The sequence below is a fragment of the Sphingobacterium alimentarium genome (genome assembly GCF_004342685.1).
In the GTDB taxonomy this organism is placed as follows: Bacteria; Bacteroidota; Bacteroidia; order Sphingobacteriales; family Sphingobacteriaceae; genus Sphingobacterium; species Sphingobacterium alimentarium.
The window spans coordinates 1-50126 of the sequence record NZ_SMBZ01000025.1 but is presented as its reverse complement, the minus strand read 5'-3'; the positions used below and the strand labels follow the sequence as shown (position 1 = coordinate 50126).

Below are 50126 nucleotides of genomic sequence, written 5' to 3'. Positions count from 1 at the left end.
TATATCGGCAATACAATCTTATCCGGAGTTCAAAGGATACTATGAAAGAAAAACGGGAGAAGGAAAGCCTAAAATGAGTGTAATCAATGCTATTAGGAACAAAATTGTACTCAGGGCGGCAGCTGTCATAAATAAGCAGACACCATATATAAAAAATAGCGGAGCGGCGGCTTAAAAAAATAAAATTTATTTGTTAAAGTCATAACAATCCAAAACGTTCATCCAAGCATAATCAACGTAGCCTCTATTTACAACCACTACACAGCCCTTAGGAAATGAAATGGTCTTGGCTATCTTAGATTCATGTTGTTTACCATCTGTGATATGCACAAAACTTGGTATACAGCCATCATAATCAAGTATAGTATGAAGTTTAACAGCTTCCCTTAGCACTGCGGAATTTTGCCCAGTCAAATACACTCAAGCACAAGGGTATAATAGTAGCATCCATGAGAAATACTTTACGTTTGAGTCTATTAATCTCAGCGCGTCTAGGATAATTTCTATTCCATAAATGTTCCAAAAGTTTGTAATAAAGGTCTCGGAATAGGCGATGATCGCGATGTTTGTTGATGTAGGATAAATTGGACTTGCTGGGTGTCCTAGAGATACCCATGTGGCTCATGTTACCTGAAGTACTACGCAGACCATTAGAAATATCACGAACGGAATCCGCAGATGAAAGATGGCAGAAAAGCATACTAACAATATGTGTCCAACTGTTAATTCCTTTATGATGCCTGTCGCATTGGTACTTTTGAACCAATTTATTAAAAATGTCACGGTCTACTAGACCTAATATCTGAGAAAATACGTTTATATTTACCATGGCGGTAGTATTATTTTAGCGAATTAAATATAGCAATACCTGCTATATTAAACCACCGCCATTTTTCCCCTTATTTGGGACCCTTCTGTTAAAATTATATAAAATGTATTTCCTAACTTCCTCTCACAAACTTTTGTAAATCAATAACTTTAGGGATTAAATTCAAAATTACCAAACATTTCGACCATAGCGAACTGATCCAGTAACCATTTTCTTTCATCTTTCCCTTGCCCTTTCCAATCTTTATTGAATAAACCGTTTGATTCACGCATTTTATTCCATGCATGATCCAGATTGGCCTGCATGGTGTGTACATATTGTTTATTCTTATCAATATGATACAGCTCTGCAAAACCACGCGCCATCACAGCAATAAACCACATATTTCCCGATTTTAATAAGCGGGTGGGCTCTCCGGGCTGTGCATGATCTGTAAAAAATTCTTGGTAGGCACTCTTGGCGACCTGCTGAGCATCGGACAAATAGCGTTTCTCCGCCGTTAGGGTGTAAAGTAAGGCTCCCGCTTGAATCATTTGGCCAGAATTATAAGCATACTTCCTTTTATCGAGCTTCCCTTCCAGATTTATATTATCAAAATAGAGCGAATCCGACTTGTCCATTAAGTTTGTCTGCGTCCATTGATACAGTTGCTTTGCTAAATCTAAGTAATCTTGTTTTTTAGTAGCCTTATATAATTTTGCTAAATACACGATGCTCGGTGCATTTGAACAGGTATTCTTTGATTCCTTACGTTGTTCGCACCAATATATGCCTCCACCAAGTTTTTCGTCCATGCCGCTGGCCACAAATTGCCAAATTTCTTCGGCTTTGTGTAAATATCTTAACTCTTTTGTATGTAAGTATAGGTCGGTAAAATCAATACCCAACCAAACATTATCATCATAAAACCGATCCGAAGTCGGTGCGAAATTGACATAAGAGGCATACCCTGCGGGAGATCGCGTATCATAATATTTTTCCAAGCCTGGTAGCACACGCGTATCTATCTGCGCTTTGCTCGCCGGTAGATTATGCTGAGCATATAGCGCAACATGCGCCGATAATGAACCGGAATAGGGCCAGAGGTAGGCATAAGGATTTGCTCTGTTAGCTTGCTCCTGGCTCACTAAATAGTCGGCTTTGTAATTATCCTCAAAAGGATATGTTTCGCGCAAGAGCAGACTACCTGATACACCATAATATTTATAGATCGAATCAAGGGTCGCCTGCGCTCGTTCCATATTAGGATGTTTCTGGGCCTGTGCTTTATTGTAGGTCAGTATAAAAAATAAAAAAACAATAAAATGATTTTTTGCCATGATGCATCTAAAAAGGTTTTAGTAAAAAACAAGGCTCCACTACTAGAGCCTTGACTTGTTATTATTCGTATCCAGGATTTTGCTTCAAATTAGGATTGATCGCAATTTGGTTATTTGGAACTGGAAACAATTCTCTATTGGGGTCATTCGATGGATTGTGATCCCACCAAGCGGCCGTCGTGAATTTATTAAATCTTATTAGATCTGTACGTCGTTTGCCCTCAAAAATGAATTCGCGTCCGCGCTCGCTCAATAATTCATCCAACGTTAATGTAGCTGTAGTATATTGATTTGCTGGCCAAGTTGCAGTGGTGAACGCACGTTTTCGGGATTCGTTTATCAAGTTTACTGCTTCAGCATTTGCGACTCCATTATTCTTACGCATTAGCGCTTCGGCTTTATTAAAATAGATTTCTGTAAGGCGGTAAATAATGTAATCGTTTTCCTGATAATTTACATCATCCAAGGTGCCTGATTTGTATTTATGAAATCTTGCACCCGAGTTTTCTTCTCCTTCTGTCATACTACCCGGACTTGTCATATCTCCCTCACTCTCTCTTCGAATACTATTCACAAATACCAAGGGCTTATCATTATATTCCTCAGTACCCAACACAGGCGTAGTAGTGCCGTATTTATATTGAGGCCCAAACAAGAACCACTCCTTCTTACGCAAATCATTCTCTGCATAGGCATCAAATGCCGTCGGAATAACAACTAATGCATTCCAACCACCATATCCTACTTTCAATACTTCCTTCATATAGTCATATCCAAAGAAAAAACCACCCCAATCGAACGTAAATCCTGCTTTACGGCTGAATTGGAATTGAAATAATGATTCTGGATTGGCTGAATTGGTATTGCTAAATAAAGAGTTTAGGTCTGCCGACAATTGGGGTGCACCGCCAATTCCTCCACCTTGTCCACTGATGATCTTGTCACAAGCTGCAATACACTCATCCCACATAGCTTTTCCTACCCATTTTTCAGCATTGAGATAAAGCTCGGCCATCATTGCATAGCCTGCGGCACGGGAGACTTGTCCAATATTTGCTGCCGAGGTCAATGGTAACTTTTCAACGTTGTCTATAAGTTCTTGTTGCACAAATTCGAAAACTTCTGCTCGTGGGCGGGTTTCTGGGTTGATTGGATCTGCTACTTTGGTCGCAATAGGAACATTGCCCCACAAATCCATTATTTTTATATAATGGAAAGCACGTAAAACTTTCAGTTGGGCGACAATTTCACTCCTATCATCATCAGTAAATCCTTCTACGGTAGCCACATCTAAGGCTTCGATATCTTGAATAGCATTATTCACATAACCTACTCCTCCCCACATCAATGTCCAGACATTACGGAGTCTATTCTCATTACTCGTCCACGTGTGATAATGCAGGCGAATATGATCACCCCCATCGTAACCATGCCTTCCTTTCTGTGGCCATGCCAGCTGGTCCGCACTTAATTCAGAATGATAATAGTAGCCACTCTGCCCTGTGGGAGCATACCAGGCTTGCATGTGCGTGAAAGGACGCAATGCCGCTTGCATAACTTCTCGCTTGTTGTTATAAAAGTTGTCTTCTATTATACTGTTATATACTTTCTCTGTCAGGTCTGTACATGAATTAAAAAATCCAGAACAAGCTAATGCCACTGTGAAGAGAACTTTTTTATTTATCTTTTTCATCGTTCTTCTTTTTAAAAACCAATATTTAACCCAAATGTCCAAGATCTTGTTCTTGGATAAAATCCACGACTATCTATCCCCGCATCAAATCCTGTGTCTTGCAATTCTGGATCTAAACCTGAGTAGGAGGTAATAGTAGCAACATTTCTACCTGTAAGGTATACATATAGATTACGTACATAGTTTGTTTTTAATTTGAAATTGTAGCCTAAAGTGACGTTATCCAATTTGACGAAATTTCCATTTTCTAAGTAATAATCAGAATATTGCGGATCATCAATAATATCCCTATGCTTATCAAAAGCGGACTCCAACACGTTGTTTGGTATCCACTTCTGGTTGCCAAAAAACATATCTGCCGTATTTAAGATTTGATATTTGAATTTACCACGGAAGAACACCGTTAAATCAAAACCTTTATAAGTAAACCGATTACCCAAGGAAGCTTGATATTTAGGCACACCATTTCCTATATAAGTCAAATCCTCATTACTCATCTGTCCGGCTGTTCCTGTAGTACCATCGGCTTTATGAAATAACCATTTACCCTCATCGTTAATGCCAGCAAATCTTTTTCCATAGAAAGAGCCTATTTCCCCGCCTTCTTCCAAACGGATAGCGTCACCTAAATTACCTGGAGAAGGCAATCCACCAAATGGAAGCCAATCACTCTTGAAGGTTTCATTCGACATTTTTACCAATCTATTTTTTTGGTAATTACCAGCAAAATCAACGGTCCAGGTAAACTCATCATTCATAATCGGCATCGCTGTCAATTGCAATTCCACCCCCTTATTAGTCACTTCTCCGACATTGTACCAGATACTACCTGAAACATATGCGGGCTGTTGAGCCGTATATTGATTCAATAAATCTGTTGTTCTACGTGTATACACATCCACGGATCCCGTTAGGCGATTCGACCATAAACCAAAATCCAAACCTACATTTGTCTCTGCTTTTTGTTCCCACTTCAGATCTGGATTGGGGTTTTGCGTAGGACCATATGTTTGATAATACACACCATTTTGCGGATATACTCCTCCTGTACCTAATAATACTAAGGATTGATAATTTGGAAAGCCTTGATTTCCTGTCACACCGTATCCTGCTCTCAATTTTAGGTTGCTAAATACTTCTTTGTTGGTAAAGAATTCTTCATTGGTAATATTCCATCCTGCAGAAATCGCTGGGAAATTACCCCATTTGTTATTTTTCCCGAAGCGTGAAGAACCTTCCCTTCTTAATATTGCACTTACGAAATATCGATCAGCATAGTTATAATTTACACGTCCAAAAAATGCAATTAGAGTATTGTCATCCTTAAATGAACTCATCCCTGGTCTTGGTAATTGGACATTTGTCAATGCTGTACCAGCACCCATATTCCAATCTAAAAATGCATCTGATGTAAATCCATTATTAGACATATTGAAATTTTCCGCAGTACTGTATTGGTAGCTATATCCCAATAATCCGGTTACATTGTGCACATCATTAAAGGATTGGTTATAATCAATTGTCGTTTCAAAGGTTTTAGACCATGACAAATCATTACCTTTCCACGCATATCCCATACCTTGGTATTCGGATACTAACCGTTGGTCCCAATCTTTGATGGATCGATATTGTCTATTATTTGTAGCATTTCGAACATACGAGGCGAAGGTACTGATACTCAATGGGTCGATAATTTGAAGCTTCAGTCTGGCATCTCCAGAGAAAGTTTGCTGATCACGATCCTCAATACGATTAGCCATTCTGTCCAAAGGATTAAAGTTGTTATATCCTTGTGTCTGATAGAAGCTACCATCTTCATTATACAACGGTGCTGTAGGATTACGTTGTATTGCCTGTTCGAAATATTCGGTCTTTCCGCCCAATAAATCTGCTTTATTGAAATTGGCCGCTATATTCCCACTAAATGTAAGGCGACTATTTAATCCAGTTTGGCTGAAATTCACACGGCCGCCGAATTGATCTCGCTCATTTTTCTTGGCAATACCTTGCGCTTTTTCATAATTAATAGAAGCTCGGTATACAGAATTCTCCCCACCTCCGCTGGCCACAAAATTGTGGAACGTCGAAAAATTATTGTGATTAATCAATTCATCATACAAATCCGTATTACTTCCTAAATCTAATGTCGGTCTATCTAATCCTTCAATCACCAACGTACGGAACCGATCAGCAGAAAGCATATTAGGTCTTCTAGCGACAGCTTCTGTTTGAGCATAAGTATAATATTCAAAAGCAGAAGTTCCAGATTTACCTTTCTTGGTCGTAATCAAGATAACACCTCCATTACCTCTGGTACCATATATAGCAGCAGCCGAACCATCTTTCAACACATCTATAGACTCAATATCCCCTTGTTTAATCAGATCCAAATTTCCTCCAGGAATACCATCAATCACAATGAGTGGTGTATTACCCCCTTTGATCGAGGCCATACCTCTCAATTGGATACTTGTACCAGCATTAGGATTACTACCTTGTGTCCTTGTCACATTAAGACCAGCGACTTTACCTTGTACAAGATCGATCGGGCTTCGCATCCCCCCTTGGTTAAAGTCTTTCTCCTTCACAGAAGATACAGCTGAAGTGACTTCGCTCTTGCGCTGGGTACCATATCCAACTACTATTACCTCGTCAATCACCTCTTCCAAGGGAGTGAGTGAGAAAGAAATTTGCGTACCCGACACACTGCGTTCGGACACTTGGAAGCCTAAATATGTAGCCACCAATACAGCTCCATTTTGTGCCTGAATACTGAATCGGCCGTTTTCATCGGTTTGCGTAGAAACACTGCTTCCTTTCACCGTAATGGTAACGCCTGAGATAGCCTGGCCTGTTGATTGATTTACTACCCTTCCTTCTACAGTTTGTTGCTGTAGGCTATAATTTGGTAATCCCTCACCATTCCATGGCAAATGGGCATAAACTGGACTATAACTCGTAGCGAGTAAAGAAAAAGAGAGAACCCATAACTTTCCTTTTCTTAGTCTTAGTTTGTCTGTTTTCAACATATAGTATAAGTTAATTAGTTTATGTTTCGTTGGTAAAAAGCTACACGAATACGCAAATGCGATGTAGGACACAAAAGTTTGTTGTAATTTTCGTTTATAATTAGCACTAATTAAATCATTTTAATCGATTTAGCAAAGTAAAAAATCAATAAATGTTTTTTACACCCTGTCCAATTCCAGCTGAGCCATTAATTGCTATTCCCATCCTGAATTGGTAAATTTGATATTTTAACACAGAGAAATTGTATGAAAATCATCGCTATAGGCAGAAATTATATAGATCACGCTAAGGAATTAAACAATCCGGTACCCGAGTCCCCGGTAATTTTTATGAAGCCCGATACGGCAATTTTGAAAGACAACAAAGATTTTTATTTTCCTGAATTCTCTTCAGATATTCACTATGAATGTGAGGTTGTTTATCGAATTTGTAACGAAGGCAAGCATGTGTCCGCTAAGTTTGCGCATAAATATTATGATGCAGTGGGATTGGGTATTGATTTTACTGCGCGGGATATTCAGTCCAAGCATAAAGAGAAAGGATTACCTTGGGAATTGGCAAAAGCATTTGACCATTCTGCTGTGATCAGTAACCTAATTCCAAAAGAAGAGTTTGAGAACCTATCTGACATCAATTTTTCTCTACAGAAAAATGGTTCGGCTGTGCAAGTTGGGAACACTAAGGATATGATTTTCGATATTGATTCACTCATTGTATACATATCGAAATTTATTACGTTGCGCAAAGGAGATTTGATATACACGGGCACACCTGCGGGTGTCGGGCCAATAGCCATTGGTGATAAATTAGAAGGATACATCGACGACAATTTGATGTTTATCACACAAATAAAATAATATGAAGAAACTTGGCTTGTTCATGCTTGCGGTGGTGAGTAGCTACTCCTCCCTACAGGCACAAAACAAAGACATCATAAAATCTCGATCCTATCCACAAGGATATTTTCGCAATCCCTTGAATATTGCTATGGACGCTTCGGGCACTTTTGGTGAATTAAGAAGCACCCACTTTCATGCCGGAGACGATTACCGTACGCAGCAAAAAATAGGCTTGCCTTTATTTGCTGCAGCCGAAGGAGTTGTCTCACGCGTTCGCGTACAGATCGGAGGCGGTGGCAATGCGGTTTATATAGATCATCCAAATGGATATTCTACCGTCTATTTACATATGGACACCTTCAATGATGCGTTAACCAGTATAGTACGCGCGGAGCAATATAAGCAGCAGCGTTTTGATGTCGACATTACTTTGCAGACCACACAAGTCAAAGTAAGTAAAGGCCAGTACATTGGTAATGCAGGTAATACAGGAGCATCGGGTGGTCCTCATCTGCATTTCGAAATACGAGATAGCAAAACACAGCATCCATTGAATCCACAATTGTTTGGATTGCGTTTTGCCGACAAATTCAATCCGACCATCAATAGTCTTATGGTTTATGGTTTGGATGATCAGGCCTATATGTTTAACGAGTTCACAGCACGCAAGTCCTATGGGGTCAAGAGTGTTGGAAACGGGAAGTATAGCCTTTCTCAATCAGCTGCTATTCCCGTATTAGGGAAATTTGGCTTGGGAATTAACACCATTGATAGGCATCGTGCCGGAGGATTTCAGAATGGTGTATATTCGATTGAACTCTTTGTAGATGGACAACTTATTTCTACGGTAGTATTCGAAGAATTGGATTTCAACACTTCGCGTGGTATACATTCTTATATAGACTACCCGCATTGGAAAAAGACGAAAGCAAAAATCCAAAAATCCTTTAAAGATCCAGGAAATCCTATAGAAATATTCAAAGCATTGCACAATCAAGGCATCGTTGAATTAACAGAAAATAAGATCTATAATGCCAAATATGTGGTGAAGGACGTCGCAGGCAATTGCAGTGAACTGGATTTCAAATTGAACAATACAGTTACCAAAACCGCTAATACACAACCACTAAAAGGCAAGTTGCTGGCATATAACACCTCGCATACGATCACAACAGAGCATGCGCAGATAGAAATTCCTACAGGCGTGCTGTACAGCAATCTTGATTTTGTGTATGAAGAATTGCCGCAACCAAGAAATGGTTTTTCTACTTTGCACAAAGTGCATAATAATCTGACACCTTTATTCTCCACCTATAAACTTGCAATAAAACCCACAAACCTACCCTCTTATTTGGAAAGCAAAGCTTTAATTGCTTCCACCGACGGAGGAGCTGAGGGCGGCAAGTTTGAAGCGGGCTGGGTCACCGTCAATACGCGTAATTTTGGAGACTTCTATGTAGCTGTAGATACTATTGCGCCGACTATTACAGCCAGAAATCTTACCAACGGGAAAAATGTAGCAACACAAAGTAAAATAGATTTTACCATCGCTGACAATTTTTCGGGAATTCAATCCTTCAATGGATATATAGATAACAAGTGGGTACTGATGGAATATGATTCCAAGAATAGGCATCTATGGCACCGCTTTGACCCCTCGCTAGCCAAAGGCGAACATATATTCAAATTGATTGTTAAAGATTGGAAAGACAACGAAAGAGTTTACCAAGCGAAGTTTGTAAGGTAGAGAAACTAAATTAATATAATTATGTCATTAGAAATAGGCTCAACAGCACCGGAAATAACAGCAAAAAACCAAAATGGTGAAATCGTTAAGTTATCGGATTTCCGAGGAAAGAAAGTAATTTTATATTTCTATCCAAAAGACAATACGCCAGGATGTACGACTGAAGCGTGCAACTTCAGAGACAGCTATCAATTTCTTTTAGGCCAAGGTTTTGAAGTCTTGGGCGTAAGCACCGACAGTGAACAATCCCATCAAAAATTCATTACCAAATTTGAATTGCCATTCAATCTATTGGCCGATGAAGACCAAAAAATAGTCAATGATTACGGCGTATGGGTAGAAAAAAATATGTACGGAAAAAAATATATGGGCACAGCACGTACAACTTTCGTCATTAACGAAGAAGGAATCATCGAACACATCATCAAAAAAGTAGATAATAAGAATGCATCCCAGCAGATTCTGGATTTGTATGCTTAAATAAAGCATTGAAAGACATATTTTTGACCAAATATGTCTTTCATTTTTTAACCTCGTTTCAAACCAAACTCCTCCCTTGAAGTCTGACTTTTCTCATCAGCGGGATCCAGGGATAATACCCAAGAAATCAAACACCTTTATAATCTAAGTTCAAGTTTTGCCACTTTCACAACCTTTGTATATATTTGCTCCTTATGAGCAAACAAACAGACGACTTTTTCAAAAACATTATATCACACGCCAAAGAGTACGGTTTTGTATTCCCTTCAAGTGAGATTTATGACGGTTTGAGTGCCGTATATGATTACGGACAATTAGGTTCAGAATTAAAAAATAACCTGAAGACTTATTGGTGGAAATCCATGGTGCAATTGAACGAAAATATTGTAGGTATCGACGCCGCAATCTTCATGCACCCGACGACTTGGAAAGCTTCAGGTCACGTAGATGGATTCAACGATCCTATGATCGATAATAAAGATTCTAAAAAACGTTACCGTGCAGATCAATTGATCGAAGACAAAATCGATCGTTATGAAAAGGACGGTAAGACGGATAAAGCAGCACAACTTCAACAAGACCTTGACGATGCATTGAATGCGGATGATTTAGTGCGTCTAAAAACCATCATCGAGGAACACAATATCGTATGTCCGATTTCAGGAACTAAAAACTGGACTGAAGTACGTCAGTTCAATTTGATGTTTGATACACAAATGGGTGCTATGGCTGATGGTGCAGAAAAAGTATACTTGCGTCCAGAAACTGCGCAAGGTATTTTTGTTAACTTCCTCAACGTACAAAAAACAGGAAGAATGAAAATCCCTTTTGGTATTGCACAAATCGGTAAAGCATTCCGTAATGAAGTAATTGCACGTCAGTTCATCATGCGTATGCGTGAATTCGAGCAAATGGAATTACAATTCTTCGTTCGTCCGGGTACGGAAATGGAATGGTATAAAAAATGGAAAGAGACGCGATTGAAATGGCATTTGGCATTAGGCGCCGATCCTGCAAAATACCGTTATCATGACCACGCTAAGCTTGCGCACTATGCAAATGCAGCTGTAGATATCGAATACGAATTCCCGTTTGGATTCAAAGAGGTAGAAGGAATCCACTCACGTACGGATTTTGACTTGAAACAACATCAAGAATTTTCGAAAAAGAAAATGCAGTATTTCGATCCAGAGATTAATCAAAACTACATTCCTTATGTAGTAGAGACTTCGATTGGTTTGGATCGTCTATTCTTGACTGTATTAGCCAATTCATTAGTTCACGAAGATCTTTCAAGCGAAGAAAAACAAGATTCACGTGTAGTCTTGAAATTCCATCCCGCTATCGCACCAGTGAAAGCAGCTGTATTGCCATTGACCAAAAAAGATGGCCTTCCAGAAAAAGCGCGCGAGATAATGGCTGCGCTTAAATTGGATTACAACATTCAATATGATGAGAAAGATGCGATTGGTAAACGCTACCGCCGCCAAGATGCAATTGGTACGCCATACTGTATCACAGTGGATCACCAGTCATTAGAAGATAATATGGTGACCATCCGTCACCGCGATTCTATGGAACAAGAGCGTGTCGCTATCACTGATTTGAGTAGAATCATTGGTGAGCGCGTAAGCCTGACTAATTTGTTATCCCAACTAGCCTAACTAGAAGATTCTCTACAAGATAGATTAAAAAGAGTAGCATATTCAATTATGCTGCTCTTTTGTTTTATATTTTTACCAACAAGATAATTTTACATAAATAATTACGCTATTCAATTATCTACGTTAATTAAATAGAAATATATTTTATCATGAAAGTAAATATAAAAACCATATTGTTAAGTGCAGGTCTAGTGGTGGCAGGAATGGTTAACACACATGCTCAGCAACCCGTAAAAACAACTGGCAATAGCAATGCAGTAAACAAATGGGATTCGCCAGCTGGAACAACTCTAACAACTGAACAGCAGAAATTACAGGATGAAAGTAAGGCTGCTATCGCAGTTAGCCGTAATGCTGCTGCAAAAATCGAGAAAGAACGTATTAAGGCAGAAAAAGCGGCTACCAAGAGAGAGAAAGAAATAAAGAAACAGGCAAAAAGACTCGAAAAAGAACAGAAAGCGCGTAAAAAAGCGGCCAACAAATATGATAAAGCCGTAAAAAAAGCAGTAAGCATTGAGAAAAAGCTGGATAAGCAAAAATCAAAAGTGGAAAAAATGGAAGATGCTTTAGATAAAAAAATCCGTAGAAATAGAATATCGGATTTGGAACGTGAAAAAGAAATTATCAAAATCAGCAAAGCTCAGATTAAGATTTTCGAAATTGAGCGTGATTTGGAAAAAGCAAACAATTCTATTAAAAAGCTTAGATAGTCGAATTCGATCGTATAAAAAATAAAGGTTAAGTAGATGCTTAACCTTTATTTTTTTAGTATTGATTTTAAGATGTCAATATAAAACCGCACGCCCTTCTCTATCTCCTTTAAATAAATAAATTCATCGGCCGTATGCGAACGAGCTGAATCACCGGGTCCTACTTTAATAGAAGGAATAGGTAATAAAGCCTGATCACTCATCGTGGGACTGCCATATATCTTTTTACCTAGTTTTAAGCCCGCTTGTACTATTGGATGATCAACTGGGATAGTAGAAGGATTCAACCGCGTAGAGCGCGCTACTACCTGAGATTGTACCTGTGATTGGATGATCTCTAAAACTTCCTGATTGCTGTAAACATCCGTCGTACGAACATCCACTACATACTTACACTCCGCAGGTACCACATTATGTTGGGAGCCGGCATTGATGAGAGTTACAGACATTTTTACGGGACCAAGAAATTCTGATTCCTTTGGAAATGTATAAGAATTAAACCAGTTTATATCCGCAACAGCTTTATAAATAGCGTTTACGCCCTCTTCTCGCGCGGCATGTCCCGATTGTCCTATCGCTGTACAGTCCAACACCATTAAGCCTTTTTCTGCTACAGCCAAATCCAATAATGTCGGCTCCCCGACTATCGCAAATGCACAGGGAACGACATGTTTGTATGCCTCTTCAATACCATTTTTGCCAGAGATTTCTTCCTCCGCGGAAGCGATCAAACAAAGATTATACGCTAAATCTGAATCCGCATAATAATATAAAAAGGTAGCTATTAGCGCAACTAGACATCCTCCCGCATCATTTGATCCTAAGCCATATAGTTTACCGTCTTCAAAAATTGCTTCGAAAGGATCTTTTGTATAACCAGGATTCGGTTTTACGGTATCATGATGCGAATTGAGTAGAATAGTAGGCTTATTCTCATCAAAATATTTATTATAGGCAATGACATTATTCCCTACCTGATTATTTGAAATACCTCTATCGATAAGAAAATGACTAATACAATCGGCAGTCTGAGTCTCCTCCCTACTCAAAGAGGGAGTAGCTACAAGCTGTGCTAATAGCGCAGTACTTTCTTCTATTAATTGTTGAATGGACTTATTCATTATACAATCCACCAGCTTTTTTGGCTGATAATTTAATTCCTTTTATAAATGCGGAACTTAATCCATTATGCTCCATTTCGTTCAATCCAGCTATTGTACAGCCTTTAGGAGAGGTCACTTTATCGATTTCACTCTCCGGGTGATTTTGTGTCTGCAACAATAAATCTGCCGCACCTTTGGCTGTTTGTACCGCCATTTTTAAAGCATCGTGGGCGTGAAAACCAATTTCCACTCCACCTTGAGAAGCCGCACGGATAGCACGCAAGAAAAAGGCTATACCACAAGCACACAAGGCTGTAGCAGAAGTCATCAAGTCTTCCTGTATAACTACTACTGAACCCACTGCTTCAAATAACTTTTCTACGCGGGATACCGCCTCTTCGGGAGCAGAATCTGTCGCAATGCAGGTCATAGACTGACCTATGGCTATGGCTGTATTAGGCATAGCACGAACGACAATTTTATTTTCGCCTAAAACCTCTTTCACATCATGGCAACTAACGCCTGATGCTACAGAAACAATAATCTGATTGGGCACTACATTGGAAGAAATCTCCTGCATGACTTTTTTAAGCTGCTGCGGAAGAACAGCCAATACTATAATATCAGCACCTACAATAGCCTCTGCATTATCTGCACTGACACCAAAACCCTCCGCAGACTCTTCTGATAATGAGGCCAAACTTCGGCGAGTGAGTACGATATCTTCAGCTTGATAAATTGCGGATTTCACCAGACCTTTGGCAAGTGAAAAACCTATATTTCCCGATCCTATTATTGTTATTTTACTCATGGTTTAGGAATAAAAAGTTGATTATTTATTGACAAGACATGTTCCAAATTTTTGTTGTTGAAACAGGTGCAAGTTTGAAGCATTACCTACATATACAGATTTAACACCCTTATGTATCGCATCAAAGGCATTTTGCAATTTAGGAATCATTCCATCGCTGATGATGCCGCGCTCTCTATATGTTGTAAAATCTTTAGCCGTAATATTTTCAATAACTGAATTCTCATCATTTACATCCAGCAATACCCCATTTTTTTCGAAACAATAAATCAAAGATGCTTCATAATGATCCGCCATCGCCGTAGCTAAAGCCGAAGCAATGGTATCGGCGTTGGTATTCAACAGTTGCCCGCTACCATTGTGTGTAATAGCCGAAAATATAGGTGTAAAACCCGCATCCAAGAACTTTTTGATAGCCAGGGAGTTTACCGAGTCTGCCAAAATATCACCTGCATAACCGTAATCAATTTCTTTCACCGGACGTTTTACAGCCTTGATGACATTACCATCTGCCCCACTGAGCCCAATGGCATCACACAAATATTTTTGTAGCGTTGCTACTATTTTCTTGTTGGTAAGGCCTGCATAAACCATGGTTACCACATCAAGCATATCTTTGTCGGTAATGCGTCGGCCTTCTACCATTTGCGCTTCTAACCCTAATTTTGAAGCTAATCGCGTGGCAATTTTACCACCACCATGCACCAAAATTTTCTTTCCCGGAATGGCTGCAAATTTTTCCAAGAAAGTTTCTAATTGAATATCATCATCAATTACATTACCACCGATCTTAACAATATTCAATGTACTATTCGACATACTTATCTGCTTATTAATTTAGACTTTCTAACATTCTTTTTAATACCACTTGAGCCGCCCAAACGCGATTACTAGCTTCTTTGATCACAAGTGAATTAGGACCATCCAAAATCTCAGATGACAGCTCGAGATCACGACGTACAGGCAAACAGTGCATTACCTTCGCATCATTCGTCAGTTTCAACTTTTGATTGTCCATCATCCAGTTTTCGTTGACAGGATATACCTCGCCATATTCTTTGTAGGAAGACCAGTTTTTAACATAGACAAAGTCAGCATCAGCTAGTGCTTCATCCAGTTTATGAGTGATAGTAGCGCCTGTAGTAAATTCATCGGCTAGCTCATATCCAGCTGGATGAGCTATGGTGAAGTCCACCAAGCCCTGCTCCTGCGCTTTGGACATCCATTCGGCAAATGAATTTGGCACAGCTTGTGGCAATGCTTTCACATGCGGAGCCCATGCCAATACCACTTTAGGCTTAGCAATTTGCTTGTGCTCGGTTATCGTAATTAAGTCTGTCAAACTTTGTAAAGGATGACGTGTAGCACTTTCTAATGAAACAACGGGAACACCGCAAAATTTGATAAACTTATTGAACAAATCCTCATTGTAATCAGCTTCTTTATCTTTCAACGAAGGGAAGGATCGCAATCCCAATATATCACAATATTCGCCCATTACAGCTGCAGCTTCACGAATATGTTCGACAGTCGTCCCATTCATCACTACACCATCCTGAGTTTCTAGTGCCCAGCCATCTTTGTCCATATTCATCACCATCACATTCATCCCAAGATTTAGGGCTGCTTTTTGAGTACTAAGGCGTGTACGTAAGCTTGGATTTAAGAATACCAGACCCAACATCTTATGTTTACCGAGCGCTTCATGTGCATTCGGATTGGCCTTTAGCTCTAACGCTTCTTTGACGATAGCATCGAGGCTATCAACATCCGCTACTGAAAAAAACTTTTTCATTGATATATAATCTATGAATAATGAGTATTAAGCTTTTAGACGTTCGTCCAAAGCAGTTAAAAATCTATCTGCAATCTCTTTTGTTATGTTCAAAGCCGGTAGGATACGGATTACATTTGGCTTAGCTTCGCCGGTGAAAATTCTATTTTTCAACAATAGATCTTTTTTCACGTGTGCTAACTCCGTAGGCAAATCAATTCCAACCATTAATCCACGACCACGCACTTCTTGTACCTTATCAAATTTCTTCAATTCATCGATTAGATAAGCGCCAACAGAGGCAGCGTTCGCCAATAAATTATCTTGTTTGATAATATCCAATACCGCTACTGCGGCAGCACAAGCTAGGTGATTACCGCCAAAGGTTGTTCCCAACAATCCATAAGAAGCTTTAAACTTAGGGGCTATCGCGATACCACCAATAGGGAATCCATTGCCCATTCCTTTAGCCATGGAGTATATATCTGCCTCCACTTGGGCGTAATCGTGTGAATAAAAATCCCCCGTACGGCCATAGCCACACTGAACCGAGTCTGCTATATACACCGACCCATATTGGTCGCACAACGAACGTATTAATCTTAAGAATGAAACTGAAGCCTCACGAATACCACCAACACCTTGTATGCCTTCTATGATAACAGCCGCAATCTCATCACCGTATTCGGCGAATGCTGCTAAAAGAGCTTCTTCATCATTGAAGGGAAGGAATATAATATTATCAGTTTGATTGACAGGAGCTACTATGGCAGGATTATCAGTAGCCGCCACAGCTAATGAGGTACGACCATGAAAGGCTTTGTCAAAAGCGATTACCTTTTTGCGCCCTGTGTGAAATGATGCAAGTTTCAACGCATTTTCATTAGCTTCTGCTCCTGAATTACATAGGAATAAGGTATAATCCGCTTTGCCAGAGATCTCACCCAATTGTTGAGCTAATTGCTTTTGGATAGGGATCTCAATGGAATTAGAATAGAATCCAATATTATTCAATTGCTCTGTAATGGTCTTTACATAATGAGGATGTGTGTGTCCGATAGATATTACGGCGTGACCACCATATAGATCTAAAAATTCATTACCCTCCGCATCCCAAACTGTAGAACCCTCAGCCTTAACGATGTTAATAGGATTGATCGGGTAAACATTAAATAAATTCATTTCTAAAAATTAATAATAAAGTCGATGTACTCAACAAATACATGACAAATATAGTTATTTTACTCCCCTTATTGACGTAATTTCCTGCATATATATTTGCTTCACAGCGTATAAGTATATGGTTTGACAATCACATTAAGGACTTTTTCGACTTTATAAACGCACAAAAGCCTATCATCGCTGATGATAGGCTTTCATATAAGATTTTAAACTAAATACTAGTCTTTTTTCTCTTCAGTAGCAGGAGCTTCTTCTGTAGTAGCTGTTTCTTCAGCTTTTACTTCTTCAGCAACTTCTACTGTCTCAGCAGTCTCAGCAGCTTTTTTCTTAGAAGCACCACGGCGACGAGTAGCTTTTTTCTCAGTTTTAGCAGTTTTGCCATAAACTTCGTTGTAATCTACTAACTCGATGAATGCCATCTCCGCATTATCACCTAAACGGTTTTCTAATTTAATGATACGAGTGTAACCACCTGGACGCGTAGCAACTTTTTCAGATACTTCGCGGAATAAGATAGTAACAGCATCTTTATCCTTTAAATAAGCGAATACTGTACGACGAGAGTGAGTCGTGTCAGTTTTAGATTTAGTAATCAAAGGCTCTACATATTTACGTAATGCTTTAGCTTTAGCCAAAGTAGTAGTAATACGTTTGTGTTTGATCAATGACGTCGCCATGTTAGCTAACATCGCCTTACGGTGACTGTCAGTGCGGCCTAAGTGATTTACTTTTTTTCCGTGTCTCATTTTAGTTTTAGTTTTTGTGCATACCGTTCTTACTTGCTTTTGCTTTCGGAGGAATTATGCAACAGGTCGCTTAATTATTTAATTAATTATTATTCTTCGTCTAATTTGTATTTAGACAAGTTCATTCCGAATGATAAACCTTTCGATTTTACCAATTCCTGAATTTCGCTTAATGATTTTTTACCGAAGTTGCGGAATTTCAACATATCAGCCACGTCGTATGTTACTAACTCAGCCAATGTACGAATATCTGCAGCTTTCAAACAGTTCAGTGCACGAACAGAAAGATCTAAATCCACTAATTCAGTTTTCAAGATCTTACGCATATGTAAGATTTCTTCGTCTACTACTTTAGTTTCTTCTTTAGTTTGTGACTCTAACAACATATTTTCGTCAGAGAACAACATGAAGTGCTGGATCAAGATACGAGCAGCTTCTTTCAAAGCATCTTCTGGGTGAATAGAACCATCTGTAGAGATGTCTAACAACAATTTCTCGTAGTCAGTTTTTTGCTCTACACGGTAGTTTTCAATGGTATATTTCACATTCTTAATCGGAGTGTAGATAGAGTCAATAGCGATTACACCTACAGGACCATCAGTTACTTTGTTCTCTTCCGCATTTACATAACCGCGACCTTTTGATACAGATAATTCAACCTCTAAAGTGATTGAGCTATCCATGTTACAAATTACTAGGTCAGGGTTTAACACTGTAAAGTTGTTCGAAAACTTAGTGATATCACCAGCTTTGAATTGTTCTTGACCATTGATAACTACAAAGATTTTCTCGTTGTCTCCTTGCTCACCTGATTTTTGAAAACGTACTTGTTTCAAATTCAAGATGATCTCAGTTACGTCTTCCACTACACCTTTGATGGTAGAGAATTCGTGAGACACGCCAGAAATTCTAATCGACGTAATTGCATATCCTTCTAAAGAGGACAATAAAATACGGCGCAAAGCATTACCAATTGTTACACCAAAACCTGGCTCTAATGGACGAAATTCGAAAGTACCATCAAAATCCGTAGACTTTTGCATGATAACTTTATCCGGTCTTTGAAATGCTAAAATTGCCATTTATAATATTTTAATATTTTTTAACAATGAATATCATAATAGCATATGCATAACCTGATCTGAGGTTATGCATATTACTATTATTTATTATTTAGAGTACAACTCTACGATTAAGTTTTCTTTGATATTCTCAGGGATATCTGCTCTCTCTGGGAAAGAAATGAATCTACCAGTAAGATTTTTTGCATCCCATTCTAACCAACCATATTTGTTGATTGTTCTACCTGCTACTGAAGTAGTGATAGCTTCTAAAGTTTGAGAACGCTCACGCACCGCGATAACATCGCCTGGGCGTACGCTATATGATGGAATGTTAACAACATCGCCGTTAACAGTAATGTGCTTGTGTGATACTAATTGACGTGCAGCCGAACGTGTAGGAGCAATACCTAAACGGTAAACCACGTTATCCAAACGAGCTTCTAATAATTTCAAGAAGTTCTCACCTGTGATACCTTGTTTTGCTGACGCTTTTACGAATAAGTTAGAGAATTGACGTTCTAAAACACCGTAAGTATATTTAGCTTTTTGTTTTTCTAACAACTGAATAGCATATTCAGACTGCTTACCTCTTCTTTTAGATGGACCATGTTGTCCAGGAGGATAATTCTTTTTTTCTAATGCTTTATCAGGGCCGAAAATTGGCTCTCTGAATTTACGTGCAATTTTGGACTTTGGTCCTGTATATCTTGCCATTTCTTTTTCTGTTTGAAGTATCGATCAGCCTTTAACTGATGAATCTTATCTTAAACAATAATATTATTAAACTCTTCTGCGTTTTGGAGGACGACAACCGTTGTGAGGAAGTGGTGTAATATCTTTGATACTAGTCACATCAATACCTACAGTTTGTAATGTACGGATCGCTGATTCACGACCTGCACCTGGTCCTTTAACGAAAACTTCAACTTTACGTAACCCTAAGTCGTGAGCAACTTTACCACAGTCTGAAGCAGCTTGACCGGCAGCGTATGGAGTGTTCTTTTTAGAACCTCTGAAACCCATTTTACCAGCTGATGACCATGAAATAGTTTGACCTGAGTTATTTGTCAAAGTAATAATAATGTTGTTAAAAGTAGCATTGATATGAGCTTGTCCTACAGGCTCGATAACAACGATACGCTTTTTAGTAACTTTTTTACTTTTAGCCATTTTTTACTTATTATTTAGTAGCTTTTTTCTTGTTTGCAACTGTCTTACGTTTACCCTTACGAGTACGAGAGTTGTTTTTTGTACGTTGACCACGAACTGGTAAATGTTTACGGTGACGTAGGCCACGGTAACAACCAATATCCATCAAACGTTTGATGTTCAACTGAACTTCTGAACGTAAAGCACCTTCTACTTTAATTTCATCATTGATGATAGTACGAATAGCCGCTAATTGATCATCGTTCCACTCAGAAACTTTAACGTCTTGACTAATTCCTGCTTTATCCAAGATATAAGCAGCAGTGGCACGACCAACACCGAAAATGTAGGTAAGGCCAATAACACCTCTTTTGTTTTTAGGTAAATCTATACCTGATATCCTTGCCATATAATTTTTTAAGCGATTTTGTTAATTAATTATCCCTGACGTTGTTTGAATTTAGGGTTCTTTTTGTTGATCACAAAAATCTTTCCTTTACGACGGATGATTTTACAGTCCGCGCTACGTTTTTTTACTGATGCTCTTACTTTCATTGTAATAAATTGTTAAAGCTCTTCGCAGAGCGCTATCTTATTTATAACGATATGTTATTCTACCTTTTGTTAAATCATAAGGTGACATCTCTAATTTCACTTTGTCTCCTGGAAGAATTTTGATGTAGTGCATACGCATTTTACCCGAAATATGAGCAATAATCTCATGCCCATTTTCCAATTCTACACGAAACATAGCATTAGATAATGCTTCTCTGATAACTCCGTCTTGTTCTATTGAGGCTTGTTTAGCCATATATCAATTCTTATTTACGTTTCAACAACCTGCACTTAACAGGAGTGCAAAGATAAACAAAAAATATTGTATGCCAACTATTTTTTGTTTAAAACTTTTTCAATTTCATCAAAATTCAACAACACATCCGGCCTACCTTTTCGAATGGCTACCATCTGTTCAAAGTGTGCAGATAATTTGCCGTCCACTGTACTCACCGTCCAACCATCATCCCAAAACTTAACACCAGCCTTGCCGGCATTAATCATCGGCTCTATACATATGACTAAGCCCGATTCTAACTTCGGTCCTGCACCTCGTTTACCGTAATTCGGAACTTCAGGTTTTTCATGTAGGTGTAGACCCACACCATGACCTACTAGTTCACGTACGATACCGAAGTTGTAAGGTTGCACATATTCTTGAATTGCTGATGAAATATCCCCCACACGTCTGCCCGCAACAGCCTGTTCCACTCCTTTTTGCAAAGAAGCTTTAGTTACGTCTAATAGTAATTGGGCTTCCTCTGATATTTCACCTATCCCAAATGTATAAGCCGAGTCTGATATAAAACCATTTAGGTTTACCCCCCCATCTACAGAAACTAGATCACCATCCTTGATGATGTAGTCACTAGGGAAACCATGCACGATTTGATCATTAACCGAGATACATAAAGAATAAGGAAAACCGTGATAATTGAGAAATGCTGGTGTACCACCATGATCATGGATATAGTCATAAGCTAACTTATCCAATGAAAGTGTAGTAACTCCAGGTTTGATTACCTTGGCGATTTCAGCAAGTAAATTCGAGAGTACATTTGCTGACTCTCGAATTTGCTCGATTTGTTCTTCTGTTTTATAAATTACTTTAGACATCTAAAGAATTAAATAGCTGATTGATCATACCCTTCAACTCCTACTGCCGAACGGCCTTTGACACGGCCTGTCTTCATCAATCCATCGTAATGACGCATCAATAAATGAGACTCGATCTGTTGAAGTGTATCTAAAACTACACCTACCAAAATCAATAGCGACGTACCTCCGTAGAAGTGTGCGAAGTTATTATTAACTCCTGCAGCACTTGCCATCGCTGGTAATATGGCTATGATAGCTATAAAAATTGCGCCTGGGAAAGTAATACGAGAAATCACATTATCTATGAATAAGTTCGTATCATATCCGGGTTTGATGCCTGGTACGAAACCACCATTCTTCTTCATGTCTTCAGACATCTGTTGTGGATTTACCATGATAGCTGTATAGAAGAATGTGAACGCAATAATTAAAATTGCAAAAGTCACATTATAAGCTACCGAAGTGAAATCTGTTAAAGAAGTCAAAAAGTCAGATTGAAGACTAGGGAAAAATTGTGCCAATGACATCGGCAAAAACATGATAGCTTGTGCGAAGATAATAGGCATTACACCTGCCGCGTTTACTTTCAATGGGATGTACTGACGCACACCACCCACTTGCTTGTTACCTACAATTTTCTTAGCATACTGAACGGGTATTTTGCGTACACCTTGTACGATCAATATAGTAAAGATCACGACAAAGAATAATGCAATAAACTCCACGATGAATGGAATAATACCACCACCGCTAGGACTCATACGAGATCCCCATTCAGCGACAATGCCGCCTGGTAATTGAGCGATGATACCAGCCATGATAATCAATGAGATACCATTACCAATACCTTTATCGGTGATTTTCTCACCCAACCACATCACAAACAAAGTACCTGCAGTCAAAACAATAGCAGTCAACACAGTGAACATTGGATCCGAAATAACTTTAGCTGTATCATCAATCTGAGTTTTTACATAAGCTATAGCTTGTACCAATGTGATAGCCACTGTCAGGTAGCGTGTAATCTGAGTCATTTTTTTACGACCAGACTCACCCTCTTTTTGCATCTTCTGAAAGGCAGGAACTGCAATCCCCAATAATTGTACAACGATAGAAGCCGAGATGTAAGGCATTACACCTAGGGCAAATATTGCAGCACGCGAGAATGAACCACCAGAGAACATATTAATCATTCCCAGAAGGCCTTCTTTTTCGCCTGCACTTGCTAACGCATCTGGATTGACACCTGGTAATACCACGTGACATCCAATACGATAAATGAGAAGAAATAGCAACGTATTCAAGATACGATTACGTAAATCTTCAATCTTCCATATATTGGTTAAGGTTGTGATTAGTTTTTTCATGTATTAAAGTTTTACGATAGAACCACCTGCAGCTTCGATTGCTTTTTGTGCAGACGCTGAGAATGCATGCGCTTTAACTTCAACTTTTGCATTAAACTCACCACGACCTAATACCTTAACTAGGTCATTTTTTGAAACTAAACCATGTGCTTTTAACGTATCGAAATCAATAACAGTTAAGTTATGTTTTTCAACCAATGCTTGCAATACGTCTAAGTTCACACCGTTGTATTCTACACGGTTTGCATTTTTGAAACCGAATTTAGGAACACGGCGTTGTAAAGGCATTTGACCACCTTCAAAACCGATTTTAGTCGAGTGACCTGAACGTGAGCCAGCACCTTTGTGACCACGTGTAGATGTACCACCACGACCAGAACCTTGACCACGACCAATACGTTTTCTGCTTTTTGTTGAACCAGCTGCTGGTTTTAAATTACTTAAGTTCATTTTAAACTAAGATTATGTTGCCCCTTCGCTTTCACTATACAGGAAACAACGATTAACAAATAAATTATTAATAAAAATAACTAATGGAAAGGATTATAAAACCCTTTCCATATAGTATATTTTGCTTTTTAGATAGCTTCTACCGCTACTAAGTGATTCACTTTACGAACCATTCCTATGATAGCAGCTGTAGCTTCTACTTCTACTGATTGATTGATTTTTTTCAAACCTAATGCCTCAATAGTTTTCTTTTGGCGCTCGCTTCTGTCGATAACGCTCTTTATCTGGGTAATTTTGATTTTTGCCATGATAATTAACCGTTAAATACTTTGTTTAAATCGACACCGCGGTGTTGAGCTACTGTGTATGCATCACGCATTTCTGCTAATGCAGTGATAGTTGCTTTCACTACGTTGTGTGGGTTTGATGATCCTAATGATTTAGCTAATACGTCTTTGATACCAGCAGACTCTAATACGGCACGCATGGCACCACCTGCTAATACTCCAGTACCACCTACAGCTGGCTTGATTAATACCGAACCACCTGAATATTTACCGTATTGCTCGTGAGGTACAGTTCCATTGATGATAGGAACTTTTACCAAATTTTTCTTAGCATCATCGATACCTTTAGTGATCGCTTCAGTTACCTCTTTAGCTTTACCTAAACCGTAACCTACGATACCGTTTTCATCACCGACAACTACGATAGCTGAGAAACTGAAAGTACGACCACCTTTAGTTACTTTCGCTACGCGTTGGATGCTTACTAAGCGATCTTTTAATTCAATTTCGCTTGATTTTACTCTTTTAATATTGCTTAATGCCATTATCTTTCTTGATTAAAAGTCTAAACCGCCTTCGCGAGCACCTTCTGCCAATGATTTAACACGGCCGTGGTATAAGTACCCATTACGGTCAAAAACTACTTTACTAATACCTGCTGCAACAGCTTTCTCAGCTACTAATTTACCTACAGCTTTAGATTGTTCTACTTTGCTACCTGACGCTACGAACTCTTTAGATAAGCTTGAAGCTGCAGCTAAAGTTTTGCCTGTAGAATCGTCGATTACTTGTGCGTAGATACCTTTGTTAGATCTAAAAACTGATAAACGTGGACGCTCAGTTGTGCCAGCAAGGTTTTTTCTAATTCCTTGTTTGATTCGCTCTCTGCGAGATGTTTTACTTCCTGCCATGGTTATTATTTTTTAGCTGATTTACCTGCTTTTCTTCTTAATACTTCACCCGCAAATTTAACACCTTTACCTTTGTAAGGCTCTGGTTTACGGAAGCTGCGGATTTTCGCTGCTACTTGCCCGATTAACTGTTTGTCAACAGACTCTAAAGTAATAGTAGGGTTTTTACCTTTATCAGCAGTTGTTGTTACTGTAATTTCCTTTGGCAATACAAAAACGATCTGGTGAGAGAAACCTAAAGTTAACTCTAATGTATTACCTGTGTTTGAAGCACGGTAACCTACACCGACTAACTCTTGAGTAGTTTTGTAACCTTCAGTCACACCAATCACCATGTTATTCAATAGTGAACGGTATAGACCGTGTAATGCTTTGTGTTTCTTTTGTTCAGTAGCGCGAGTTACTACGATGTTACCATCTTCTTCTTTAACTGTAATGTCGCTGTCTACTTGTTGTGAAAGTTCACCTTTAGGACCTTTTACTGTTACCAGATTCTTATCTGACACAGTTACCGTTACTCCCGCGGGAATAGCGATAGGTGCTTTTCCAATTCTTGACATTTCTTCGTGTTTTTTCCTAGATTAATAAATGTAACATAAAACCTCACCACCTACATTTTGTAAGCGAGCTTCTTTATCTGTCATTACACCTTTAGATGTTGACAAGATAGCAATACCCAAGCCATTCAAAACGCGAGGCATGTTGTCGACATTTGCATACTTTCTTAAACCAGGTTTACTCACACGTGTCAAAGTGCGAATAGCCGGTACTTTGCTAATTGGGTTATACTTTAACGCAATTTTGATAGAACCTTGAGGTCCTTCTTCTACGAATTTGTAATTAGCAATGTAACCTTTGTCAAAAAGAACTTTTGTGATTTCTTTTTTCAGGTTCGATGCAGGAATTTCAACAACCCTGTGGTTGGCCTTAATGGCATTCCTTACTCGTGTAAGGTAATCCGCTATTGGATCTGTATTCATTATGTAAAAAAATTGTGACAATGGTTTCCTGCGCTCATTTTGGACACTGGACCTTCTGTCTGTTAATAAAAAATTGCAATGCAAAAGCCCTGATAAGTCATTTTATAGACTTATCCGGGCAAAAGTAACTATTTTTTCCTGATTACCAAGAAGCTTTTGTAATCCCCGGGATCTTGCCATCAAGTGCCATCTCACGGAATGTTACACGAGAGATACCAAATTGACGCATATATCCTTTAGGACGACCTGTTAATTTACAACGATTGTGTAAACGAACTGGTGAAGCATTTTTAGGTAATTTATCTAACGCCGCGTAGTCTCCAGCTTCTTTCAGAGCTGCACGTTTAGCTGCAAATTTAGCAACTAATTTTTGACGTTTTACTTCGCGTGCTTTTAATCCTTCTTTAGCCATTGTTTTCCGTATTTTGATTTTTGAATGGTAAACCGAATTGTTTTAATAACTCCAATGCTTCGATATCATTTTGAGCTGATGTCACGAATGTGATATCCATACCCGCGATTTTATTGATCTTGTCAATGTTGATCTCTGGGAAAATGATTTGCTCTGTGATACCTAAGTTGTAGTTACCTCTTCCGTCAAAACCTTTGTCATTGATACCACGGAAGTCGCGGATACGAGGCAAAGATACTGCGATCAAACGGTCTAAGAATTCGTACATGTTGTTGTCACGTAATGTTACACGAGCACCAACTGGCATTCCTTTACGAAGTTTGAAGTTAGAGATATCCTTTTTTGATTTGGTAGCAACTGCTTGCTGACCAGTGATCAAAGTTAACTCAGCGATAGCGTTATCGATTAATTTTTTATCTGCTGTAGCAGCACCGACACCTTGCGATACGACAATTTTCTCAAGTTTCGGAACTTGCATAACGCTTTTATACTGGAATTTTTCTTTAAGCGTAGTACGGATTTCTTCCGCATATTTCGCTTTTAATCTTGGTACGTAAGTCATTATTTAATTTCCTCCCCTGATTTTTTAGCGTAACGAACAATTTTGCCATCTGCATTTAGTTTGCGACCTACACGTGTAGTTTCACCTGTTTTAGGATCGATCAAAGCTAAGTTTGAGATGTTGATAGCAGCTTCTTTCTCGATGATACCACCTTGAGGATTAGCTGCGCTAGGTTTAGTGTGTTTTTTTACGATGTTAGCGCCTTCTACGATAGCTCTGTTTGCATCCACTAAAATTTGCAATACTTTTCCTTGAACACCTTTAGAGTTACCAGCGATAACTTTCACTAAATCACCTTTTTTAATTTTGATTTTGTGAGTTGTTTTTGTTTTCTGTGCCATAATTATAAAACCTCCGGTGCTAGTGATACAATCTTCATGAACTGTTTCTCACGTAATTCACGAGCTACTGGGCCGAAAATACGTGTTCCGCGTGGTTCATCATTATTATTTAATAATACTGCAGCGTTGTCATCGAAACGAATATAAGAACCATCTTTACGACGGATTTCTTTTTTCGTACGTACTACTACTGCTTTAGAAACTGATCCTTTTTTTACGTTTCCTGAAGGCATAGCGCTCTTTACAGATACAACAATCTTATCACCGATTGATGCATAACGCTTGCGCGTGCCGCCTAACACACGGATTACTAAAACTTCTTTAGCACCGCTGTTGTCAGCTACATTTAGTCTTGATTCTTGTTGTACCATGTTATTTAGCTCTTTCTATTATTTCAACTAATCTCCAGTTCTTTGTTTTACTCAGCGGACGAGTTTCCATAATTAATACCGTATCGCCGATACCGCAGGTATTAGTTTCGTCATGAGCTTTGAATTTAGTAGTTTTCTTAACGAATTTACCGTAGATAGGGTGTTTCACTTTACGCTCTACTGCTACAACGATAGATTTGTCCATTTTGTTGCTAACTACTAAGCCGATTCTTGTTTTTCTTAAATTTCTTTCCATTTCGACTTAATTTTTATGCCTCAGAGGCTGTTTCAGATTTTGCTGCATTTTTACGCTTAGTGATCTCAGTAGAGATACGAGCGATATTTTTGCGAGCTGCTTTCAAAACGTTAGGGTTTTCTAAAGCAGAAACAGCATGTGCAAATTTTAATTTGTTTAACGCCGCTTTTTCTTCAGCTAATTTAGCTACTAAAGCGTCTGTTGTTAATTCTACGATTTCTGAATTTTTCATTGTTTTCAGTGTTAATGCTGGGTTATCAATTGTGTTTGTATGATGCCTCTCGAGTAACGGTCGAGAGGCTAAACTATTGACATTACCAACGTTCTTTATGCTTCAACGTAGTCTCTACGTATTACAAACTTAGTTTGTACTGGTAACTTTTGAGCTGCAAGGCGTAAAGCTTCTTTAGCAATTTCTAAAGGCACACCTTCTGCTTCGAATAACATACGGCCTGGTCTTACAACTGCTACCCAATACTCAGGAGCACCTTTACCTTTACCCATACGTACCTCTGCAGGCTTTTTAGTAACCGGTTTGTCAGGGAAGATACGGATCCATACTTGACCTTCACGTTTCATAAAACGTGTTACCGCGATACGAGCTGCCTCGATTTGACGGCTAGTGATCCATGCTTCTTCCAGTGATTTGATACCGAAAGAACCGAAAGCTAATTCTGCTCCACGAGAAGCATTACCTTTCATGCGGCCCTTTTGCATCTTTCTGAACTTCGTTCTTTTTGGCTGTAACATGTTCGTATTTTTTTAATCCCGCCCGATGACGGGACATTTTTAAATCTTGTTATTAATTAATCTTTTTTAGCACCACGGTTTTGTCCGCCACGGTTTTGTCCGCCACGGTTGTTGTCACGGCGACCACCACGGTTATTACCACCACGGTTGTCACGACGCTCACCGCCTTCGTTTCCGCCACGAGTTTTCGTGTTAGAAGTTTGACCGATGTTAGGAGATAAGTCACGTTTACCGTATACTTCACCTTTACAGATCCATACTTTAATACCAATTTTACCGTAGGTAGTAAGTGCTTCTGCTAAAGCGTAGTCGATATCAGCACGTAATGTGTGTAGAGGAGTTCTTCCTTCTTTGTACTGCTCTGTACGAGCCATCTCAGCACCACCTAAACGACCTGAACACATGATTTTGATACCTTCTGCGCCCATACGCATTGTAGAAGCGATAGACGTTTTCATTGCACGACGGAATGAAATACGTGCTTCTAATTGCTTAGCGACACCTTCAGCTACTAATTTAGCATCTAGTTCTGGACGTTTGATCTCGAAGATGTTGATTTGAACATCCTTTTTAGTCAGTTTTTTCAACTCTTCTTTGATCTTGTCAACTTCTTGACCACCTTTACCGATAACAATTCCTGGACGAGCCGTGTGGATTGTTACTGTGATGCGTTTTAAAGTTCTTTCAATAACAACTTTAGCTACGCCACCTTTAGCGATACGTACAGAAAGATATTTTCTAATTTTTTCGTCCTCAACTAATTTATCGGAATAGTTCTTTCCGCCGAACCAGTTAGAGTCCCATCCTTTGATGATTCCTAATCTGCTACCTATTGGATTTGCTTTTTGTCCCATTCTATAATAAATTAGTTGTTAACGTTATTTAAACTATCTACTACCAAAGTTACGTGGTTCGAACGTTTACGAATTCTGTATCCACGACCTTGTGGAGCTGGACGTAATCTTTTCAATTGACGACCGCCACCTACTGATACTTCTTTCACGAATAATGCGCTATCAGCTACTGATGCTCCTTCGTTGCTAGTTTCCCAGTTTTTGATTGCAGATAATAACAATTTCTCTACGCGAGCTGCTGCCTCTTTGCTTGAATGTTTTAGAATGTAAAGAGCGTTCTCTACTTTCTCGCCACGGATCAGATCCACTACTAAACGCATTTTGCGTGGAGAAGTAGGGCAATTCAATAATTTGGCAGTAGAAGCTCCTCCTGTTTGAGCTTTTGCCTGCTCTTTGCGTTGTCTGATTAGTACAGACTTCTTAACTTTTTTTGTTGCTTCCATTACCTATTATTTTTTCTTTTCTGCGTGGCCTTTGAATGTACGCGTAGGCGCAAATTCACCAAGCTTGTGACCGACCATATTTTCTGTTACATAAACTGGAATAAATTTATTCCCGTTGTGCACTGCGAAGGTATGGCCTACAAAATCAGGTGAAATCATTGATCTACGAGACCAAGTTTTGATTACTGATTTTTTGTTAGTTTCATTCTGAGAAAGAACTTTTCTTTCTAAGTTGTGATCGATGTAAGGACCTTTTTTAATTGAACGAGCCATTATTTTTTCCTTCTTTCAATGATGTAACGATTCGATGTTTTCTTTTTGTAGCGTGTTTTGAAACCTTTAGCTAACACACCTGTACGAGAACGTGGGTGACCTCCTGATGTACGGCCTTCACCACCACCCATAGGGTGATCAACTGGGTTCATCGCAACACCACGAACGCGAGGACGACGACCTAAGTGACGTTTACGACCAGCTTTACCTAACACTTGGTTAGCTTTCTCAGCATTTGATACTGAACCGATAGTCGCAACACATGTCAATAAGATCATACGAACTTCGCCTGATGGCAATTTGATAATAGCATACTTACCATCACGAGCAGACAATTGAGCATATGTACCAGCCGAACGAGCGATTGAACCACCTTGACCAGGGTTTAATTCGATGTTGTGGATGATAGAACCCAATGGGATGTTTGCTAATGGTAATGTATTACCTACTTCTGGAGCAACTTTTTCACCTGCAATTACAGTCATACCAACTTGTAAGCCTGTAGGTGCAATGATGTAACGTTTTTCACCATCCGCGTAGTGCAATAATGCAATACGAGCTGTACGATTTGGATCGTACTCGATAGTAGCTACTGTTGCTGGGATTTCTTTTTTATCGCGTTTGAAATCTATAATACGGTAAACTTTCTTGTGTCCGCCACCGATATAACGCATAGTCATTTTACCAGTCTTGTTACGACCACCTGATCTTTTGTTCGCTCCTACTACCAACGACTTTTCAGGGACGTTTGTAGTAACATCAGAATAGTCTGCGCCTACTCTGAAACGAGTACCAGGGGTAACCGGTCTGAATCTTTTAACTGCCATTTTTTATTTATATAACACTGTAAAAGTCAATAGTTTCTCCATCTTTAATTGTAATGACGGCTTTTTTATACTTAGGAGCTCTTCCAGAAACGAATCCTGCTTTAGTGTAACGGCTTTTTGCTTTACCAGCTACTACTGAAGTGTTTACTGCAACTACAGTTACGCCAAACATCTCTTCGATAGCAGATTTAATCTGAATTTTGTTTGCTCTATGATCTACTTTGAAAGCATAACGGTTTAATTTGTCCGTCAATAATGAAGCTTTCTCAGTTAAGATAGGTTTTTTAATAATCTCCATATTACTTAGCTAATGCTTCCTCCAAAGTTTTAACAGAATCTGTAGTTAACAATAATTTAGTAGCATTTAATACATCGTATGTATTTAAATCAGAAGCTACTACAACTTTTGCTTTTTTCAAGTTTCTGCTTGATAAATAAACATTGTTATTGTACGCTGGCAAAACCAATAAAGTTTTTTCGTCAGCTACATTTAACGCGTTAACTAAAGCTACATAGTTTTTAGTTTTGATTGCATCAAAGTTGATTTCATCCAAAACGATAACATTGTTTTCTTGTGCTTTGTACGATAACGCTGATTTACGTGCCAATTGTTTCAATTTTTTGTTCAATTTGAAAGAATAGTCACGAGGTTGAGGACCGAATACACGACCACCACCATTAAACAATGGAGATTTGATAGAACCCGCACGAGCACCACCAGTACCTTTTTGTTTGTGTAATTTACGAGTAGAACCCGCGATTTCATTACGTTGTTTAGACTTGTGAGTACCTTGACGTTGATTCGCTAGGTATTGTTTTACATCTAAATAGATCGCATGGTCGTTAGGTTGTACACCGAATACTGATTCAGGAAGCTGCACCTTGGCACCTGTTTCTTTACCTGATAAATTTAATACATTAACTTCCATCTCTTCTATTTGTCTAAGATTACGTAAGAACCTTTAGCTCCTGGGATAGAGCCACTAACAACGATTAGGTTTTGCTCCGCATAAACTTTCAATACTTGTAAGTTTTGAACTTTCACACGCTCACCACCTGTACGACCCGCCATGCGCATTCCTTTGAATACACGTGAAGGCCAAGAAGAAGCACCTAATGAACCTGGAGCACGTAGTCTATTGTGCTGACCGTGAGTCGCACCACCTACACCACCAAATCCGTGACGCTTCATTACACCTTGGAAACCTTTACCTTTTGAAGTACCCACTACATCTACGTACTCACCTTCTTCAAATAAAGTTACATCCACGATGTCACCTAGTTGTTTTTCATCTTCGAAAGTTTTGAATTCAACTAGTTTACGCTTAGGAGTCACTCCCGCTTTTGCGAAGTGTCCTTTAAGAGGAGCAGTTACGTTTTTCTCCTTGGCATCATCATAACCAAGTTGAATAGCCGTATAACCGTCCTTCTCTACCGTACGTATATGCGTTACCACGCACGGCCCAGCCTCGATTACTGTACATGGGATGTTCTTCCCATCAGCGTTGAACAGGCTGGTCATTCCTACTTTTTTACCAATAATTCCTGACATGTTATAAATTAAATTAATTAAAGTCCATCGAAGCAGTAGGGCTTCGCTCAAGACATACTTTCCCCAATAAGGGACTGCAAAAGTACAAAGATTTTTATAACTATCAAATAATTAAGACATTATTTTTTAAGATTTTCTAAAAAGATTATGAATTTTTGTACTATACTTATGATTTAGTTTTACTTCAAGGTTTTACATTCCCATCTATTAAACAATTGTGTGATACCAAAATCTTATTATATCTATACAGATTAAACAGACTTCAGCAATTAATGAGAAGATTTAAGTATCGAGATTGTAGGATATAATTTATAGAGATGCGACTCTAAACGTGATGTAGCAGACATTTAAAGAAGTAGAAAAACAACCTTTTAAATTATATAAAAAAAATAATTTTAATTTATTTTCTTGACCAGAAACTTAAATGAGATAATATAAATTATCTCCTTTAGCTATTATTATTAGATGAAAATTTATTGGCACACCAATGCCTTCTCGACAATAATTAATACTGCCCCGTATTAAGCATTACTAAAGTACAAGCTTCTACCGGCTCGATTCCCTCAGCCCTCAGTTTGGCAGCCAATTCTGCGTTCTCGGAGCCTGGATTGAAGATGACGCGCTTAGGTTTTGTATTCAAAATATAATCATAGTACGGTTCTTGATTCTTTGGTCCAACGTATAATGTAATGGTGTCAATGTCCGTGTGAATCTTCTCAGCAGGCTCAATAGCAACACCAGCCACCTCACCTACTTTACGCCCGACATTGACAATGGGATAACCTTTTCTTACTAATTTGTTGGCAACCAAATAGGAATATCGCGCTGAATTCGTGCTTGCACCTAATATCAATGTCTTTTTCATATACTTTTAAATTTATAATATTAATGTTCAACAAATCCTCCGTTGGAGTCATATGCATTTTGCCTTAAGATAGGCATTTCTAATATTTTATACAACTCGTCAAGTTGATTAATGCTGCCATTTACCATATTTGACAATAGAACAATAGTCACATCATTAGTGAGGTCTCGTACATATAAATTCTTAAAACCATGCCACCAACCGGTATGATAAACAATTTTTTCATTTCCAGAAGTAAACATTCTCCAGCCGTACCCGTAACTAAACACACCCCGCTTAGCGTCCGATCTTGGCATATAAGCAGAATCGAGTAATGCTTGGTTTAATAGGCGCCCTTCCTTCAAAGCCTTATCAAGCAAATACATATCTCTTACAGTACTGTAAATCCCTTTATCTCCTAATGGCCCATCGAGATAATCTTGAACCACCGATCTGCGCCAAACGCGATCATGACCTATAACATCAGTCGGAATTTTATCATACTTCACCCGAGAAAGGGCCGCTGTATTTTTCATTCCAGCAGGCTTGAAAACATACTCTTGCATATAGGAATCAAAATCTTGCCCGGAAACCTTTTCAATGATAGCTCCCAACATCATATAATTAGAGTTGTTATAGTGAAAGCGTCCGTCAGGCTTACCATAGCGCGCGGGCTTATGTTCTATTAATAGATTGATAGCGTCTAGGTTAGACATGCCTTTCTTACGGTCCGACCAAATTTTATCGACAAAGTATACATAGTTGGGCATCCCACTACGATGGGTTAGTAATTGTCTAACAGTTACTCCTTCATAAGGAAAACCTGGAAAAAAATCTGACACAAGTTGATCTATCTGTATTTTACCCTGATCAATTAATTGTAATACAGCTAAAGCGGTCATTGGTTTTGAGACAGATGCTAATTCGAACTTAGAGTCGATATGAAGGCTGTCTTTATGAAGATAATCAGCCCATCCAAAAGAGTTCTGATAAATTATTTTACCTTTTTTGGCGATGAGCACATTTCCATTGAAACCTGAACGTTTATGCAGTTTCTGCATAAATTCATCTACTCGCGGATCAACATTTTGCGGATCATATATCAACGCTATGCTGTCCAATTCGGACTGCTTCTGTAAAACTTCTTCTTTTTTCTTGGCTTCGGACTTACAAGAAATAATAAATGTGCTGAGGACAAAAAATGCTATTAACCTTACTAAACTATTCACGCTACTGATTCGATTTTTGAATTCAAATAAATATAAATGGTTTCTAAAAGAAAAACCAAAAATAAAGCCACTTTATTTTGTAAAGTGGCTTCAAATTATGATAAGAAACAATCTTTTTACGCAAGTAAACGGATTGGAGCTTCTAATAAACCTTTTAATGTTTGCAAGAATTGAGCTCCTGTAGCACCATCCACAACACGGTGGTCACAACCTAAAGTCAATTTCATTACATTACCTGGTACTACTGCACCATTTTTCACTACAGGGATCTGTTGGATAGCACCTACTGACAAGATAGCTCCATCCGGTGAGTTGATAATCGATGTAAATTCATCAATACCAAACATACCTAAGTTAGAGACTGTGAAAGTCGATCCTTCCCAATCAGCTGGAGTTAATTTTTTAGATTTAGCTTTACCTGCGAAATCTTTAACCTCTGCCGAGATATGTGATAATGTCTTACCATCTGCAAAACGAACAACAGGTACTAACAAACCATCTTCAACTGCCATAGCAACACCAATGTTTGTATGTTGGTTGAATCTGATTTTATCACCTTGCCATGAAGAGTTTACAGCAGGGTGTTGTTTCAAAGCCACCGCCACAGCTTTGATTACCATATCATTGAATGATACTTTCACTGGAGCTACCTCGTTGATTTGAGTGCGCGCTGCAATAGCATTATCCATATCGATACTTACTGTCAAATAGAAGTGAGGAGCTGTGAATAACGACTCACCCAAACGACGAGCGATTGTTTTACGCATTTGCGAAACATTCGACTCTGTATATTTTTCCTCGCCAACAAAAGTTGGTAAGCTAATAGTTTTGGTTTCAGCTTTTGCTTCTTGCGCTGGAGCAGCTGATGTTTTCGCTGCAGGAACAAAGCTTTCTACATCTTTTTTCACGATGCGTCCGCCATCAGCAGAACCTTTTACATCATTCAAGTTGATACCTTTCTCTTTAGCAATTTTGCGTGCCAATGGAGAAGCTTTTACGCGTGAATCATCTGATGATGATGTTGTAGTTGTCACAGCTGGAGCAGAAGTAGTAGATGCTTCAGGTGCTTTTTCTTCCGATTTTGCTTCAGCTTTGGGAGCAGCAGCAGGTTGATTTAATAACGGTGTTACATCCGTACCTTCTGGACCAACGATAGCGATGATATCATTCACTTTAGCCGCTTCACCAGCTTCAAGACCTACATACAACAGCGTACCATCTGCATAAGCAGTCACTTCCATTGTCGCTTTATCCGTCTCTACGTCTGCAATAGCGTCATCAGATTTGATTGTATCTCCTACTTTGAAGTTCCATTGTGCAATCACACCTTCTTTCATGGTATCACTTAACAAAGGCATTGTGATTACTGTCACACCTAAATCTTCTGCTGTAACAGTAGAATCAGAAGATGCAGGTGCTGCAGCTTCTTCCGCTTTAGCTTCTGTTTTTTCTTCTTCCTTTGCTGGGGCTGCATCTCCTCCGCTTAATAAAGCTTGGAAATCTTCACCTTCTTCACCCAACACAGCGATAACAGCATCCACAGGAACTGCTTCACCTTCTTTGGGGCCAATATATAACAATGTACCATCTTGATAAGATTCAAAATCCATTGTCGCTTTATCTGTCTCTACCTCTGCTAAAAGGTCTCCAGAATTAACTTTATCACCAACTTTCTTGTGCCATTTAGCGATCACCCCTTCGGTCATCGTGTCGCTCATTTTAGGCATTTTTACTACTTCAGCCATGTATTATAGTAGATTATATCTTTTATAAAAACCTTAACAATGTGTATTAATCCATTACAAATGGATAGTCTTCTTGTACGTATATGTCTTTGTACAATTCATCCACTGAAGGATAAGGAGATTCTTCCGCAAATTTTACTGAATCCTCTACTACTTTTTTCACCTCTGCTTCTACATCCTTAAACCAAGCTTCATCAGCATATTGGTTTTCAAGAATAGCAGCTTTAATCGTCATCAATGGATCTCTACCTTTATACTCTTCTAATTCTTCTTTAGTACGGTATTTAGCAGGATCGGACATAGAGTGACCTTTGTAACGGTAAGTACGAATCTCTAAGAATGTAGGACCTTCACCTGCACGTGCACGTTGAACAGCTTCGTCCATCGCATTATGTACAGCAACAGGATCCATACCGTCTACTGGTGCACATGGCATATCAAAACCTAAACCGATTTTATAAATATCCATCATATTGGTCGTACGCTGTACAGAAGTACCCATTGCATATCCATTGTTTTCACAAACAAAAATCACAGGTAGTTTCCATAGCATCGCCATATTGAATGTCTCATTCAAGGCTCCTTGACGTACGGCTCCGTCGCCCATGAAACATACGTTTACGTTATCAGTACCTTTGTATTTCTCAGCAAAAGCCAAACCAGCTCCCAATGGAATCTGACCACCCACGATACCGTGACCACCCATCATACCATGCTCTTTAGAGAAAAAGTGCATAGATCCACCTTTACCTTTCGAACAACCAGTTGCTTTACCATAAAGTTCAGCCATACACGCATTTGCAGACACACCTTTAGCCAAAGCCTGAGCGTGATCTCTATATGATGTGATGAATGTATCTTCTGGTCGAGTAGCGGATACTGTACCTGCTACTACTGCCTCTTGACCGATATACAAGTGACAAAATCCACGGATTTTTTGCTGTCCATAAAGTTGACCTGCTTTCTCTTCAAATTTACGCATGAGCAGCATAGATTTATACCACTCTAGATATGTTTCTTTTGTTATAGGTGTTGAACTCATTTTAAAGTATTGTTTCTTACTTAACCGATTACAAATCTAACAATTTATATCGAAACTTATGACACTTTTAGTCTTTGAATTAAGTAATTTTTGTCATAAATGGATAAAAAATAATATTCACTAATGCGAATACCTTAGGATTACCTAGTTCGTCAGATTAACTAAAATATTGAATAAGCTGTTGCCTATCTACTTTAATCTGTTCGCCCGAATCCATATTTTTCAGACTCAACAGACCAGTTTCTTTTTCCTCATCTCCGACCAACAACACAAAAGGAATCTGTTTGGCGTCCGCATAACTCATTTGTTTTTTCAGTTTAGCGGCTGTTGGATATAATTCAGCAGCTATGCCTGCATTTCGTAATTCAGCCAACAACGGTAAGGAGTAGCCTTCTATGGATTTATCAAAATTGATAATCAATACTTTAGTGCTTGTAGAATTGGATGCGGGATATAAATTCAATTCCTCCAGTACATCATAAATACGATCAGCACCAAAAGAAACCCCTACACCCGTCAGACCTTTCAATCCAAACATACCTGTCAAATCATCATAGCGACCACCGCCACCGATACTGCCCATTGCAACTTCATTCGTCTTCACTTCAAATATACATCCCGTATAATAGTTCAGACCGCGAGCCAATGTAATATCTACTTCCACAAACTCATCTAAGACATTCTCACTTGCAAAAGTTTTAACATACCCAAACACCTCTTCTATCTCTTGAATGCCTTTTAGACCATTTTCAGAATTTGCTAAAACAGTTTTTAATTGTTGAAGCTTCTCTTCATTATTGCCCTTAAGTTCAATAATCGGCTTTAATATATCTAGATCCATTGTGGTAAAACCTCTTTCTAAAAGTTCTTTGTTTACCCCGTCTAATCCTATTTTGTCCAACTTATCAATAGCAACGGTCATATCCACGATAAGCTCGGGCTTACCAATAATCTCTGCTATACCCGTTAATATTTTACGGTTATTGATTTTGATGGTGAAATCTTTAAGACCCAAAGCTTGCAATGCTTGTTGATAAATCAAGATAAACTCAGCCTCATTTAATAAAGACTCTGAACCAACCACATCAACATCACATTGATAAAACTCACGGTAGCGACCACGCTGTGGACGATCTGCACGCCAAACAGGTTGTATTTGAAAACGTTTGAATGGTAATGCGATATCATTCTGATGCATGACTACATAACGCGCAAAGGGCACGGTCAGGTCATAGCGCAACGCTTTTTCAGAAATATAAGGAATTAATTTATTCGAGTTGCGAGCTGACAATTGCTCATCCGATACTTTGGACAAATAATCACCCGAATTAAGAATTTTAAAGATTAATTTATCACCTTCGTCGCCATATTTCCCGGTTAGAGTAGAAAGATTTTCGAACGAAGGAGTTTGGATTTCGTTATACCCAAATTTTTTGAAAACTGTTTTTAGCGTATTGAAGATATAATTTCTTTTCTCCATCTGGGCAGGAGAAAAATCACGCGTACCTTTAGCTAATGATGGTTTAATTGCTGCCATACTGCAAAGGTAAGATAACAAAGCGAATATGAAAAAATACAGCGAAAAGAATATCGCGAGGAGGGGAATTATATAATTCTTAGCAATTCACAAGCTTTTTCAGCCGCCAGTTTTTCGGCGCTTTTCTTATTGAAATCTCTTCCTATTCCGCACACCTGACCATTTACCAGCACTTCAATGCTGAACATTTTGGTGGATTCGCCCTGGGGATTCTCAATGAGATTAAACACCACTTCCTTACCCTCCTGCTGGCACCACTCGATCAAGCGACTTTTGAAATTGGATTCCGTAATCTCGAGCGTCTCAATATCCACATGCGGATCAACAATTCGAGTCAGTAAGAATTCTTTTGTGAACATATAACCTTTGTCCAGATAGATCGCGCCAATTACCGCTTCAAAAGCATCACCCAAGAGTGACCCTTGCTTAGTAGGATAAGAAATCATACGCGAATCGTATTGGATCAATTGATCAAAGCCCAGTTTACGTGATAATTGATTCAGATTGGCACGTGACACTATTTTTGAACGCATTTCTGTCAAGAAACCTTCACCTTTGTAAGGGTAGAGTTTAAATAACAATTCTGCAATAACAGACCCGAGAACAGCATCGCCTAAAAACTCCAGACGCTCATTACTATTCTTTACCCCTTCTTTGATTGGCACTGCTACAGACTTGTGACGAAAAGCCATTTGATACAACTTCACATTCCCTGGCACAAATCCAAGTATATTTTTTAGCTTTTTGTAGTAAGCTCTATTACGCGAAAAGTATAACTTATAAATCTGTAAAGACATCGTCCAATCTATAAAAACAACATAGGTAGCTTAATGTGATTAAACTACCTATTATCTCTTTTATTATTTTTCAATACTAACCTTTATATTTTTTAACGACGATAGTTGCATTATGACCACCGAATCCAAATGTATTACTCAAGGCTGCATTTACTACGCGCTTTTGAGCTGTATTGAAGGTAAAATTCAATTTGTTATCTATCTCAGGATCATCTGTGAAGTGATTAATTGTCGGAGGGACAACATCATTTTTTACAGCTAATATAGAAGCAATTGCTTCTACTGCGCCAGCTGCTCCCAATAGGTGCCCTGTCATAGATTTGGTAGAACTAATATTCAATTTATAGGCGTGCTCACCAAATAAATCAACAATAGCCTTTGTCTCACTGATATCCCCTACCGGAGTAGAAGTACCGTGCACATTGATATAATCAATATCTGCAAAGTCCATCTCAGCGTCTCTCACAGCCATAGTCATTGCCAGCTTGGCTCCTAGCCCGTCCGGATGTGAAGCTGTAATATGATGTGCATCTGCACTCATACCACCACCTACTACTTCCGCATAAATTTTAGCTCCACGTGCTAAAGCATGATCTAGGCTCTCTAAGATTATTGCTCCTGAACCTTCACCGGACACGAAACCATCACGATCTTTATCAAAAGGACGTGAGGCAGTCTTCGGGTCATCATTGCGAGTCGATAAAGCATGCATGGCATTAAAACCGCCGATTCCAGCTTCATTTACAGTAGCTTCTGAACCACCCGTGATGATAATATCTGCTCTACCCATACGAATATAAGTAAATGCATCAATCATAGCGTTGGTTGCCGAAGCACATGCAGATACTGCTGAAAAATTTGGCCCACGCAAACCATGACGCATCGAAATATGCCCTGGTGCTATATCAATAAGCATTTTGGGAATAAAGAAAGGATTGAAACGTGGTGTTCCATCTCCTTTGGCATAAGAAGCAATCTCTTCGGAAAAAGTTGTTAATCCTCCAATACCCGCACCCCATATTACCCCAATGCGATTTCGGTCTAATTTATCAAAATCCAATCCTGCATCTTTCACTGCCTCATCAGTAGAAGCAATTGCATATTGCACAAAAGGATCTACCTTGCGGGCTTCTTTTCGATCCATAAAATTATGTGGATCAAATCCTTTCACCTCGCAAGCAAATTGAGTTTTAAATTTAGACGCATCAAAATGCGTAATAGGAGCAGCTCCACTTACACCATTAACCAACGATTCCCAAAACTCCGGAATTGTATTACCTATTGGTGTAAGTGCGCCTAATCCTGTTACAACTACTCTCTTAAGCTCCATTTATTATGTTTGGCCTAATAAAATTAGTTAGTTAACGTTTTTCTCTAAGTAAGAAACAGCTTCACCTACGGTGCTGATGTTTTCTGCTTGGTCATCAGGAATTGCTACGTTAAATTCTTTTTCGAATTCCATGATCAACTCAACTGTATCAAGTGAGTCTGCACCTAAATCATTCGTGAAAGAAGCTTCTGGTGTTACTTCATTTTCATCTACACCTAACTTTTCAACGATAATTGCTTTTACTCTTGATGCGATATCTGACATGATTGTATAGTTTAATTGTTTAATAAATCTGTGCAAAGAAAAATAAATTTAAGCAAATATCAAACCTTTTTGACATTTAGCTTCAAAATAAAGACAGAAAAGCTGAAATCGTGCTCTTTCAATATCTCTAAAATAGGATAAATAATATTATCAATAATACTAATTCCAACAGGCAATTACAAAAAAAGTTTACACTACAGCGTTGATTTATTCCAAATCCTTTTTAATTTATTGTATTTTCGTACTGAAATCAACACCCATAATATTTTGAATAAAGTAACTTTTAAACTAGATCTTGATTTTGACTTAGAGTTAGACTTTACTTTAATAGGAATTAGCTCATCGCTAAGAGATTACAGATTATGCCACTTTATAAATAAACACTCAGGACTTAAACTGCAGTTTGGCAAAGAATCACCTATCGACCATAATGGCAACATTAAAAACAAGCCTCAGTCTGAGCTAGACTATCATGTTATTACAGAAAAAAGTAAAACAAAATATTTCAAACACCACTTTCCAATGTATCGATATTGTTGCAATCAATTTGAATTTGAATACTATCTCATCAACAATAAAAGTTTAGAAAATGGCGTTTTAATACCTGAAATAGCAAATTTTGACTACTTCATGCTAATCAAACATTATATCGATTCAGAGGATTTAGATAGACTTATTGATAACCTAAAGTCCATCCCAGATATCATGCTTGTAAAAGAAATTGAGCCAATTTCATTGAAATCTAAAGAAAATCTGATATTTTAGCAGATTCTTTAGAAAGTGTACATTTTACACTTTAGTGAAAAAAATAATTATGCCTAAATACTGCACCCTGTTTGTCATAATGAAAACCTGGGTGAGAAAGTAATAAAAGAAGAATAACTCAAATGAAGAAAATTCAAAAAAGAACGAAAATAGTTGCCACACTAGGCCCAGCGTCAGCAGAGAAAGAAGTATTAACTCGATTGATTGCCAAAGGTGTCGATGTGTGTCGCTTAAATTTTTCGCACGGAAGCCAAGAAGATCACTTAAAAGTAATCAACACCATCAAAGAAATCAACCAAGAACATCCTTTTCACGTTGCTATCCTAGCTGACCTTCAAGGACCTAAAATCCGTATTGGTAAGATGAAAGAAGGGGGAGCATTTCTAGTGAATGGTTCGAAAATTGAAATGACTACTCAAGAGTTAATCGGTGATGAGAATAAAATCTACATCACTTATGAAAACTTCCCGAACGACGTAAAACAAGACGAAATCATATTATTAGACGACGGTAAGTTACAATTGCGCGTATTGTCTACAAACCACAAAGACACGGTAATGTGTGAGGTGGTACATGGTGGTATCTTGACGTCTCGCAAAGGTGTCAACCTACCAAATACCAAAGTATCTATTCCTTCATTGACAGAAGAAGATTTGGACAATCTTAATTTTGCATTAGATCATGGTGCAGACTGGATAGCTATGTCATTTGTGCGCTCTGCGGAAGATATAAAACAATGTAAAGAAATCATTGCTGCTAAAGGTAGCCATGCTAAAATAATTGCGAAAGTAGAAAAACCAGAAGCAATAGAAAACATTGATGCCATCATTGAAGCAACAGATGCGGTAATGGTAGCTCGTGGTGACTTGGGTGTGGAAATGCCGATGGAAGAAGTTCCAGGTTTGCAAAAAATAATTGTACAAAAATGTCGTAACCTATCAAAACCAGTAATCATTGCTACGCAAATGCTAGAAAGTATGATTACCACTCCTCGTCCTACACGTGCAGAGGTAAATGATGTTGCCAACTCCGTATTGGACGGTGCTGATGCAGTGATGCTGAGCGGTGAGACATCAGTAGGTGAATTCCCAGAAATCGTTATCGAAACGATGGCTAAAATCATTACACACGTTGAATCGACTTCATATCCGTATTATATTGCCAAAAAGAACACCCCTTCTGAGACTACTATTATACCGGATGCGATTTGTGGATCTTCCATCTTCCTGGCAGAAAAAACAAAAGCTTCTGCAATTGCAGTAATGACAGCTTCAGGGTACACAGCTTTTGAAATTTCAAGCTTCCGTCCAGATGCAAACATTTATGTTTTTACAGGTAATACAAATCTTTTGAATCAACTGAGCTTGGTGTGGGGTGTAAGCACTTTCATCTACGAAAAATACGAAAGTACCGACGGCACTATTCAAGATGTAAATGATTTACTTAAAAAAATTCAATTGGTTGAGCCAGGACAGATTGTGATCAACACAGCCTCTACTCCTCTCCATGAAAAAGGTAAGACAAATACAATCCGCGTATCTGTAGTAAACTAATAAACTAAAGGCGAGAATTTGATTCTCGCCTTATTTTTTATCCTTGGATTGGGGAATGCTATCCAATAATAAACTAGGCTTCATTCGTCCCAAATTTTCAGTTCCAGGCATAGGCGCCAACCCTTCTCCAGATAGAGTCTTAATAGGCATGGGATATATTAACCCATTAAAAGAATAGGCATTGGGGATGGTAGTGAGGCAATCATCTTGTGGAGGCCAGCCTTTATATAGCTTGAACATGCTCCTAGCAGTATCTGCAACAACCAACTTTTTCTCCCAAGTAAATATGCCCCCTTTTTTACTTGCATTTTCTTTATCTTGAGCCTTTATTGCAAAACAAAAAAATAACCATCAAACTTGTAATTCCTACAACTGCTTTCATAACTCGTTTATTAGTAGTATAATAAATATAAAAATTCGCTGGACCTAATACAAGTTAAAATCTGTTAAATGAGGCAATTAAGCGGTAATGATTACTATTTTTGTATAAAATGAAGAAAAAAAGCATCTCGTTAATAATATGGCTCATGTCTATCGCTTTATTAGGAGTGATGGGTATGCAATATTATTTTATCCGAGAGACCTACCACCAAGAATCCCAATTATTTGACGAAAAGGTTAATACATCGCTAGCTAAAGTTGCTTCTGAAATTGAAAAATCAGAAGTATTGGACTTTGCGAAAGTGCAATCCAAAGTGAACCGAGACAAATATATCGAGGAACAAAGAAAACAACAACAACTATCCGAACAACTTAAGATCCAACAAGAAATAGATAGACTTCGTATCACTCAACAAAAGATTTATGAAAAATTCAAAGAGGCAGACGAAGCATTAAAAGCGAGCTATCCGAATATCACTCCGATCAGTAACTGGTTTTATGAAACCTACTATAATAATCCACAAAATCGCCGATTTATCCAAATACGTCTGGAGCAAGAACCTATTGTAGGCACTTCCTTGGCCAACACGTACGTGATTGTAGCCGCGAGCAAAGAGGTGGACCCTGTGCCTGCTAAGGATGACTCCGTTAGGTATGTAATTTCAGAATTTGATGTTTTAACGGGCTATGTCAATTGGTATCGCATCGCCACATTACCCCCCAAAGAAGATCCGAGGTTGAACAAGCGAATAGCAGAATTAGTAACCTCACTAGATCGTATTCGCGCAGATTTATTAGCAGAATCCAATCCTGTTACCTTATTTGATACAGTAGCAATATTGAGTGGTAAAAAAGCAAATCTAGTAGAAGACCTAGCGCTAAGTGTACAATTGGCTAATCGCCCATTGAACAAACGTATTAACACTAAGCGGGTACACAAACTCATACAGAAGGAGCTGTCCAGTCGTGAGATTCATGCTCCGTTTAATATGGAAATAAGGGATCATTTCAAATTAATATACCAAACCTCCGATCCGAAAACTTTGATTGAGCCTCAAAAACTCACGCGCTATACGACAGAATTATTCAAAGGCGACATTGGAGAATCTCGCGGTAGATTATCTATTTATTTTCCAAATAAAAAAAATATAATAGCAAAGAACATTAGCTATCTGCTTCTACCCACTTTGGCACTTTTTGCCCTCTTAGTCGGTTGTTTTGCTTATACATTAAGTATCATTTTCAGACAAAAGAAGATCTCTGAGATGAAAACGGATTTTATCAATAATATGACGCACGAATTCAAGACACCGGTCGCCACGATCATGATTGCCAGCGAATCGCTTCGTGATCCGGAAATAGCGGCAGATAATAAACGTGTAAACAGACTTGCAAACATTATATATGATGAAAACGTACGCCTAGGTAATCATATTGAAAGGGTACTAAACATTGCCAGATTAGAAAAAGAAGATTTAAAGATAGAGAAGACTGATGTCTATCTAAATAGCCTAATGGATAGCGTACTTGATAGTATGTACTTGCAGATTAATAAAGCTAATGGTAAGCTTATCAAAGAGCTGAACGCTAAAGAAGACTTGGTGATTGGCGATGAATTGCATCTATCGAATGTAATGTTCAATTTAGTAGATAACGCCATAAAATATAGCCTAACCCCTCCTGAAATTACTGTCAGATCCTACAACACGAATGACAAAATCATTCTTTCGGTATCCGACAAAGGAATGGGAATGACAAAAGAACAGCAAGAAAAAATATTTGATCAATTCTACAGAATCCCGACGGGAAATGTTCATAATGTAAAGGGGTTTGGATTAGGATTGAGCTATGTAAATGATATTATAAAACGCTTTGATGGAAAGATCATTGTCAAGAGTGAAAAAGACAAAGGCACAACTTTTGAGGTAATATTACCACTCAAAAAAGCCAATAAAAATTAGAAACAAGAAACTTATGCAAAAAATATTACTCGCGGAAGATGACCCTAATCTGGGTGAACTATTAAAAGATTACCTGGAATTGAAGGGTAAATTTGATGTCACACTCGCAGTAGACGGAGAAAAAGCTATTGAAGAGTTTCGCAAAAATGATTTCGGTTTATGCATTTTTGACGTGATGATGCCTCGAAAAGACGGCTTCACACTAGGCAAAGAGGTACGTAAAATCAACCCCACCATCCCTATTATCTTTGCTACCGCAAAAGGTATGATGGAAGACAAGACCCAAGCATTTGAATTGGGAGGTGATGATTATATCACTAAGCCTTTTCGCGTAGAAGAACTTCTTCTACGAATCAATGCTTTACTTAAAAGAGCTTCTAAAGATAAGGAAGAAGAATTGGCCGATAAATTTGAAATCGGAAATTACTTCTTTGATTATACCAGTCAAATAATCACCTACAAAGGTCAACAACAAAAATTATCCACCAAAGAAGCCGAACTCTTACGTTTACTGTGTCTGAAGAAAAATGATGTGCTGACACGTGAAGAAGCTTTGAAAAAGATCTGGCATGATGACAATTATTTCACGGGCAGAAGTATGGATGTGTTTTTAAGTAAACTCCGCAAATACCTCAAAGAAGATGCAAGTGTAGAGATAGTAAATGTGCACGGTAGAGGATACAAATTATTGGTTAGTTAACATAAAAGGTCTGAAATGAGAATTTCAGACCTCAATGCTATTTATTCAAAATTAGATAGTTATAACGAATGTTCCTGACAAAACATCATTCCACCTGTATACAAATGCTTGCATAAAAACGAATAGGCGAAGCTAAAAAGGATTCTTATCTCTAAATAACCTTGTTTTTTTGTCAAGCCTTCCATGATACCAGGATTTCTTCAATCCGTCATATAAGAATATATTTTATCAATTTCACAATGTGCGCACACATCGTATATTAAGACCTCTTGCACTTGAATTAGCATAATTTGGAAAATCTATTTATACTATCAGCCCAATCATTAAAAGTCCTGACAATCGCAATTCTAAAGATATCAGCCGGAGTTATTAAACTACTTGCTGCTAACCAAAACATATCATTAACTCATTCTCCACTATATAACTACCATTAAATTTTAATTACGTTTATGACTTTTATTCTCAAAACATCTAAATAAACTGATTTCAGTCTTGGCATAAATTAAAAAGAAGCAAAAAAATATGTTTATATTTTTGATTTATGAATCGAAATATATAACTTAGCCACCGCTTATAGAGAAAGGCAGAGGGACTAGACCCGCTGAAGCCTTAGCAACCTGTCGCTTGACAAGGTGCTACATTCTACCCAGCCTTGGAGTTGGGAAAGATAAGCCGAGATCACTATTCCAAGTGGCCTTCTCTTAGCAATATTTTTATTAAGTAATTTTAATTCAAACTTTTATGTTACTAACAAACAATTTAGGCTACCCACGAGTTGGTCCTTTCCGTGAGTTGAAAAAAGCAAACGAAGCTTACTGGGCAAAAAAAATTAGTGCTGAGGAATTACAGCAAGTGGCTAAATCTATTCGTGAAAACAACTGGAAAACCCAGCAAGATGCAGGAATAAAACTTATCCCTTCCAATGATTTCTCTTTTTACGATCAGGTCTTAGATTTATCTCTTACAGTAGGAGCTATTCCTTCTCGCTATAATTCACTTTTAAACAAATTAGACAATAACTACAGCTTAGATCTATACTTCGCTATAGCACGCGGCTTCCAAGAAGATGGGATTGATGTCACGGCTTCAGAAATGACGAAGTGGTTTGACACCAACTATCACTACATCGTACCTGAATTCACTAAAGATCAATCCTTTAAACTTTCTTCTGAAAAATTCTTAAACGAATATAAAGAAGCTAAAGAGTTGGGTATCGAAACAAAACCTGTTATCATTGGCCCTATTACATATCTACTAATCGGTAAGGAAAAAGAAGTAGGATTTGACCGCATCGACTTAATTGACCGTCTATTACCAGTATACGAACAAATCTTAGGCAAATTGGCAGATGCCGGCGCACAATATATCCAAATCGATGAGCCTTATTTAGCATTAGACTTGGAGGAAAAGGTTAAAGCATTATATCCTTCGATTTTCGAAAAGTTAAATGCTGCTGCTAAAGGTGCAAAATTAATCGCTACTACCTACTTTGAGGCGTTGCAAGATAATGAGGACATCGCTGTAAATCTTCCGGTACACGCATTGCATCTGGACTTAGTACGTGGAGAAAACCAATTGGATACCGTACTAGCGAAAGTTCCTGCTTCATTGACACTTTCCTTGGGTGTGGTAGAAGGCCGAAACATTTGGAAAAACGACTACGAAAAATCATTAGCAAAAATTGAGCAAGCGGTTTCTGCACTGGGCAAAGATAGAGTTTGGGTAGGTACATCGTCATCTTTATTACACGTTCCTTATGATTTAGATAGCGAGAAAAAAGAAGATACGCTTCCTGCAGAAGTTAAAAACTGGTTAGCATTTGCGAAACAGAAACTAGCAGAAGTTAAAGATTTGGCTGTTTTAGCTGATGATGATGCAGATGCAGAAACTACTGAACGCTACCAAGCAAACAAAGCAGCTGCAGAAAGTCGTCGTACTTCGCCTTTGATTCACAAACCTGAAGTAAAAACACGTGTAAGTAATATCACTGATGATGACGCTAAACGTACATCATTATTCGAAGCGCGTAAAGAAGCACAAAAAGCTAAGTTTGGGTTACCAGATTTTGCCACAACCACAATCGGCTCTTTCCCACAAACTAAAGATGTTCGTAAGTGGAGAGCAGATCTGAAAAAAGGATTAATCTCACAAGAAGAATACGACAAAGCCATAGCGGAAGAAACCGAAAGTGCTATTCGTCTTCAAGAGCAATTGGATATCGATGTATTGGTACATGGCGAATTCGAACGTAATGATATGGTGGAATATTTTGGTGAACAATTGGCCGGATACGCATTCACACAATATGGCTGGGTGCAGTCTTATGGTTCACGTTGTGTAAAGCCTCCTGTAATATACGGTGACGTCTATCGTCCTGCAGATATGACTGTGCGTTGGTCTGCGTATGCACAATCGTTGACTGATCGCCCGGTGAAAGGGATGTTGACAGGTCCTGTGACTATATTACAGTGGTCATTTGTACGTAACGACCAACCTCGTTCGACGACGACTTATCAAATTGCATTAGCAATCCTTGACGAGGTACAGGCTCTAGAAAAAGCAGGTATCAAAATCATTCAAATTGATGAACCAGCAATCCGCGAAGGTTTACCGCTACGCAAGGCTGATCAACAGGATTACCTTGATTGGTCCGTACGGGCCTTCCGTGTATCTTCGTCCAATGTGGAGGATGACACACAGATTCATACGCACATGTGTTATTCAGAATTTAATGATATCATCCGTGACATCGCTGCGATGGATGCCGATGTAATCACGATTGAAACGTCACGATCACAAATGGAACTGTTGGACGCCTTTGCAGGTGAATTCAAATATCCTAACGATATAGGTCCTGGTGTGTATGATATCCACTCCCCTCGTGTGCCTAGCACAGAAGAAATGGTGGATTTATTACGCAAAGCCAAAGCGGTAGTACCAGCCAAACAACTTTGGGTTAACCCGGATTGTGGTTTGAAAACACGCGCGTGGCCAGAGACTAAAGCTGCTCTAAAAGGAATGGTGGAAGCTGCAAAAATTCTTAGAGCCGAAGCATAATATAGAATTAGTAATATTAAATTAAAAACCTCTCGTGATGCAAATTTCGGGAGGTTTTTCTCTTTAATACATTAGGAAAAAGTTAAAATGAAATCTATGAGGTGGTTAAGATTTTATTGATACAGAACAATTTTGCCCTACCCTTGTTAATAATATTAAAAACACATCAATTATGAAAAGAATAGGCTTAATAGCAGTAATGGCTACCGTTGTTTCTTTACTCTCGAGTTGTGAGGTTATAGAAGGAATTTTCAAAGCTGGCGTATGGTCAGGTATTATCATTGTCGTAGTGGTGGTGGCATTGATTATTTGGTTGATTTCAAAATTTTTTGGTGGCAACCGTCGATAATTTTATCCGCATGAATTTTACACCATTAACAGGAATGTATAAAAGAAGAAAGGGGCCGTATCAAAACATCAAAAGTTAGATACGGCTTTTTATTTTTTAATCGTCAGCTTCTTTCCTGAGTATTTCCTGAATTTGATATAATT

59 protein-coding genes and 1 riboswitch are annotated in these 50126 nt (G+C 38.5%); of the genes, 11 read left to right on the top strand and 48 right to left on the bottom strand.

The annotated features are described in order from the left end of the window. Nucleotides 1-186 precede the first annotated feature (186 nt). The 5 genes from EDC17_RS17620 to EDC17_RS10170 all read right to left on the bottom strand — a co-directional run bounded on the left by EDC17_RS17620 (nt 187) and on the right by EDC17_RS10170 (nt 6870). Nucleotides 187-330, bottom strand: coding sequence for a hypothetical protein (locus tag EDC17_RS17620; protein WP_394343357.1), 144 nt, complete (start codon nt 328-330; stop codon nt 187-189). 43 nt (nt 331-373) lie between these two features. Then, nucleotides 374-829: a DUF4372 domain-containing protein gene (locus EDC17_RS10185; protein WP_132777978.1), complete on the bottom strand. Its 456-nt coding sequence runs from the start codon at nt 827-829 to the stop codon at nt 374-376. A 149-nt stretch (nt 830-978) separates the two neighbouring features. Next, the gene (locus tag EDC17_RS10180; RefSeq protein WP_132777977.1) at nt 979-2148 is read right to left on the bottom strand and encodes a glycoside hydrolase family 76 protein; all 1170 of its coding nucleotides are present in this window, start codon (nt 2146-2148) and stop codon (nt 979-981) included. A gap of 61 nt (nt 2149-2209) precedes the next feature. Next, nucleotides 2210-3841 (bottom strand): RagB/SusD family nutrient uptake outer membrane protein, encoded by a 1632-nt coding sequence (locus tag EDC17_RS10175; RefSeq protein ID WP_132777976.1) that lies wholly within the window; start codon nt 3839-3841, stop codon nt 2210-2212. 11 nt (nt 3842-3852) lie between these two features. Further along, nucleotides 3853-6870 (bottom strand): SusC/RagA family TonB-linked outer membrane protein, encoded by a 3018-nt coding sequence (locus EDC17_RS10170; RefSeq protein WP_132777975.1) that lies wholly within the window; start codon nt 6868-6870, stop codon nt 3853-3855. 246 nt (nt 6871-7116) lie between these two features. On the opposite strand from EDC17_RS10170, the gene EDC17_RS10165 reads away from it, so the two are divergent. From EDC17_RS10165 to EDC17_RS10145, 5 genes are all read left to right on the top strand, one after another. After that, entirely contained in the window at nt 7117-7728 is a 612-nt protein-coding gene (locus EDC17_RS10165; RefSeq protein ID WP_132777974.1) for a fumarylacetoacetate hydrolase family protein, read from the top strand. A 1-nt stretch (nt 7729) separates the two neighbouring features. Beyond that, nucleotides 7730-9457, top strand: a complete 1728-nt coding sequence (locus tag EDC17_RS10160) for a M23 family metallopeptidase (RefSeq protein ID WP_132777973.1) — start codon at nt 7730-7732, stop codon at nt 9455-9457. Nucleotides 9458-9475: 18 nt separating this feature from the next. Beyond that, on the top strand, nt 9476-9937 hold the full coding sequence (bcp, locus tag EDC17_RS10155; protein WP_132777972.1) for a thioredoxin-dependent thiol peroxidase: 462 nt from the start codon (nt 9476-9478) through the stop codon (nt 9935-9937). A gap of 194 nt (nt 9938-10131) precedes the next feature. Continuing rightward, nucleotides 10132-11601 (top strand): glycine--tRNA ligase, encoded by a 1470-nt coding sequence (locus tag EDC17_RS10150; protein WP_132777971.1) that lies wholly within the window; start codon nt 10132-10134, stop codon nt 11599-11601. Nucleotides 11602-11750: 149 nt separating this feature from the next. Beyond that, nucleotides 11751-12311: a hypothetical protein gene (locus EDC17_RS10145; protein ID WP_132777970.1), complete on the top strand. Its 561-nt coding sequence runs from the start codon at nt 11751-11753 to the stop codon at nt 12309-12311. Nucleotides 12312-12358: 47 nt separating this feature from the next. Here EDC17_RS10145 and EDC17_RS10140 read toward each other — a convergent pair whose 3' ends face one another. The 42 genes from EDC17_RS10140 to EDC17_RS09935 all read right to left on the bottom strand — a co-directional run bounded on the left by EDC17_RS10140 (nt 12359) and on the right by EDC17_RS09935 (nt 41217). Next, on the bottom strand, nt 12359-13432 hold the full coding sequence (locus tag EDC17_RS10140; protein WP_132777969.1) for a M20 family metallo-hydrolase: 1074 nt from the start codon (nt 13430-13432) through the stop codon (nt 12359-12361). Beyond that, a complete protein-coding gene (gene proC / locus EDC17_RS10135) occupies nt 13425-14225 on the bottom strand; it encodes a pyrroline-5-carboxylate reductase (RefSeq protein WP_132777968.1) in 801 nt (266 codons plus the stop codon). Before proC ends, EDC17_RS10140 begins: the two co-directional genes overlap by 8 nt. 21 nt (nt 14226-14246) lie before the next feature. Continuing rightward, nucleotides 14247-15044 carry an acetylglutamate kinase gene (gene argB / locus EDC17_RS10130; protein WP_132777967.1) on the bottom strand — a complete coding sequence of 266 codons (798 nt, stop codon included), beginning with the start codon at nt 15042-15044 and terminating at the stop codon, nt 14247-14249. Nucleotides 15045-15057: 13 nt separating this feature from the next. After that, nucleotides 15058-16020 (bottom strand): Rossmann-fold NAD(P)-binding domain-containing protein, encoded by a 963-nt coding sequence (locus EDC17_RS10125; RefSeq protein WP_132777966.1) that lies wholly within the window; start codon nt 16018-16020, stop codon nt 15058-15060. 27 nt (nt 16021-16047) lie between these two features. Then, the gene (locus EDC17_RS10120; protein WP_132777965.1) at nt 16048-17181 is read right to left on the bottom strand and encodes an aspartate aminotransferase family protein; all 1134 of its coding nucleotides are present in this window, start codon (nt 17179-17181) and stop codon (nt 16048-16050) included. Nucleotides 17182-17399: 218 nt separating this feature from the next. Beyond that, nucleotides 17400-17927 carry a 50S ribosomal protein L17 gene (gene rplQ / locus EDC17_RS10115; protein ID WP_132777964.1) on the bottom strand — a complete coding sequence of 176 codons (528 nt, stop codon included), beginning with the start codon at nt 17925-17927 and terminating at the stop codon, nt 17400-17402. A gap of 89 nt (nt 17928-18016) precedes the next feature. Then, nucleotides 18017-19009 (bottom strand): DNA-directed RNA polymerase subunit alpha, encoded by a 993-nt coding sequence (locus tag EDC17_RS10110; RefSeq protein WP_132777963.1) that lies wholly within the window; start codon nt 19007-19009, stop codon nt 18017-18019. 87 nt (nt 19010-19096) lie between these two features. Then, the gene (gene rpsD, locus EDC17_RS10105; protein ID WP_132777962.1) at nt 19097-19705 is read right to left on the bottom strand and encodes a 30S ribosomal protein S4; all 609 of its coding nucleotides are present in this window, start codon (nt 19703-19705) and stop codon (nt 19097-19099) included. 66 nt (nt 19706-19771) lie between these two features. Continuing rightward, nucleotides 19772-20161, bottom strand: coding sequence for a 30S ribosomal protein S11 (gene rpsK, locus EDC17_RS10100; RefSeq protein WP_132777961.1), 390 nt, complete (start codon nt 20159-20161; stop codon nt 19772-19774). A gap of 10 nt (nt 20162-20171) precedes the next feature. Continuing rightward, entirely contained in the window at nt 20172-20549 is a 378-nt protein-coding gene (gene rpsM, locus EDC17_RS10095) for a 30S ribosomal protein S13 (RefSeq protein ID WP_132777960.1), read from the bottom strand. Between the two features lie 29 nt (nt 20550-20578). Then, on the bottom strand, nt 20579-20695 hold the full coding sequence (gene ykgO / locus EDC17_RS10090; RefSeq protein ID WP_021071232.1) for a type B 50S ribosomal protein L36: 117 nt from the start codon (nt 20693-20695) through the stop codon (nt 20579-20581). Nucleotides 20696-20732: 37 nt separating this feature from the next. After that, nucleotides 20733-20951, bottom strand: coding sequence for a translation initiation factor IF-1 (infA, locus tag EDC17_RS10085; protein WP_010599888.1), 219 nt, complete (start codon nt 20949-20951; stop codon nt 20733-20735). Nucleotides 20952-21028: 77 nt separating this feature from the next. Further along, nucleotides 21029-21811: a type I methionyl aminopeptidase gene (gene map, locus EDC17_RS10080; RefSeq protein WP_132777959.1), complete on the bottom strand. Its 783-nt coding sequence runs from the start codon at nt 21809-21811 to the stop codon at nt 21029-21031. An 8-nt stretch (nt 21812-21819) separates the two neighbouring features. Further along, complete coding sequence (gene secY, locus EDC17_RS10075) at nt 21820-23160, bottom strand: preprotein translocase subunit SecY (RefSeq protein ID WP_132777958.1); 1341 nt, start codon at nt 23158-23160, stop codon at nt 21820-21822. Nucleotides 23161-23163: 3 nt separating this feature from the next. Further along, nucleotides 23164-23610 (bottom strand): 50S ribosomal protein L15, encoded by a 447-nt coding sequence (gene rplO / locus EDC17_RS10070; RefSeq protein ID WP_132777957.1) that lies wholly within the window; start codon nt 23608-23610, stop codon nt 23164-23166. Between the two features lie 128 nt (nt 23611-23738). Next, a complete protein-coding gene (gene rpmD / locus EDC17_RS10065) occupies nt 23739-23918 on the bottom strand; it encodes a 50S ribosomal protein L30 (RefSeq protein ID WP_132777956.1) in 180 nt (59 codons plus the stop codon). Nucleotides 23919-23923: 5 nt separating this feature from the next. Further along, complete coding sequence (rpsE, locus tag EDC17_RS10060; protein WP_132777955.1) at nt 23924-24442, bottom strand: 30S ribosomal protein S5; 519 nt, start codon at nt 24440-24442, stop codon at nt 23924-23926. A gap of 12 nt (nt 24443-24454) precedes the next feature. Further along, nucleotides 24455-24808, bottom strand: coding sequence for a 50S ribosomal protein L18 (rplR, locus tag EDC17_RS10055; RefSeq protein WP_132777954.1), 354 nt, complete (start codon nt 24806-24808; stop codon nt 24455-24457). Nucleotides 24809-24813: 5 nt separating this feature from the next. After that, nucleotides 24814-25368: a 50S ribosomal protein L6 gene (gene rplF, locus EDC17_RS10050; protein WP_132777953.1), complete on the bottom strand. Its 555-nt coding sequence runs from the start codon at nt 25366-25368 to the stop codon at nt 24814-24816. Between the two features lie 21 nt (nt 25369-25389). After that, entirely contained in the window at nt 25390-25788 is a 399-nt protein-coding gene (gene rpsH, locus EDC17_RS10045) for a 30S ribosomal protein S8 (RefSeq protein ID WP_132777952.1), read from the bottom strand. Nucleotides 25789-25930: 142 nt separating this feature from the next. Beyond that, nucleotides 25931-26200, bottom strand: a complete 270-nt coding sequence (rpsN, locus tag EDC17_RS10040) for a 30S ribosomal protein S14 (protein ID WP_132777951.1) — start codon at nt 26198-26200, stop codon at nt 25931-25933. Beyond that, nucleotides 26193-26762, bottom strand: coding sequence for a 50S ribosomal protein L5 (rplE, locus tag EDC17_RS10035; protein WP_132777950.1), 570 nt, complete (start codon nt 26760-26762; stop codon nt 26193-26195). Before rplE ends, rpsN begins: the two co-directional genes overlap by 8 nt. Then, entirely contained in the window at nt 26762-27103 is a 342-nt protein-coding gene (gene rplX, locus EDC17_RS10030) for a 50S ribosomal protein L24 (RefSeq protein WP_132777949.1), read from the bottom strand. The genes rplE and rplX overlap by 1 nt, the downstream gene beginning before the upstream one ends. A gap of 2 nt (nt 27104-27105) precedes the next feature. Then, the gene (rplN, locus tag EDC17_RS10025; RefSeq protein ID WP_132777948.1) at nt 27106-27474 is read right to left on the bottom strand and encodes a 50S ribosomal protein L14; all 369 of its coding nucleotides are present in this window, start codon (nt 27472-27474) and stop codon (nt 27106-27108) included. A 1-nt stretch (nt 27475) separates the two neighbouring features. After that, nucleotides 27476-27730, bottom strand: a complete 255-nt coding sequence (gene rpsQ, locus EDC17_RS10020) for a 30S ribosomal protein S17 (RefSeq protein ID WP_028071573.1) — start codon at nt 27728-27730, stop codon at nt 27476-27478. 13 nt (nt 27731-27743) lie between these two features. Continuing rightward, nucleotides 27744-27962, bottom strand: a complete 219-nt coding sequence (gene rpmC, locus EDC17_RS10015; protein ID WP_132777947.1) for a 50S ribosomal protein L29 — start codon at nt 27960-27962, stop codon at nt 27744-27746. A gap of 95 nt (nt 27963-28057) precedes the next feature. Next, nucleotides 28058-28480: a 50S ribosomal protein L16 gene (gene rplP / locus EDC17_RS10010; protein WP_132777946.1), complete on the bottom strand. Its 423-nt coding sequence runs from the start codon at nt 28478-28480 to the stop codon at nt 28058-28060. A gap of 56 nt (nt 28481-28536) precedes the next feature. Next, complete coding sequence (gene rpsC / locus EDC17_RS10005) at nt 28537-29334, bottom strand: 30S ribosomal protein S3 (RefSeq protein WP_132777945.1); 798 nt, start codon at nt 29332-29334, stop codon at nt 28537-28539. Nucleotides 29335-29345: 11 nt separating this feature from the next. Further along, nucleotides 29346-29777: a 50S ribosomal protein L22 gene (gene rplV, locus EDC17_RS10000; protein ID WP_132777944.1), complete on the bottom strand. Its 432-nt coding sequence runs from the start codon at nt 29775-29777 to the stop codon at nt 29346-29348. Nucleotides 29778-29783: 6 nt separating this feature from the next. Next, nucleotides 29784-30050, bottom strand: a complete 267-nt coding sequence (gene rpsS / locus EDC17_RS09995; protein WP_132777943.1) for a 30S ribosomal protein S19 — start codon at nt 30048-30050, stop codon at nt 29784-29786. Beyond that, complete coding sequence (gene rplB / locus EDC17_RS09990) at nt 30050-30877, bottom strand: 50S ribosomal protein L2 (protein ID WP_132777942.1); 828 nt, start codon at nt 30875-30877, stop codon at nt 30050-30052. Before rplB ends, rpsS begins: the two co-directional genes overlap by 1 nt. Before the next feature lie 7 nt (nt 30878-30884). Further along, the gene (rplW, locus tag EDC17_RS09985; protein WP_132777941.1) at nt 30885-31175 is read right to left on the bottom strand and encodes a 50S ribosomal protein L23; all 291 of its coding nucleotides are present in this window, start codon (nt 31173-31175) and stop codon (nt 30885-30887) included. Nucleotide 31176: 1 nt separating this feature from the next. Then, nucleotides 31177-31806: a 50S ribosomal protein L4 gene (gene rplD / locus EDC17_RS09980; protein WP_132777940.1), complete on the bottom strand. Its 630-nt coding sequence runs from the start codon at nt 31804-31806 to the stop codon at nt 31177-31179. A gap of 5 nt (nt 31807-31811) precedes the next feature. Then, nucleotides 31812-32429 (bottom strand): 50S ribosomal protein L3, encoded by a 618-nt coding sequence (gene rplC / locus EDC17_RS09975; protein ID WP_132777939.1) that lies wholly within the window; start codon nt 32427-32429, stop codon nt 31812-31814. Nucleotides 32430-32934: 505 nt separating this feature from the next. Then, nucleotides 32935-33294: a CoA-binding protein gene (locus EDC17_RS09970; protein ID WP_132777938.1), complete on the bottom strand. Its 360-nt coding sequence runs from the start codon at nt 33292-33294 to the stop codon at nt 32935-32937. A 20-nt stretch (nt 33295-33314) separates the two neighbouring features. Next, nucleotides 33315-34502 (bottom strand): serine hydrolase domain-containing protein, encoded by a 1188-nt coding sequence (locus EDC17_RS09965; protein ID WP_132777937.1) that lies wholly within the window; start codon nt 34500-34502, stop codon nt 33315-33317. A 116-nt stretch (nt 34503-34618) separates the two neighbouring features. Further along, nucleotides 34619-36247, bottom strand: a complete 1629-nt coding sequence (locus tag EDC17_RS09960; protein ID WP_132777936.1) for a pyruvate dehydrogenase complex dihydrolipoamide acetyltransferase — start codon at nt 36245-36247, stop codon at nt 34619-34621. A gap of 46 nt (nt 36248-36293) precedes the next feature. After that, nucleotides 36294-37289, bottom strand: coding sequence for a pyruvate dehydrogenase (acetyl-transferring) E1 component subunit alpha (gene pdhA / locus EDC17_RS09955; RefSeq protein WP_132777935.1), 996 nt, complete (start codon nt 37287-37289; stop codon nt 36294-36296). Between the two features lie 157 nt (nt 37290-37446). Next, a complete protein-coding gene (hisS, locus tag EDC17_RS09950) occupies nt 37447-38826 on the bottom strand; it encodes a histidine--tRNA ligase (protein ID WP_132777934.1) in 1380 nt (459 codons plus the stop codon). A gap of 68 nt (nt 38827-38894) precedes the next feature. Continuing rightward, the gene (gene rnc / locus EDC17_RS09945; protein ID WP_132777933.1) at nt 38895-39623 is read right to left on the bottom strand and encodes a ribonuclease III; all 729 of its coding nucleotides are present in this window, start codon (nt 39621-39623) and stop codon (nt 38895-38897) included. 76 nt (nt 39624-39699) lie between these two features. Next, on the bottom strand, nt 39700-40953 hold the full coding sequence (gene fabF, locus EDC17_RS09940) for a beta-ketoacyl-ACP synthase II (protein WP_132777932.1): 1254 nt from the start codon (nt 40951-40953) through the stop codon (nt 39700-39702). A 27-nt stretch (nt 40954-40980) separates the two neighbouring features. Beyond that, nucleotides 40981-41217 carry an acyl carrier protein gene (locus EDC17_RS09935; RefSeq protein WP_132777931.1) on the bottom strand — a complete coding sequence of 79 codons (237 nt, stop codon included), beginning with the start codon at nt 41215-41217 and terminating at the stop codon, nt 40981-40983. Between the two features lie 267 nt (nt 41218-41484). Here EDC17_RS09935 and EDC17_RS09930 point away from each other — a divergent pair, with 267 nt between their 5' ends. Both EDC17_RS09930 and pyk read left to right on the top strand, forming a co-directional pair. Continuing rightward, a complete protein-coding gene (locus tag EDC17_RS09930; protein ID WP_132777930.1) occupies nt 41485-41982 on the top strand; it encodes an IPExxxVDY family protein in 498 nt (165 codons plus the stop codon). A gap of 122 nt (nt 41983-42104) precedes the next feature. Beyond that, entirely contained in the window at nt 42105-43535 is a 1431-nt protein-coding gene (pyk, locus tag EDC17_RS09925; protein ID WP_132777929.1) for a pyruvate kinase, read from the top strand. A 30-nt stretch (nt 43536-43565) separates the two neighbouring features. Here pyk and EDC17_RS09920 read toward each other — a convergent pair whose 3' ends face one another. After that, a complete protein-coding gene (locus EDC17_RS09920) occupies nt 43566-43775 on the bottom strand; it encodes a hypothetical protein (protein WP_132777928.1) in 210 nt (69 codons plus the stop codon). Nucleotides 43776-44026: 251 nt separating this feature from the next. Between EDC17_RS09920 and EDC17_RS09915 the strand changes: the two genes are divergently transcribed. The 4 genes from EDC17_RS09915 to EDC17_RS16865 all read left to right on the top strand — a co-directional run bounded on the left by EDC17_RS09915 (nt 44027) and on the right by EDC17_RS16865 (nt 49983). After that, complete coding sequence (locus EDC17_RS09915) at nt 44027-45877, top strand: sensor histidine kinase (RefSeq protein ID WP_132777927.1); 1851 nt, start codon at nt 44027-44029, stop codon at nt 45875-45877. A gap of 13 nt (nt 45878-45890) precedes the next feature. Beyond that, nucleotides 45891-46577 (top strand): response regulator transcription factor, encoded by a 687-nt coding sequence (locus EDC17_RS09910; protein ID WP_132777926.1) that lies wholly within the window; start codon nt 45891-45893, stop codon nt 46575-46577. 568 nt (nt 46578-47145) lie between these two features. Beyond that, nucleotides 47146-47251: riboswitch (SAM riboswitch) on the top strand. A gap of 67 nt (nt 47252-47318) precedes the next feature. Beyond that, nucleotides 47319-49634 carry a 5-methyltetrahydropteroyltriglutamate--homocysteine S-methyltransferase gene (gene metE / locus EDC17_RS09905; RefSeq protein WP_132777925.1) on the top strand — a complete coding sequence of 772 codons (2316 nt, stop codon included), beginning with the start codon at nt 47319-47321 and terminating at the stop codon, nt 49632-49634. 172 nt (nt 49635-49806) lie between these two features. Then, nucleotides 49807-49983: a hypothetical protein gene (locus EDC17_RS16865; RefSeq protein WP_165894401.1), complete on the top strand. Its 177-nt coding sequence runs from the start codon at nt 49807-49809 to the stop codon at nt 49981-49983. Nucleotides 49984-50126 lie beyond the last annotated feature (143 nt).

What these genes read in the sequence shown, in the direction of transcription:
- EDC17_RS10185 (WP_132777978.1), bottom strand. Translation starts at nt 829, where the DNA reads ATGGTAAATATAAACGTATTTTCTCAGATATTAGGTCTAGTAGACCGT.
- EDC17_RS10180 (WP_132777977.1), bottom strand. Translation starts at nt 2,148, where the DNA reads ATGGCAAAAAATCATTTTATTGTTTTTTTATTTTTTATACTGACCTAC.
- EDC17_RS10175 (WP_132777976.1), bottom strand. Translation starts at nt 3,841, where the DNA reads ATGAAAAAGATAAATAAAAAAGTTCTCTTCACAGTGGCATTAGCTTGT.
- EDC17_RS10170 (WP_132777975.1), bottom strand. Translation starts at nt 6,870, where the DNA reads ATGTTGAAAACAGACAAACTAAGACTAAGAAAAGGAAAGTTATGGGTT.
- EDC17_RS10165 (WP_132777974.1), top strand. Translation starts at nt 7,117, where the DNA reads ATGAAAATCATCGCTATAGGCAGAAATTATATAGATCACGCTAAGGAA.
- EDC17_RS10160 (WP_132777973.1), top strand. Translation starts at nt 7,730, where the DNA reads ATGAAGAAACTTGGCTTGTTCATGCTTGCGGTGGTGAGTAGCTACTCC.
- EDC17_RS10150 (WP_132777971.1), top strand. Translation starts at nt 10,132, where the DNA reads ATGAGCAAACAAACAGACGACTTTTTCAAAAACATTATATCACACGCC.
- EDC17_RS10145 (WP_132777970.1), top strand. Translation starts at nt 11,751, where the DNA reads ATGAAAGTAAATATAAAAACCATATTGTTAAGTGCAGGTCTAGTGGTG.
- EDC17_RS10140 (WP_132777969.1), bottom strand. Translation starts at nt 13,432, where the DNA reads ATGAATAAGTCCATTCAACAATTAATAGAAGAAAGTACTGCGCTATTA.
- proC (WP_132777968.1), bottom strand. Translation starts at nt 14,225, where the DNA reads ATGAGTAAAATAACAATAATAGGATCGGGAAATATAGGTTTTTCACTT.
- argB (WP_132777967.1), bottom strand. Translation starts at nt 15,044, where the DNA reads ATGTCGAATAGTACATTGAATATTGTTAAGATCGGTGGTAATGTAATT.
- EDC17_RS10125 (WP_132777966.1), bottom strand. Translation starts at nt 16,020, where the DNA reads ATGAAAAAGTTTTTTTCAGTAGCGGATGTTGATAGCCTCGATGCTATC.
- EDC17_RS10120 (WP_132777965.1), bottom strand. Translation starts at nt 17,181, where the DNA reads ATGAATTTATTTAATGTTTACCCGATCAATCCTATTAACATCGTTAAG.
- rplQ (WP_132777964.1), bottom strand. Translation starts at nt 17,927, where the DNA reads ATGAGACACGGAAAAAAAGTAAATCACTTAGGCCGCACTGACAGTCAC.
- EDC17_RS10110 (WP_132777963.1), bottom strand. Translation starts at nt 19,009, where the DNA reads ATGGCAATTTTAGCATTTCAAAGACCGGATAAAGTTATCATGCAAAAG.
- rpsD (WP_132777962.1), bottom strand. Translation starts at nt 19,705, where the DNA reads ATGGCAAGATATACAGGACCAAAGTCCAAAATTGCACGTAAATTCAGA.
- rpsK (WP_132777961.1), bottom strand. Translation starts at nt 20,161, where the DNA reads ATGGCTAAAAGTAAAAAAGTTACTAAAAAGCGTATCGTTGTTATCGAG.
- rpsM (WP_132777960.1), bottom strand. Translation starts at nt 20,549, where the DNA reads ATGGCAAGGATATCAGGTATAGATTTACCTAAAAACAAAAGAGGTGTT.
- ykgO (WP_021071232.1), bottom strand. Translation starts at nt 20,695, where the DNA reads ATGAAAGTAAGAGCATCAGTAAAAAAACGTAGCGCGGACTGTAAAATC.
- infA (WP_010599888.1), bottom strand. Translation starts at nt 20,951, where the DNA reads ATGGCTAAACAAGCCTCAATAGAACAAGACGGAGTTATCAGAGAAGCA.
- map (WP_132777959.1), bottom strand. Translation starts at nt 21,811, where the DNA reads ATGTCTAAAGTAATTTATAAAACAGAAGAACAAATCGAGCAAATTCGA.
- secY (WP_132777958.1), bottom strand. Translation starts at nt 23,160, where the DNA reads ATGAAAAAACTAATCACAACCTTAACCAATATATGGAAGATTGAAGAT.
- rplO (WP_132777957.1), bottom strand. Translation starts at nt 23,610, where the DNA reads ATGAACTTAAGTAATTTAAAACCAGCAGCTGGTTCAACAAAAAGCAGA.
- rpmD (WP_132777956.1), bottom strand. Translation starts at nt 23,918, where the DNA reads ATGGCAAAAATCAAAATTACCCAGATAAAGAGCGTTATCGACAGAAGC.
- rpsE (WP_132777955.1), bottom strand. Translation starts at nt 24,442, where the DNA reads ATGGCATTAAGCAATATTAAAAGAGTAAAATCAAGCGAAATTGAATTA.
- rplR (WP_132777954.1), bottom strand. Translation starts at nt 24,808, where the DNA reads ATGGCAGGAAGTAAAACATCTCGCAGAGAGCGAATCAAACAAGGAATT.
- rplF (WP_132777953.1), bottom strand. Translation starts at nt 25,368, where the DNA reads ATGTCAAGAATTGGAAAAGCACCTATCGCTATTCCCGCGGGAGTAACG.
- rpsH (WP_132777952.1), bottom strand. Translation starts at nt 25,788, where the DNA reads ATGAATACAGATCCAATAGCGGATTACCTTACACGAGTAAGGAATGCC.
- rpsN (WP_132777951.1), bottom strand. Translation starts at nt 26,200, where the DNA reads ATGGCTAAAGAAGGATTAAAAGCACGCGAAGTAAAACGTCAAAAATTA.
- rplE (WP_132777950.1), bottom strand. Translation starts at nt 26,762, where the DNA reads ATGACTTACGTACCAAGATTAAAAGCGAAATATGCGGAAGAAATCCGT.
- rplX (WP_132777949.1), bottom strand. Translation starts at nt 27,103, where the DNA reads ATGGCACAGAAAACAAAAACAACTCACAAAATCAAAATTAAAAAAGGT.
- rplN (WP_132777948.1), bottom strand. Translation starts at nt 27,474, where the DNA reads ATGGTACAACAAGAATCAAGACTAAATGTAGCTGACAACAGCGGTGCT.
- rpsQ (WP_028071573.1), bottom strand. Translation starts at nt 27,730, where the DNA reads ATGGAAAGAAATTTAAGAAAAACAAGAATCGGCTTAGTAGTTAGCAAC.
- rpmC (WP_132777947.1), bottom strand. Translation starts at nt 27,962, where the DNA reads ATGAAAAATTCAGAAATCGTAGAATTAACAACAGACGCTTTAGTAGCT.
- rplP (WP_132777946.1), bottom strand. Translation starts at nt 28,480, where the DNA reads ATGTTACAGCCAAAAAGAACGAAGTTCAGAAAGATGCAAAAGGGCCGC.
- rpsC (WP_132777945.1), bottom strand. Translation starts at nt 29,334, where the DNA reads ATGGGACAAAAAGCAAATCCAATAGGTAGCAGATTAGGAATCATCAAA.
- rplV (WP_132777944.1), bottom strand. Translation starts at nt 29,777, where the DNA reads ATGGAAGCAACAAAAAAAGTTAAGAAGTCTGTACTAATCAGACAACGC.
- rpsS (WP_132777943.1), bottom strand. Translation starts at nt 30,050, where the DNA reads ATGGCTCGTTCAATTAAAAAAGGTCCTTACATCGATCACAACTTAGAA.
- rplB (WP_132777942.1), bottom strand. Translation starts at nt 30,877, where the DNA reads ATGGCAGTTAAAAGATTCAGACCGGTTACCCCTGGTACTCGTTTCAGA.
- rplW (WP_132777941.1), bottom strand. Translation starts at nt 31,175, where the DNA reads ATGGAGATTATTAAAAAACCTATCTTAACTGAGAAAGCTTCATTATTG.
- rplD (WP_132777940.1), bottom strand. Translation starts at nt 31,806, where the DNA reads ATGGAAGTTAATGTATTAAATTTATCAGGTAAAGAAACAGGTGCCAAG.
- rplC (WP_132777939.1), bottom strand. Translation starts at nt 32,429, where the DNA reads ATGTCAGGAATTATTGGTAAAAAAGTAGGAATGACCAGCCTGTTCAAC.
- EDC17_RS09970 (WP_132777938.1), bottom strand. Translation starts at nt 33,294, where the DNA reads ATGAAAAAGACATTGATATTAGGTGCAAGCACGAATTCAGCGCGATAT.
- EDC17_RS09960 (WP_132777936.1), bottom strand. Translation starts at nt 36,247, where the DNA reads ATGGCTGAAGTAGTAAAAATGCCTAAAATGAGCGACACGATGACCGAA.
- pdhA (WP_132777935.1), bottom strand. Translation starts at nt 37,289, where the DNA reads ATGAGTTCAACACCTATAACAAAAGAAACATATCTAGAGTGGTATAAA.
- hisS (WP_132777934.1), bottom strand. Translation starts at nt 38,826, where the DNA reads ATGGCAGCAATTAAACCATCATTAGCTAAAGGTACGCGTGATTTTTCT.
- rnc (WP_132777933.1), bottom strand. Translation starts at nt 39,623, where the DNA reads ATGTCTTTACAGATTTATAAGTTATACTTTTCGCGTAATAGAGCTTAC.
- fabF (WP_132777932.1), bottom strand. Translation starts at nt 40,953, where the DNA reads ATGGAGCTTAAGAGAGTAGTTGTAACAGGATTAGGCGCACTTACACCA.
- EDC17_RS09935 (WP_132777931.1), bottom strand. Translation starts at nt 41,217, where the DNA reads ATGTCAGATATCGCATCAAGAGTAAAAGCAATTATCGTTGAAAAGTTA.
- pyk (WP_132777929.1), top strand. Translation starts at nt 42,105, where the DNA reads ATGAAGAAAATTCAAAAAAGAACGAAAATAGTTGCCACACTAGGCCCA.
- EDC17_RS09920 (WP_132777928.1), bottom strand. Translation starts at nt 43,775, where the DNA reads ATGTTCAAGCTATATAAAGGCTGGCCTCCACAAGATGATTGCCTCACT.
- EDC17_RS09915 (WP_132777927.1), top strand. Translation starts at nt 44,027, where the DNA reads ATGAAGAAAAAAAGCATCTCGTTAATAATATGGCTCATGTCTATCGCT.
- EDC17_RS09910 (WP_132777926.1), top strand. Translation starts at nt 45,891, where the DNA reads ATGCAAAAAATATTACTCGCGGAAGATGACCCTAATCTGGGTGAACTA.
- metE (WP_132777925.1), top strand. Translation starts at nt 47,319, where the DNA reads ATGTTACTAACAAACAATTTAGGCTACCCACGAGTTGGTCCTTTCCGT.
- EDC17_RS16865 (WP_165894401.1), top strand. Translation starts at nt 49,807, where the DNA reads ATGAAAAGAATAGGCTTAATAGCAGTAATGGCTACCGTTGTTTCTTTA.